Origin of the sequence: Streptomyces sp. NPDC052101 (genome assembly GCF_040680235.1) — a bacterium.
Taxonomy (GTDB): Bacteria; Actinomycetota; Actinomycetes; order Streptomycetales; family Streptomycetaceae; genus Streptomyces.
In genome coordinates this window covers 1-54231 of sequence record NZ_JBFAWH010000032.1, presented here as the reverse complement: position 1 = coordinate 54231, position 54231 = coordinate 1, and the positions used below count along the sequence as shown (strand labels likewise).

58 protein-coding genes and 1 pseudogene (1 of these 59 only partly in view) are annotated in these 54231 nt (G+C 72.2%); 32 read left to right on the top strand and 27 right to left on the bottom strand.

Going from position 1 to position 54231, the window contains the following annotated elements; genetic code table 11:
• Positions 1–26, top strand: partial view of a helix-turn-helix domain-containing protein gene (locus tag AB0L75_RS36250; RefSeq protein WP_365189973.1) — the 3' end only. Its footprint begins 1567 nt before the window's first position; only the last 26 of its 1593 coding nucleotides appear in the window; its start codon lies beyond the left edge, outside the window; the stop codon is at positions 24–26.
• A gap of 18 nt (positions 27–44) precedes the next feature.
• On the opposite strand, the gene AB0L75_RS36245 is transcribed toward AB0L75_RS36250, so the two are convergent.
• Entirely contained in the window at positions 45–440 is a 396-nt protein-coding gene (locus AB0L75_RS36245) for a helix-turn-helix transcriptional regulator (protein WP_365189971.1), read from the bottom strand.
• 126 nt (positions 441–566) lie between these two features.
• Here AB0L75_RS36245 and AB0L75_RS36240 point away from each other — a divergent pair, with 126 nt between their 5' ends.
• Entirely contained in the window at positions 567–1148 is a 582-nt protein-coding gene (locus tag AB0L75_RS36240) for a DUF1707 domain-containing protein (RefSeq protein ID WP_365189969.1), read from the top strand.
• 60 nt (positions 1149–1208) lie between these two features.
• Here AB0L75_RS36240 and AB0L75_RS36235 read toward each other — a convergent pair whose 3' ends face one another.
• The 5 genes from AB0L75_RS36235 to AB0L75_RS36215 all read right to left on the bottom strand — a co-directional run bounded on the left by AB0L75_RS36235 (position 1209) and on the right by AB0L75_RS36215 (position 6148).
• Complete coding sequence (locus tag AB0L75_RS36235; RefSeq protein ID WP_365189967.1) at positions 1209–3164, bottom strand: amino acid transporter; 1956 nt, start codon at positions 3162–3164, stop codon at positions 1209–1211.
• 269 nt (positions 3165–3433) lie between these two features.
• Entirely contained in the window at positions 3434–3991 is a 558-nt protein-coding gene (locus AB0L75_RS36230) for a hypothetical protein (protein WP_365189965.1), read from the bottom strand.
• Between the two features lie 186 nt (positions 3992–4177).
• On the bottom strand, positions 4178–4708 hold the full coding sequence (locus AB0L75_RS36225; RefSeq protein ID WP_365189963.1) for a universal stress protein: 531 nt from the start codon (positions 4706–4708) through the stop codon (positions 4178–4180).
• A 340-nt stretch (positions 4709–5048) separates the two neighbouring features.
• Positions 5049–5255 (bottom strand): DUF5999 family protein, encoded by a 207-nt coding sequence (locus AB0L75_RS36220; protein ID WP_365190021.1) that lies wholly within the window; start codon positions 5253–5255, stop codon positions 5049–5051.
• 293 nt (positions 5256–5548) lie between these two features.
• On the bottom strand, positions 5549–6148 hold the full coding sequence (locus AB0L75_RS36215; RefSeq protein ID WP_365189960.1) for a hypothetical protein: 600 nt from the start codon (positions 6146–6148) through the stop codon (positions 5549–5551).
• Between the two features lie 574 nt (positions 6149–6722).
• Here AB0L75_RS36215 and AB0L75_RS36210 point away from each other — a divergent pair.
• The gene (locus AB0L75_RS36210; RefSeq protein ID WP_365189957.1) at positions 6723–8240 is read left to right on the top strand and encodes a glutamate--cysteine ligase; all 1518 of its coding nucleotides are present in this window, start codon (positions 6723–6725) and stop codon (positions 8238–8240) included.
• Positions 8241–8426: 186 nt separating this feature from the next.
• Positions 8427–9227, top strand: a complete 801-nt coding sequence (locus AB0L75_RS36205) for a type II CAAX endopeptidase family protein (protein ID WP_365189955.1) — start codon at positions 8427–8429, stop codon at positions 9225–9227.
• Positions 9228–9246: 19 nt separating this feature from the next.
• Here AB0L75_RS36205 and AB0L75_RS36200 read toward each other — a convergent pair whose 3' ends face one another.
• Together AB0L75_RS36200 and AB0L75_RS36195 are read right to left on the bottom strand one after the other, a co-directional pair.
• Positions 9247–10059: a PhzF family phenazine biosynthesis protein gene (locus AB0L75_RS36200; protein ID WP_365189952.1), complete on the bottom strand. Its 813-nt coding sequence runs from the start codon at positions 10057–10059 to the stop codon at positions 9247–9249.
• Positions 10060–10104: 45 nt separating this feature from the next.
• Entirely contained in the window at positions 10105–10539 is a 435-nt protein-coding gene (locus tag AB0L75_RS36195; protein ID WP_365189950.1) for a hypothetical protein, read from the bottom strand.
• Between the two features lie 102 nt (positions 10540–10641).
• Here AB0L75_RS36195 and AB0L75_RS36190 point away from each other — a divergent pair, with 102 nt between their 5' ends.
• On the top strand, positions 10642–11007 hold the full coding sequence (locus AB0L75_RS36190) for a MerR family transcriptional regulator (RefSeq protein WP_365189947.1): 366 nt from the start codon (positions 10642–10644) through the stop codon (positions 11005–11007).
• 40 nt (positions 11008–11047) lie between these two features.
• Here AB0L75_RS36190 and AB0L75_RS36185 read toward each other — a convergent pair whose 3' ends face one another.
• Positions 11048–11530 (bottom strand): DUF4231 domain-containing protein, encoded by a 483-nt coding sequence (locus AB0L75_RS36185; RefSeq protein WP_365189944.1) that lies wholly within the window; start codon positions 11528–11530, stop codon positions 11048–11050.
• Positions 11531–11749: 219 nt separating this feature from the next.
• On the opposite strand from AB0L75_RS36185, the gene AB0L75_RS36180 reads away from it, so the two are divergent.
• Positions 11750–12376 carry a PadR family transcriptional regulator gene (locus AB0L75_RS36180; protein WP_365189943.1) on the top strand — a complete coding sequence of 209 codons (627 nt, stop codon included), beginning with the start codon at positions 11750–11752 and terminating at the stop codon, positions 12374–12376.
• Between the two features lie 101 nt (positions 12377–12477).
• Here AB0L75_RS36180 and AB0L75_RS36175 read toward each other — a convergent pair whose 3' ends face one another.
• On the bottom strand, positions 12478–12906 hold the full coding sequence (locus AB0L75_RS36175; RefSeq protein WP_365189940.1) for an SRPBCC family protein: 429 nt from the start codon (positions 12904–12906) through the stop codon (positions 12478–12480).
• Between the two features lie 370 nt (positions 12907–13276).
• Between AB0L75_RS36175 and AB0L75_RS36170 the strand changes: the two genes are divergently transcribed.
• The 3 genes from AB0L75_RS36170 (at position 13277) to AB0L75_RS36160 (ending at position 16018) form a co-directional block, all read left to right on the top strand.
• Entirely contained in the window at positions 13277–13804 is a 528-nt protein-coding gene (locus AB0L75_RS36170) for a Clp protease N-terminal domain-containing protein (RefSeq protein WP_365189938.1), read from the top strand.
• Positions 13805–13874: 70 nt separating this feature from the next.
• Complete coding sequence (locus AB0L75_RS36165; RefSeq protein WP_365189935.1) at positions 13875–14879, top strand: EamA family transporter; 1005 nt, start codon at positions 13875–13877, stop codon at positions 14877–14879.
• 188 nt (positions 14880–15067) lie between these two features.
• Positions 15068–16018: an EamA family transporter gene (locus AB0L75_RS36160; protein WP_365189933.1), complete on the top strand. Its 951-nt coding sequence runs from the start codon at positions 15068–15070 to the stop codon at positions 16016–16018.
• Positions 16019–16049: 31 nt separating this feature from the next.
• Here the strand turns inward: AB0L75_RS36160 and AB0L75_RS36155 are convergent, their stop codons facing one another.
• Positions 16050–16730: a pyridoxamine 5'-phosphate oxidase family protein gene (locus AB0L75_RS36155; RefSeq protein WP_365189931.1), complete on the bottom strand. Its 681-nt coding sequence runs from the start codon at positions 16728–16730 to the stop codon at positions 16050–16052.
• A 60-nt stretch (positions 16731–16790) separates the two neighbouring features.
• Here AB0L75_RS36155 and AB0L75_RS36150 point away from each other — a divergent pair, with 60 nt between their 5' ends.
• A complete protein-coding gene (locus AB0L75_RS36150; RefSeq protein WP_365189928.1) occupies positions 16791–18122 on the top strand; it encodes an aminotransferase class I/II-fold pyridoxal phosphate-dependent enzyme in 1332 nt (443 codons plus the stop codon).
• An 87-nt stretch (positions 18123–18209) separates the two neighbouring features.
• On the opposite strand, the gene AB0L75_RS36145 is transcribed toward AB0L75_RS36150, so the two are convergent.
• Complete coding sequence (locus AB0L75_RS36145; protein ID WP_365189925.1) at positions 18210–19148, bottom strand: DMT family transporter; 939 nt, start codon at positions 19146–19148, stop codon at positions 18210–18212.
• A gap of 75 nt (positions 19149–19223) precedes the next feature.
• Here AB0L75_RS36145 and AB0L75_RS36140 point away from each other — a divergent pair, with 75 nt between their 5' ends.
• Complete coding sequence (locus AB0L75_RS36140; protein WP_365189923.1) at positions 19224–20126, top strand: LysR family transcriptional regulator; 903 nt, start codon at positions 19224–19226, stop codon at positions 20124–20126.
• An 18-nt stretch (positions 20127–20144) separates the two neighbouring features.
• On the opposite strand, the gene AB0L75_RS36135 is transcribed toward AB0L75_RS36140, so the two are convergent.
• A complete protein-coding gene (locus AB0L75_RS36135; protein WP_365189920.1) occupies positions 20145–20615 on the bottom strand; it encodes a pyridoxamine 5'-phosphate oxidase family protein in 471 nt (156 codons plus the stop codon).
• Between the two features lie 104 nt (positions 20616–20719).
• On the opposite strand from AB0L75_RS36135, the gene AB0L75_RS36130 reads away from it, so the two are divergent.
• On the top strand, positions 20720–21361 hold the full coding sequence (locus tag AB0L75_RS36130) for a cysteine hydrolase (protein WP_365189917.1): 642 nt from the start codon (positions 20720–20722) through the stop codon (positions 21359–21361).
• Between the two features lie 30 nt (positions 21362–21391).
• On the opposite strand, the gene AB0L75_RS36125 is transcribed toward AB0L75_RS36130, so the two are convergent.
• Positions 21392–21916 (bottom strand): Rieske (2Fe-2S) protein, encoded by a 525-nt coding sequence (locus tag AB0L75_RS36125; protein WP_365189915.1) that lies wholly within the window; start codon positions 21914–21916, stop codon positions 21392–21394.
• Between the two features lie 182 nt (positions 21917–22098).
• Between AB0L75_RS36125 and AB0L75_RS36120 the strand changes: the two genes are divergently transcribed.
• From AB0L75_RS36120 to AB0L75_RS36090, 7 genes are all read left to right on the top strand, one after another.
• Complete coding sequence (locus AB0L75_RS36120) at positions 22099–22863, top strand: HipA family kinase (protein ID WP_365189913.1); 765 nt, start codon at positions 22099–22101, stop codon at positions 22861–22863.
• Complete coding sequence (locus tag AB0L75_RS36115) at positions 22860–23309, top strand: DUF3037 domain-containing protein (protein WP_365189910.1); 450 nt, start codon at positions 22860–22862, stop codon at positions 23307–23309. Before AB0L75_RS36120 ends, AB0L75_RS36115 begins: the two co-directional genes overlap by 4 nt.
• Positions 23310–23457: 148 nt before the next feature.
• Positions 23458–24219, top strand: a complete 762-nt coding sequence (fabG, locus tag AB0L75_RS36110) for a 3-oxoacyl-ACP reductase FabG (protein ID WP_365189907.1) — start codon at positions 23458–23460, stop codon at positions 24217–24219.
• A gap of 11 nt (positions 24220–24230) precedes the next feature.
• Positions 24231–24998 (top strand): SDR family oxidoreductase, encoded by a 768-nt coding sequence (locus AB0L75_RS36105; RefSeq protein ID WP_365189905.1) that lies wholly within the window; start codon positions 24231–24233, stop codon positions 24996–24998.
• Positions 24999–25185: 187 nt separating this feature from the next.
• Positions 25186–26763, top strand: coding sequence for an ABC transporter substrate-binding protein (locus AB0L75_RS36100; RefSeq protein ID WP_365189903.1), 1578 nt, complete (start codon positions 25186–25188; stop codon positions 26761–26763).
• Between the two features lie 98 nt (positions 26764–26861).
• Positions 26862–27545, top strand: coding sequence for a uracil-DNA glycosylase (gene ung, locus AB0L75_RS36095; RefSeq protein ID WP_365189901.1), 684 nt, complete (start codon positions 26862–26864; stop codon positions 27543–27545).
• A gap of 138 nt (positions 27546–27683) precedes the next feature.
• On the top strand, positions 27684–28154 hold the full coding sequence (locus AB0L75_RS36090) for a hypothetical protein (RefSeq protein ID WP_365189898.1): 471 nt from the start codon (positions 27684–27686) through the stop codon (positions 28152–28154).
• 94 nt (positions 28155–28248) lie between these two features.
• Here AB0L75_RS36090 and AB0L75_RS36085 read toward each other — a convergent pair whose 3' ends face one another.
• The 3 genes from AB0L75_RS36085 to AB0L75_RS36075 form a co-directional block, all read right to left on the bottom strand.
• Complete coding sequence (locus tag AB0L75_RS36085) at positions 28249–28725, bottom strand: hypothetical protein (RefSeq protein WP_365189896.1); 477 nt, start codon at positions 28723–28725, stop codon at positions 28249–28251.
• A 115-nt stretch (positions 28726–28840) separates the two neighbouring features.
• Entirely contained in the window at positions 28841–29353 is a 513-nt protein-coding gene (locus AB0L75_RS36080) for a DinB family protein (protein WP_365189894.1), read from the bottom strand.
• 43 nt (positions 29354–29396) lie between these two features.
• Positions 29397–29987: a TetR/AcrR family transcriptional regulator gene (locus AB0L75_RS36075; RefSeq protein ID WP_365189891.1), complete on the bottom strand. Its 591-nt coding sequence runs from the start codon at positions 29985–29987 to the stop codon at positions 29397–29399.
• 102 nt (positions 29988–30089) lie between these two features.
• On the opposite strand from AB0L75_RS36075, the pseudogene AB0L75_RS36070 reads away from it, so the two are divergent.
• Together AB0L75_RS36070 and AB0L75_RS36065 are read left to right on the top strand one after the other, a co-directional pair.
• Positions 30090–31300 (top strand): annotated as a pseudogene (locus tag AB0L75_RS36070) (FAD-dependent monooxygenase).
• Positions 31301–31310: 10 nt separating this feature from the next.
• Positions 31311–32222: a Gfo/Idh/MocA family oxidoreductase gene (locus AB0L75_RS36065; RefSeq protein WP_365189889.1), complete on the top strand. Its 912-nt coding sequence runs from the start codon at positions 31311–31313 to the stop codon at positions 32220–32222.
• On the opposite strand, the gene lnt is transcribed toward AB0L75_RS36065, so the two are convergent.
• Entirely contained in the window at positions 32140–33705 is a 1566-nt protein-coding gene (gene lnt, locus AB0L75_RS36060) for an apolipoprotein N-acyltransferase (RefSeq protein WP_365189888.1), read from the bottom strand. The two genes, AB0L75_RS36065 and lnt, sit on opposite strands and share 83 nt — an antisense overlap.
• A gap of 91 nt (positions 33706–33796) precedes the next feature.
• The gene (locus AB0L75_RS36055) at positions 33797–34282 is read right to left on the bottom strand and encodes a nuclear transport factor 2 family protein (protein ID WP_365189885.1); all 486 of its coding nucleotides are present in this window, start codon (positions 34280–34282) and stop codon (positions 33797–33799) included.
• A 146-nt stretch (positions 34283–34428) separates the two neighbouring features.
• On the opposite strand from AB0L75_RS36055, the gene AB0L75_RS36050 reads away from it, so the two are divergent.
• Complete coding sequence (locus tag AB0L75_RS36050; RefSeq protein WP_365189882.1) at positions 34429–35085, top strand: DUF4291 domain-containing protein; 657 nt, start codon at positions 34429–34431, stop codon at positions 35083–35085.
• A gap of 42 nt (positions 35086–35127) precedes the next feature.
• On the opposite strand, the gene AB0L75_RS36045 is transcribed toward AB0L75_RS36050, so the two are convergent.
• Together AB0L75_RS36045 and AB0L75_RS36040 are read right to left on the bottom strand one after the other, a co-directional pair.
• On the bottom strand, positions 35128–35307 hold the full coding sequence (locus tag AB0L75_RS36045) for a hypothetical protein (protein WP_365189879.1): 180 nt from the start codon (positions 35305–35307) through the stop codon (positions 35128–35130).
• Positions 35308–35699: 392 nt separating this feature from the next.
• Positions 35700–36575 (bottom strand): undecaprenyl-diphosphate phosphatase, encoded by an 876-nt coding sequence (locus tag AB0L75_RS36040; protein WP_365189877.1) that lies wholly within the window; start codon positions 36573–36575, stop codon positions 35700–35702.
• A 219-nt stretch (positions 36576–36794) separates the two neighbouring features.
• Between AB0L75_RS36040 and AB0L75_RS36035 the strand changes: the two genes are divergently transcribed.
• The 3 genes from AB0L75_RS36035 to AB0L75_RS36025 are packed head-to-tail and all read left to right on the top strand — an operon-like array spanning position 36795 to position 39639.
• Positions 36795–37976 (top strand): Gfo/Idh/MocA family oxidoreductase, encoded by a 1182-nt coding sequence (locus AB0L75_RS36035; RefSeq protein WP_365189874.1) that lies wholly within the window; start codon positions 36795–36797, stop codon positions 37974–37976.
• A complete protein-coding gene (locus AB0L75_RS36030) occupies positions 37973–38902 on the top strand; it encodes a PmoA family protein (RefSeq protein WP_365189871.1) in 930 nt (309 codons plus the stop codon). Before AB0L75_RS36035 ends, AB0L75_RS36030 begins: the two co-directional genes overlap by 4 nt.
• Positions 38896–39639: a cupin domain-containing protein gene (locus AB0L75_RS36025; protein ID WP_365189868.1), complete on the top strand. Its 744-nt coding sequence runs from the start codon at positions 38896–38898 to the stop codon at positions 39637–39639. Before AB0L75_RS36030 ends, AB0L75_RS36025 begins: the two co-directional genes overlap by 7 nt.
• Before the next feature lie 7 nt (positions 39640–39646).
• Here AB0L75_RS36025 and AB0L75_RS36020 read toward each other — a convergent pair whose 3' ends face one another.
• Positions 39647–40117, bottom strand: coding sequence for a helix-turn-helix domain-containing protein (locus tag AB0L75_RS36020; RefSeq protein WP_365189865.1), 471 nt, complete (start codon positions 40115–40117; stop codon positions 39647–39649).
• Positions 40118–40242: 125 nt separating this feature from the next.
• Between AB0L75_RS36020 and AB0L75_RS36015 the strand changes: the two genes are divergently transcribed.
• Complete coding sequence (locus AB0L75_RS36015; protein WP_365189863.1) at positions 40243–41412, top strand: thiolase family protein; 1170 nt, start codon at positions 40243–40245, stop codon at positions 41410–41412.
• 4 nt (positions 41413–41416) lie between these two features.
• Here AB0L75_RS36015 and AB0L75_RS36010 read toward each other — a convergent pair whose 3' ends face one another.
• Both AB0L75_RS36010 and AB0L75_RS36005 read right to left on the bottom strand, forming a co-directional pair.
• The gene (locus AB0L75_RS36010; protein WP_365189861.1) at positions 41417–42190 is read right to left on the bottom strand and encodes a VTT domain-containing protein; all 774 of its coding nucleotides are present in this window, start codon (positions 42188–42190) and stop codon (positions 41417–41419) included.
• Between the two features lie 50 nt (positions 42191–42240).
• On the bottom strand, positions 42241–43392 hold the full coding sequence (locus tag AB0L75_RS36005) for a glutathione-independent formaldehyde dehydrogenase (RefSeq protein ID WP_365190019.1): 1152 nt from the start codon (positions 43390–43392) through the stop codon (positions 42241–42243).
• 235 nt (positions 43393–43627) lie between these two features.
• Here AB0L75_RS36005 and AB0L75_RS36000 point away from each other — a divergent pair, with 235 nt between their 5' ends.
• The 3 genes from AB0L75_RS36000 to AB0L75_RS35990 all read left to right on the top strand — a co-directional run bounded on the left by AB0L75_RS36000 (position 43628) and on the right by AB0L75_RS35990 (position 46695).
• Entirely contained in the window at positions 43628–44350 is a 723-nt protein-coding gene (locus AB0L75_RS36000; RefSeq protein ID WP_365190016.1) for a DNA alkylation repair protein, read from the top strand.
• A gap of 271 nt (positions 44351–44621) precedes the next feature.
• Positions 44622–45794, top strand: coding sequence for an elongation factor Tu (gene tuf, locus AB0L75_RS35995; protein ID WP_365189858.1), 1173 nt, complete (start codon positions 44622–44624; stop codon positions 45792–45794).
• A gap of 55 nt (positions 45795–45849) precedes the next feature.
• Entirely contained in the window at positions 45850–46695 is an 846-nt protein-coding gene (locus tag AB0L75_RS35990) for a fused MFS/spermidine synthase (protein WP_365189855.1), read from the top strand.
• Here AB0L75_RS35990 and AB0L75_RS35985 read toward each other — a convergent pair.
• Together AB0L75_RS35985 and AB0L75_RS35980 are read right to left on the bottom strand one after the other, a co-directional pair.
• Positions 46657–47952: an MFS transporter gene (locus AB0L75_RS35985; RefSeq protein WP_365189852.1), complete on the bottom strand. Its 1296-nt coding sequence runs from the start codon at positions 47950–47952 to the stop codon at positions 46657–46659. The genes AB0L75_RS35990 and AB0L75_RS35985 overlap by 39 nt on opposite strands.
• Before the next feature lie 66 nt (positions 47953–48018).
• On the bottom strand, positions 48019–49053 hold the full coding sequence (locus tag AB0L75_RS35980) for a hypothetical protein (protein WP_365189850.1): 1035 nt from the start codon (positions 49051–49053) through the stop codon (positions 48019–48021).
• A gap of 125 nt (positions 49054–49178) precedes the next feature.
• On the opposite strand from AB0L75_RS35980, the gene AB0L75_RS35975 reads away from it, so the two are divergent.
• Entirely contained in the window at positions 49179–49631 is a 453-nt protein-coding gene (locus tag AB0L75_RS35975) for a DUF4442 domain-containing protein (RefSeq protein ID WP_365189849.1), read from the top strand.
• Between the two features lie 71 nt (positions 49632–49702).
• Here the strand turns inward: AB0L75_RS35975 and galU are convergent, their stop codons facing one another.
• Positions 49703–50659, bottom strand: a complete 957-nt coding sequence (gene galU / locus AB0L75_RS35970) for a UTP--glucose-1-phosphate uridylyltransferase GalU (protein WP_365189847.1) — start codon at positions 50657–50659, stop codon at positions 49703–49705.
• A gap of 305 nt (positions 50660–50964) precedes the next feature.
• Here galU and AB0L75_RS35965 point away from each other — a divergent pair, with 305 nt between their 5' ends.
• The gene (locus AB0L75_RS35965; RefSeq protein WP_365189844.1) at positions 50965–52896 is read left to right on the top strand and encodes an RICIN domain-containing protein; all 1932 of its coding nucleotides are present in this window, start codon (positions 50965–50967) and stop codon (positions 52894–52896) included.
• Between the two features lie 398 nt (positions 52897–53294).
• On the top strand, positions 53295–54231 hold a 937-nt coding region (locus AB0L75_RS35960), incomplete at its 3' end, for a nitronate monooxygenase (protein ID WP_365189841.1).

The window sequence follows — 54231 nt, the reverse complement described above, 5'->3', positions numbered from 1 at the left end:
TGTGGGCGGCGCTGATGTGCCGGTGAGGCCGAAGGCGTGACGGGTCAGACGCGGTCGATGTGCACGTTGGTGGACTTCACGCGCGCGGTGGCCTCCATGCCGACCTCCAGGCCCAGTTCCTCGACGGCTTCCCGGGTCAGCAGCGAGACCAGCCGGTGCGGGCCCGCCTGGATCTCCACCTGGGCGGCGACGTCACCGAGCTTGATCGCGGTGACGATGCCGGGGAACGCGTTGCGGACGGAGGTGTAGGGGGCGTCCTCCTCGCCGCTGCCCGCCTTGGCCAGTTCGACCGAGAACGCGGCGAGGTCCCGGCCGTCGATGAGCCGCCGCCCGGACTCGTCGCGATGGGTGGCCATCCGGCCCGCGTCGGCCCAGCGGCGGGCGGTGTCCGGGCTCACGCCGAGCAGCCGTGCCGCCTGGCCGATCGTGTAGGACTGCATGCCGGTCACGATAGGGCCACACGCGGGGAACCGCGGACGTGGGGTTGGCCGTTGGGTATAACGCGATATAGCGTTAGTGCGTGATCGTGGCTCCCTGCGGGGACGCGCTGGAATCGGGGTGAGGGTATGAAGGCCGAGCTGCTGCCCACGGAGACGTCGTCCGCACTGCGTGCCTCGCATGCGGACCGGGACCGGGTGGTGGACATGCTGGCGGTCGCCGCGGGAGAAGGCCGGATCACGGCCGAGGAGCTGGACGAGCGGGTGGCGGCGGCGCTGTCCGCGCGCACCCTCGGCGAGCTGGCGGCGCTCACCGCGGACCTGCCGGGGGAGGCCGGTGCGGCACCGGCCAAGGACGTCGTCCGGATCGAACAGCAGGGCGCCTCGACCCTGCGCGCGGACGACTGGGCTGTGCCGCGCCACATGGAGGTCGTCTCGGCCTGGGGGCATGTGACGCTCGACTTCTCCAGCGCGGTGATCACGCACGACACCCTCCGCATCGACCTGGACATGAGCGGCGGCACCCTGCGGCTGATCACCCGGCCCGGCGTGCTCGTGGACGCCGACTCACTGGTGATGGGCTACGGCAGGACCAAGGTGCGGCCGGCCCGCGATCCGGCGGCGCCGGTCGTGCTCCGGGTGGAGATACACGGCCGGCTCAGCATGGGGCGGCTGGAGGTGCGGCCGCCGAGGCGCTGGTTCGCCAGGTAGGCCGCGTGCCACCCGGCGCCGCCGGGCGGGCCCCTGGAGGCCCGCCCGGTCTCGGCCGTGTCAGCCGGTGTGCACCCGCGGGCGGTGTACCCGGTCCGGCTCCGCCTCGCGCAGGACCTCACGGGTGACCGGGGCGACCTCGCCCTGCCCGAAGAGGAAGAAGCGCAGGAAGTTGGCGAACGGATTGCCCTCGGTCCACTCGAAGTAGATGTGCGGGGTGCAGCCCGTCATGTCGCGGGCGTTGAGGAGGAGCGCGGCCAGGGCGTTCGGGATGGACGCGGACTCCAGGGTCAGCACCCGGTAGCGGTCATGGAGCACCTCGCCGCGCACGGTGAGGCTCGCCTCGAACTCGGACGGGTCGGTGACCGTGACCTCGACGAAGACGAAGTCCTCCTGCTCCGGCATGTCGTTGTCGGCGCGGATCTGCTCGATCTTGTCGCGGTACTCGGCCTTGTCCCGGTGGCCGGGCTCGTTGGCGATGAACCGTATCTTGCGGCTGGCCATGTCACGGATGAATCGTTCCGCCAGAGGATCGAGCGTCACGCTGGTCACGCGCAGCTCGAAGGCACGGGCCAGCCGGGACGCCAGCGAGACGAGGATGATGCCGGCGATGAAGCAGGCACCGATCTTCACACCGTCCGGGCGCTCGATGACGTTGACGACGGTCGTGTACAGGAACACCGCCGAGATCACGCCGAACCCGATGGTCCACTTGCGCTGCCCGGCCTTGTGCGCCGCGATGGTCACCGCGATCGCCGCGGAGCTGATCAGCACCAGCACACCGGTGGCGTAGGCGCCGCCCTGCGCGTCGACGTTGGCGTCGAACAGCCAGGTGACCAGGAACGCGACGAGGGTGAAGACGATGACCATCGGGCGTACTGCGCGAGCCCAGTGCGGGGCCATGCCGTAGCGCGGCAGATAGCGCGGCATCAGGTTGAGCAGGCCGGCCATGGCGGAGGCGCCGGCGAACCACAGGATGGCGATGGTCGAGACGTCGTAGACCGTGCCGAAGGCGCCACCGAGGTATTCGTGCGCGAGGTAGGCGAGCGCGCGGCCGTTGGCCGGACCGCCGGTCTTGAACGCGTTCTCCGGGATCAGCAGCGTGGTGATGAAGCTGGTGGCGATCAGGAAGACGCTCATGATGACCGCGGCGGCGGTCAGCAGCTTCTTGGTGTCCCGGATCCGGCCGGTCGGCTTCTCCTCGGTGTCCCCGGCATCGCCCTGGACATGCGGCATCACGGCGACACCGGTCTCGAAGCCGGACAGACCGAGGGCCAGCTTCGGGAACACGACCAGCGCCACGCCGATCATGACGAACACATTGCCGTGTTGCGCCGTCAGGGCGTTGCTCCAGTCGGTGACCACATGCCCGGCGGTGATGACGTGCCACAGGCCGACGATCACGACGACCACGTTGAGCGCGAGGTAGATGCCGACCAGGGCGACCGCGACACCGATCGCCTCCAGGAAGCCCTTGAGGAACACCGCGCCGAGCAGCGCCACCAGGAACAGGGTGATCACCATCTGGTGGCCGTGCAGAGTGCTGGTCAGATGCGGGTTCTCCACCAGGTGGGTGGAGGCGTCAGCGGCCGACAGCGTGATCGTGATGAGGAAGTCGGTGGCCGCGAAGCCCAGCAGGGTGAGCACGAACAGCTTGCCCTGCCAGAACGACAGCAGCCGCTCCAGCATCGCGATGGAGCCCTCGCCGTGCGGGCTCTCCTCGGCCACCCTGCGGTAGACGGGCAGGGCGCCGGCCAGGGTGACGATGACCAGCACGATGGTCGCGATCGGTGACAGCAGACCGGCCGCCAGGGCCGCGATGCCCGGCTGGTAACCGAGGGTCGAGAAGTAGTCGACACCCGTCAGGCACATCACGCGCCACCAGCGCTGGCCCTTGTGCGGGGGCTCCGGTTCGGCGTGGGGCCCGGTGTGGCCGCCGTGCTTGCCCATGTCGGACAGCCCCTCCAGCATCCAGTTGCGCAAGCGACTGGGTGGGGGGTGTTCGGTCGTGGCCATCGGCGTGCTCCTGTGTGCGGCTCAGCTCTTTCCGGCCATCACGCGGACGGCGGGCACCAGCGTAAGCAGAGAGTGACGTCTGGGCCCACGGATACGGGCTGGGCAGGCGTCAAGCTTGCGTTAAGAATGGCCCGGAAGCCGGAGAGCCGCATCAAGAAGCGGAGGCTGGAGAAGGTTCGCCGGGAGCACGGCCGTTCAGGTCAGGGTCGCACCGTCGACGCCTGGACGGCCACCGAGTGTCATGTTCTCAGAGCCTCGAACGCACCGCCTCACTCCATGCCGGAGGTCCGGAACACGCCGAGGGCCGTCTCATGGTCGAGGCGGCGGGCCAGGCGGTGCAGGGCGGTCGTGCCGCACAGCAGGGTGCCGGCCGCCTCGGAGACCCGGGCGCCCTCGTCGAGCAGGTACCACAGGTTCGGATTGCGGATCAGGACCTCGGGGTCGATCTCGACCCGGTTGCCGAGGCTGTCGCGCAGGACCAGGCGCTGGGCGACGCCGTCCAGCGGGCGCACCGCGGTCAGCCGATCGGTACGGACCCGGCGGGTGACCAGCAGCCGCCGCGCGGCGAGCCAGCCCGCACCGGCCGACACCCGCACCGGGAACAGAACGAGCAGCAACAGCAGCGCGAGGACGCCCCACAGGGCGCCGCGCCACCAGGTGAGCGTGCCGGCCGCCCAGTCGACGCACAGCAACAGCCCGAGCAGCAGACCGGCACAGCCGAGCGCCGCGCGCATGTCCGCGTTCCAGCCACGGTCGTACGCCACGCCCACGGTGCCGGCCGGGTGCGAGCCCATGGGCCGGGTGGGGGTGTCGTCGTGGCGCTTCATGGCTGAGACGTTAGACAGGCCAGGCCGGGCCGGAGCCGGGTCGAAGCGTTCCTTGACGGCGTCCTGACGGCCGGCGGGCGCTTTTTGACGGAACCCCGGCGAGCCCCGCGCGCCGCGGCTGCGCGAGGACTCCGCCGGGCACCGTCTCCAGGGGATTCTCATGGCGCTGTCACCACCCGGCGTGTCTCACAAGCCCCGGATGTCCATGCGCAGATGCCAGGTGTTGCGCCGGTGCACGGACAGCAGCTCCGACTCCAGCGGGGACGGGGGCACCGCGAGCACCGGGCACACCGCGTGGGCCAGGCAGTGCCGGGAGACCCGGCCCGAGAAGGCGCGCTGCAGACCGCGCCGGCCCGCGCCCACGACCAGGACGTCGCTCTCCCGGACCGCGGTCGCCACCAGCGCAGGTCCCGGGGCGCCGCGGACGACGGCCGGGTGCATCGGTACACCGGGGGTGTCCCCGCCGAAGGTCTCGTCGAGCACCGCGGCCAGCCGCTGTCCGGCGAGCCGCTGCCAGTCCTCGACGAGCAGGCCGGCGACGGGGGAGCGGCGCGCGGCGGGGTCACCGCCGGGCGGCTCCCAGGCCAGCACCGGCCACAGTTCGGCTCCCAGGCGCCGGGCCAGCGCGGTGGCCCGGCGCAGGGCCGTGACGCTGCCCAGGGAGCCGCTCACACCGACCACCACCCGAGCGGCCGACGAGCCGTCGTAACCGGACATCACCGTTCCATCCCACTCCCGTACCGGCGATTCGACCAGTCGGGCGGAGTGACGGTCCTCGGATGCGATAACGGCATCGAAACTTCCGAACCTGTTCCGGGTGATCAGCACACCCAGGAGACCGGTCCTTTGCGCGACATCTTGACGCCCCCACGCCCGTTTCCAGAGTCGCCGTCCGGTGGCTGGTCGGCAACAGCACGCTGATCGCGGGCGGCACGACGGTCACCGTCGTCGCGGTCTCCGCGTTCTCTTCGCTCGGTGGGGCGCCACCAAGGGCTGAGGCGCAGCCGCCTGGCGGGGCGGGAGGCGCCGCGCCGGCGGAACGCCTCCCGGGTGGTGGTCAGGCCGCCGTCATCACCTCGTCCGCACCGAGCGGGCGGTGCGGGCCGATGATCCGGCCGTCGGGCAGCAGCTCGCCGGTGTCCTCGAAGAGCAGGACGCCGTTGCACAGCAGACTCCATCCCTGCTCCGGGTGGTGCGCCACGAGACGGGCGGACTCCCGGTCGGCGGACTCGGCTGGCGGACACGGCGGCTGGTGCTGGCACATGGGTGGGATCTCTCGCTCTGTCGTGGTCATGGCCGTCCCCCGTGGTGATAAGTCGGTCGGAACCCAGTGTTGCCCTCTGGGCGTCATTCCGCAGGGATTTCGCAGCACCGCTTCTCACAGGTTCATGACGCGTCACCCGCCCGGACGGTTCAGTCCAAGTGCACTGTCCCTTTGGGTGGTTCGCAGTGGCCAAAACGGGCTAGTCCCTGCAGGCCAGACCCCTGACATGGTGATACCCCGCTTCCCTTCCGGGTAAGCGGGGTACGCGCGCGGCGGGGGACGCGCCCGGCCGGTCAGGCGGGCGAGCCCAGGACCGGCGGCCCCAGCAGCGGCACGGGGGTCGCCCGATGGGTCAGCACCGGGAGCAACTCCGTGACCGGGAACGGGCGGTGCGCCGGTATGCCCGGCGGGGCCGGCGCCAGCGGGACGAGCAGATCGCTGTCGGCCGGATGCCCCTCGGCTCCGTCGGCGGTGGTGTCGCCGTGCAGCCACAGGGTCAGCATGTACAGACCGGGCACCGACAGCAATCGAGCCTGGTACGGCTGTTGCAGCGCCTCGGCCTGATGCAGGGCGCGCTCGGTGGAGGTGACGTACGGGCCCTCGAAGAAGTGCGAGAAGGCCCAGCCGTCGGGCGTGAGCATGGTGTCGGCCGCGGCCACCGGCCGGTCGCCGCAGCGGATCAGGAAACGCCAGCCGGCCAGCCGGGTCGCGGACAGGCCCTGCGCGGTGATCGGGTCCAGCACATGCACGGGCAGCGGGAGTTCGGGTGTCGTCGGGCCCTGCGCGGCGCGCAGGGACGGGGTGCGGGCCTCACGGACCGCGGTGGGCGAGCCGAGTGCGGTGAGGACGGAGCGCAGGGCGGGCGCGGGGGCAGGGGGCACGTGGAGCGGCATGTGGGTCGCCTCTCTCGTTCGACAGGCGCGACGGCGCGAGGAGGGGTGGGGCGGACGACGCTGTCTGCTCACGCAAGGCCGGAAGGGTGGAGGCCCGGGTCGGTGAGCAGTCGGTGCGGCTCGGCCTGCCGCCCGTCACGGGGACGGCCTGAACACGGCAGGAACCGCGACCGAGGGCGTCAGCCTTCTGCCTTGTGGGCGAAGTTTATACGACGCCTGTTCGGCCGTTGTTTCGTCTATCCGATTTCCGGGGGAAGCGCAAGGCGGTAATACGTCGACGATTTGCGGGACTCCTCCCGGTTTTCGGACCGATCCTGCCTCGCTGACCTCGCCATATGCACCGGTAGCGGTCGGCCGAATGTCGTCGGCGTTTTTCACGAGTCGTCCGGGGGAACCCGAAGGTGCAGACTGTTGCATGCCCCGTGAATGTGCCGCGGGGAACATTCCGACAGCCTAGCGGGCTCCGGGCTCGCGCGGGACGTTATCGATCGCTTCCGCTGGGCATCATCCCCCCACTGACCGGGAGCCCCGGCGGCCGGAACGTCGGCCCGCCCATCCGAGGAGGGACACTTCGATGGGGGAGAAGGTCGTGGCAGGGCAGTTCGACCTGTCCGATCGCCAGCGCTACCGCGAAAAGCTCCAGAAGTGTCTGACGGGACTGGAGCGGCTGTTGCGCGAGAAGCGATTCGACCGTCCCAAGAACCTCATGGGAGTCGAGATCGAATTGAATCTCGCCGGGTCCGACGGCATGCCGAAAATGTTGAACGGACAGGTACTGGAGCGCATCGCGAGCCGTGATTTCCAAACAGAACTCGCCATGTTCAATCTGGAAGTCAACATCGCCCCACACCGATTGGGTGGCCGGGTATTCGACCGGCTCGCTGAGGAACTGCGCACCTCGCTCGCCTACGCCGACCGCAAGGCAGGCGAGGTGGACGCGGGCATCGTCATGATCGGCATCCTGCCCACGCTGGACCGCGACGACCTGGTCTCCTCCAACCTCTCCGAGGTCGACCGCTACACCCTGCTCAACGACCAGATCGTGGCCGCACGCGGCGAGGACTTCCGGCTCGACATCGAGGGCGTGGAGCACCTCGTCTGCACCTCCAAGTCGATCGTCCCGGAGGCCGCGTGCACCTCCGTGCAGTTGCACCTGCAGGTCACCCCGGCCCGGTTCGCGGACGTGTGGAACGCGGCGCAGGTGGCGACCGCCGCGCAGATCGCCGTCGGCGCCAACTCGCCGTTCCTGTTCGGCCACGAGCTGTGGCGCGAGTCCCGGCCCCCGCTGTTCCTGCAGTCCACCGACACCCGCCCGCCCGAACTCCAGGCGCAGGGCGTACGGCCGCGCACCTGGTTCGGGGAGCGGTGGATCAGCTCCGCGTACGACCTGTTCGAGGAGAACCTGCGCTTCTTCCCGGCCCTGCTGCCGATCTGCGACGACGAGGAGCCGCTGGACGTCATCGCGGCGGGCGGCACCCCCAGACTCGCCGAACTGGTGCTGCACAACGGCACGATCTACCGCTGGAACCGTCCGGTGTACGGCATCGCGGACGGCGTCCCGCACCTCAGGGTGGAGAACCGGGTGCTGCCGGCCGGGCCGACCATCACCGATGTGATCGCCAACGCGGCCTTCTACTACGGCCTGGTCCGCGCCCTCGCCGAGGAGTCCCGGCCGGTGTGGACCCGGCTGCCCTTCGCCGCGGCCGAGGCCAACTTCGACACCGCGTGCCGGTACGGCATCGACGCGCGGTTCGTGTGGCCCCGGCGCGGGCGCTACGGAGGCACCGCGGCGGTCGACGCGGTCACCCTGATCCGCGACGAACTGCTGCCGCTGGCCTCGGCCGGGCTGGACGCATGGGGCGTGGAGGCGGCCGACCGCGACCTCTACCTCGGCGTCATCGAGGAGCGCTGCCGGCGGCGGGTGAACGGGGCGTCCTGGCAGGCGGCCACGTTCCGTCGCTGTCTGGAGCAAGGCCTGTCCCGGGAGGCGGCGCTGGCGGCGACGACGCGGAGGTATGCCGAGCTGATGCATGTGGGGGAGCCGGTCCACACGTGGCCGGTGGGGTTGCCCGAGCCTGTTCCGCTGGGATGACGGTCGGGCGGTGCGCGGGCTGAGCGTCCTGCGGACCGGCGGTCCGGGCCGCGGGGGCTGAGCGCCGTTGCGGCGGCCGGCGGCCGGGCGGAGTCGCCAGGGGGCTCGGCCCGCCGCGCGGATCCTTCTGCGATCCTTGCGAGGCAGAGGTGGGCCAGGGGGCCCATGATGCGCAGGGAGGCAGGGGTGCAGGTGGAGGCTGACTCGGTGGCCGATTCCGGGGCGCGCGAGCGCGGCCCGCGGCGGATCCTGAGGGACGAGGCAGTGCTCGTCCTCGCGCTCTCGCTGGGGGCGAGCGGGGTCTCCGCGCTGATCAGCTTCATCGGCTCGGTCACCAAGCCGGGCGGCCTGAAGGACCAGGCGGCCACCCTCAACGCCTCCGCCGCGCCCGGCCGCCCCTGGCTCGACCTGGCCTGGCAGCTGTTCGGCATCGCCACCGCGCTGGTCCCCGTCGCGCTCGTCGCCCACTTTCTGCTGCGCGAGGGCGCGGGCCTGCGCACCCTCGGCTTCGACCGCACCCGGCCCTGGCCCGACCTGGCCCGGGGCGCCGGGATCGCGGCGGTGATCGGCAGCACCGGGATCGCCTTCTACCTGGCCGCCCGCGGCCTCGGCTTCAACCTCACGGTCGTACCCGAGGCACTGCCGGACGTGTGGTGGAAGTACCCGGTGCTGGTCCTGTCCGCCCTGCAGAACGCGATCCTCGAAGAGGTCATCGTCGTCGGCTATCTGCTGCGCAGGCTGGGCCAGTTGGGCTGGACCCCGGGCACCGCGCTGGTGGCCAGCGCGGTCCTGCGCGGCTCGTACCACCTCTACCAGGGCATCGGCGGCTTCCTCGGCAACATGGTCATGGGCGTGGTGTTCGTGTACCTGTACCGCCGCTGGGGACGGGTCGGTCCGCTGGTCGTCGCGCACTCCCTGCTCGACATCGGTGCGTTCGTCGGCTACGCCCTCCTCGCGGGGAAGGTGGGCTGGCTGCCGACGGCCTGAGGACCGGCGGGCGTTCCGCTCAGGCGTGCAGCTCGCCCTCGATGACCGTGACCGCGCGGCCGGTGAGCAGGGTGCGGTCGCCGCGCAGGCCGGTGCGGACCAGGCCGGTGCGCCGGGACGCCTGCAGCCCGATGAGGTCGTCGCGGCCGAGACGCGCGGACCAGTACGGGGCGAGCACGGTGTGGGCGCTGCCGGTGACCGGGTCCTCGTCGATGCCGACGTTCGGGAAGAAGCAGCGGGAGACGAAGTCGTAGCCGCGGGACGGGTCCTCGGCTCGGGCGGTGGCGATGATGCCGCGCGAGGAGTAGGCGCCGAGGGACTTGTGGTCCGGTGCGAGGCCGAGGACCGTCTTCTCGTCGGCCAGCTCCACCAGCAGGTCGCCGACGTTCGGGCCGGTGTCGAAGGCGGCGACGGGCACCGCGCCGAGGGCCTCGGCGACCCCGGCCGGGACCTCGGCCGGGGTGAGCGGGGCCGTGGGGAAGTCGAGGGTGATCGAGCCGTCCGCGGCGGGCGTGGCGATGAGCACGCCGCTGCGGGTGGTGAACCGCACCGGGCCCGGGTGGGCGCCGGTGGTGTGCAGGACGTGGGCCGTGGCGAGCGTGGCGTGCCCGCACATCGCCACCTCGGCGACGGGCGTGAACCAGCGCAGCGCCCAGTCCGCCTCGCCGCCCTCGGGCAGCCGGTGCGCGAACGCCGTCTCGGCGTGGTTGACCTCCATGGCGACATGTTGGAGCCAGTCGTCGTCCGGGAAGACGTCGTCCAGGAGCAGGACTCCGGCCGGGTTGCCGGCGAAGGGGCGGTCGGTGAAGGCGTCCACGATTCGAATGCGCATGACGCCGACGCTAGTGGCAGTGCCCGGCGCCGGCCCAAGGCCAATTCACCGGCCCTGGCTTGATTCCCGCAGGGTGGCGGCGCCCGCCCGCGCCCACGGAGCGAGCTGGGCGGCGCCGAACGAGACCTCCAGCACGAGGAACGGCCACAGCACCCCGGGTCCGCCGTGCGCCAGCGCGTACGCCTGCCACAGGGAGAACAGGGCGCGTGCGGTGCCGTCGAGCAGGCCGTGCAGAGGCAGCGGCCGTACGACGCGCAGGACGGACCAGACCACCACGACCGAGCCCATCAGGTTGGCGTACAGGGTCTGCAGGGGGCTGAGCGCGGGCATGGTGCCGAGGCCGACCGCGTCGCCCGTGGCCGACAGCAGGCGATGGACCAGCGCATACGTCCAGGGCGTCGCGAAACCGGCGGTGACGATCAGGTCGTACCAGCCGCTGGTGCGAACAAGGCGCAGATAGGCGGGGGAGGCAGGGGTCATCGGAGGCTCCTCGGGGGCTCCTGGACGGGCTCGCTCGGGCGCCGCCCACGCTAGACAGCGGAGTACGCTCCAAGGTCAAGTCGACCAAGCGGCGGGGGAGTCATGCGCATCGGGGAACTGGCCGCGCGGACGGGGCTGTCGAAGGACACCCTGCGCTTCTACGAGAAGGTCGGCCTGCTCGACGGAGACCGGCTGCCCAACGGCTACCGCGACTTCCCGCCGGAGACCGTGGTCTGGCTGCGTTACGTCCGCACCGCCCGGGCGCTCGGCTTCACCCTGGCCGAGATCGCCCGGCACGGCGAGGAACTGCGGAACGCCCCGGACAGCGCCGAGGCCCTGTCCGCCCTCTTCGAGGACAAGATCCGGGTCATCGACGAGCGCATGGCCGAACTGTCCGCACTCCGCGCGGATCTGACCTCGCGCGTAGGCACGGGCTGCCCGCTGCGCGCGGCGGACCGGGCCCTCTGAGAGAGGCCCCGGCAGGCCCGTCGGCGTACGACACGTCGAGCTATGCGCTGGTCGACGGCGTCGGTTCCCGGCGGTGCTCCAGCCATGTGCGGCTCAGGTCATCCCAAATCGTCTGGTAGCTGGCGAAGACCCCGCCAAGGTGGGCATACGTAAGATCACCGGCTGCCGTTGACGCCATCAGGTATTCGAGGTCATCGGCAAGGCGCTGGAAGCGGTACTGCGCTTCCTCCATCAGGATCCACCGGGAGCGCCAGTTGAAGAACGGCTCGACGGCCCCGAGCAGCGTCCCCAGGGCCACCAGCGCAAAGGCCAGACCGGCCCAGGTGTTGAGGTTCTGCAGGCCCAGAATGATGGTGGACGCGGCGGACAGCGCCAGCGTCAGGATCTTGATCGCCGAAGCGCTTCTGCGAAAGCTCTGCTTCTTGCCGCGGGTGTAGTCGTTGCCTTGCCGGATCTTGTCCAGCAGGAGGACCGCCGTCTCCCTCGGGCTGAGACCTGCGCCTGGTCCACCGTTCGACTGCACTCCGCCCCCAAGGATTCGTCGCCACTGTGCGGCTCGACCAGGCAGACGCCGGCCTGCACCATGCGGTTCCGCGGTGCCTTCGCCCGCCGGCCGTCCCGGCTGCCCGGCTGTGTTTCGAGGAGGGCCTTGTCATGCGATCGGTTCCGATATATCGTTGAGGCATCGCGAATGATACGCGATGTAGACGTGACAGATCAGCGATGGAATGGAGTGATCGCAATGCGTACTCACGGATTCGAGCGTGGACATCGGCACGAGGGTCCCGGTCAGCGGGGCATGGGTGGATTCGAGGGGCGACGGGCGGCCTTCGGGCCCTTCGGCCCGGGTGGTCCGGGGTTCGGCCCCGGCGGACCTGGATTCGGACCCGGCCCCTGGGGACCCAGGGGACGTGGTGGCCCGAGGGGACGGGCCCGGCGCGGTGACGTGCGGGCCTCGATCCTGGCCCTGCTCAAGGACCGCCCCATGCACGGCTACGAAATGATCCAGGAGATCGCCGAACGCAGCGGCGGCGCGTGGAAGCCCAGCCCCGGATCGGTCTACCCCACGCTCCAGCTGCTGGAGGACGAGGGCCTGATCGCCAGCGAGACCGAGGGCGGCAAGAAGCTGTTCGCCCTCACCGACGACGGGCGCAGCGCCGCCGACGCGGGCTCCGACGCGCCCTGGGAGGAGGCTTCGCGCGGGGTCGACTGGGAGGCCCTCACGGAGATCCGTCAGGCCGGCTTCGGTCTGATGGAGGCCTTCAGCCAGGTCTGGAAGACCGGCAGCAAGGAACAGCGCGAGAAGGCGCTCACCGTCATCAACGAGGCCCGCAAGAAGCTGTACCTGATCCTCGCCGACGAGCACTGAGGCTCGCAGGCGCGGCGAGGCGCCCCGCGCGGTGATCCGTGCGGGGCGCCTTCGCGTCCCCGGGGTCGCCGGGGAGTGCGCGTGCCCGGCCGGCCGGGGCGCTAGGCGACCAGTCCGGCCAGCTTGCGCAGCGACTCGTTCAGGGCGGCCGTCGCCGAGTCCTTCAGTTTGCCCGCCATCAGCGACACGGCCGCGCCGGTGAACTCGCCGTCGATGCGCACGGCCGTGGCGTCGCCGTCGGGGGTGAGGGTGTAGCGGGTGGCGACCGTCACCGCCATCGGGCCCTTGCCGCGAATGGCGAACACCCGCGCCGGCTCCAGCTCCTCGATGGTCCAGTCGACCTCGGCCGGAAAGCCCATCAGCTTCATGTTCTCCTGGAACGTCCCGCCCACGGCCAGGGCCTGCGGGCCTCCCTCGGGGAAGCTGGTGTGGGTGGCGTTCCACTCGCCGTACGACGACCAGTCGGTGAGCTGGGCCCACACCTTCTCGGCCGGTGCCTGGATGCGTGCCTCCGCGCTGACTTCGGCCATGCGACCACCCCTTCGGAATCGGGCGTAGCGGGCTACGGTGTCGCGGAACGTAGCGGGAGGGGCGCGAACATTCAATACTGATGAACCGTCAGGAATGCCGGTCGGTGGCCGCGCTCTCCATGTCGGTGGGGGACGTGCGGGGGAGCGGAGCGGTTGTGTGCAGGGCGCATGGCAAGGCGGCGCGCGCCCCTCGGGTCGGATCGGCCGAATCTCCTCCGTAAGGATGAGATTCCGGTGGTCGATGTCCACTCCGTGCGGGACGCGAAGATGGTTCCAGTCGTGGATGACTCGGCCCGCCGAGGCTGATGGGGTAGGGGATGTGCAACCCCGTACAGCCCCTTGGACCGCCCATGACGAGGCGGTTTCGCACATGGACGACGATGCCGCGCTCGGTGTGGAGCAGGCAGCGGTGGTCGCCGGTGCCCGCCGCCGGGCCGTCCGGGACGGGGACCGGCAGATCGACACCGCCCATCTGCTGCACTCCCTCCTGGAACACGACCCCGAGGTCCGCGCCGCCGTCGGCGGCCCACCGCGGCTCGCCCGGCTGCTCGGCTACCTCGTGCAGCGCAGCATCGGCTACGGACTGCGCTGGCAGGGCAGCGTGGAGGACTCCGGCGCGCTCGCCGTCCTCCCCGCCACGGCCGTACCCGGCCCACGGGACCCCAGGGACGCCGTCGGCTGGTCGCCCACCGCGGCCGCCGCCCTGGCCGACGCCCGCGAGCGGGCCCGCCGGCGCGGCGAGCCCCGCGTCACCGGCGTCGACCTCCTCGCCGCGCTCACCGCGGACCCGGCGTCCCGGGCCGTCGAGGTGCTCGAACGCGCCGGCATCCGGGACCTGGACGCGCGCATCGCGGACGGCGTCGAGGAGCGCGCGAGCGACGGCGAACCGGCCCGCTGACGGCACCGCACGTCCAGCCCCTGAGACAGGTGTCATCGGGGGTGACGCTCATGTCGCCGCCTGTCATCATGTGCCGGTGCATACGTCAGACAGCAGTCAGGGCAGCCGTGGCAAGGGCGTCGGGCTCGGTCTCGCGCTCGCCTCGGCACTCGCCTTCGGCGGGTCCGGAGTGGCCGCCAAGCCGCTGATCGAGGCGGGGCTCGACCCGCTCCACGTGGTCTGGCTGCGGGTGGCCGGCGCCGCCCTCGTCATGCTGCCGCTCGCCGTGCGGCACCGTGCGCTGCTGCGCCGGCGCCCCGCGCTGCTCGCCGGGTTCGGACTGCTCGCCGTCGCCGGGGTCCAGGCCTGCTACTTCGCCGCGCTCTCCCGGATCCCGGTGGGCGTGGCCCTGCTCATCGAGTACCTGGCCCCCGCGCTGGTGCTGGGCTGGGTGCGGTTCGTGCAGCGGCGGCCCGTGACCCGTGCCGCCGCGCTCGGCGTGGTCCTCGCGGCCGGCGGCCTCGCCTGTGTGGTGGAGGTCTGGTCGGGGCTGAGCTTCGACGCCCTCGGCCTGCTGCTCGCGCTCGGCGCCGCCTGCTGCCAGGTCGGCTACTTCGTCCTCGCCGATCACGGCGGCGACGCCGGCGACGAGGCGCCGGACCCGCTCGGCGTCATCGCCTACGGACTGCTCGTCGGCGCCCTCGTCCTGACGCTTGTCGCCCATCCCTGGACCATGCGCTGGTCGGTGCTTTCCGGCTCCGCGCACATGAACGGCACCGCCGTACCGGCCCTCGTCCTGCTGGGCTGGATCGTGCTGATCGCCACCGTCGTCGCGTACGTCACCGGAGTGCTGTCCGTGCGGCGGCTGTCCCCGCAGGTCGCGGGCGTCGTCGCCTGCCTGGAGGCGGTCATCGCGACCGTGCTGGCCTGGGTCCTGCTCGGCGAGCACCTGGCCGCGCCGCAGATCGCCGGCGGCGCCGTCGTCCTCATCGGCGCGTTCATCGCCCAGTCCTCGACCCCTGCCAAGGGTTCCGGCGAGCCGGTGGCCGCGGGCGGCGGGGAACGCGAGTTGTCCGAGCGCCGTACGTCCGCCTAAGGTGCCGGTCATGCCGTCCACGCTCGTCCTTCCGCCCCCGGCCGCCTGAGGCGGGCCTCCGGGACACCAGCCCCGCGCATGTGCGCGGGGCGGGACGGTGCTGCCCGCAGATGAAGTCCGCGCGCCCCGCTCCAGCGGGCCGCCCTCGAACTTCCGCACCGACGTGTGCGCTTCTGCGGAGAGATCCCTTGACGACGTCGAACCCTGCTTCCGGCCTGCCCGTAGGGCGTGGCCTGCTCTATCTGATCATCACCGGTGCCGCCTGGGGCACGGCCGGTGCCGCCGCCTCCCTGGTCTACCGCACCAGCGACATGGGCGCCTTCGGGCTGTCCTTCTGGCGCTGCGCGCTGGGCCTGCTCCTGCTGCTCGCCGGACGGGGCGTGCGCCCGCGCGTCCGCCCGGCCACCACCGAACCCCTGGCCCGCAGGGCCGGCCGGGTCCTCGCCACCGGCCTCGGTCTCGCGGTGTTCCAGACCGCCTACTTCGCCGCCGTGGAGTCGACCGGGCTGGCCGTGGCCACCGTCGTCACCCTCGGCGCGGGCCCCGTGCTCATCGCGCTCGGCGCCCGGCTGCTGCTCGGGGAACGGCTCGGCGCCGGCGGGGTACTTGCGGTCGCCGGGGCGCTCGCCGGGCTGGCCGTGCTGACGTTCGGCGGCTCCGCCGCGACCGTACGCCCGGCCGGTGTGCTCCTGGCGCTCGCCTCGGCCGCGGGCTACGGCGCGATGACCCTGCTGACCCGCTGGTGGGGCAGGGACGGCGGCGCCGACGCCTCCGACACCACGGTCGGGGCCTTCGCGGTGACCGGCCTGTGCCTGCTGCCGTTCGCGCTGCACGAGGGTCTGCTCCCGCACACCGCCCACCCGGCGCGGCTGCTGTGGCTCGTGCTCTACATCGCCGCCGTGCCCACGGCTCTCGCCTACGCCCTGTATTTCGCCGGGGCGGCCGTCGTACGGTCCGCCACCGTCTCCGTGATCATGCTCCTGGAGCCGGTGACCGCGGCCGTGCTCGCCGTCGTCCTGCTCGGCGAGCGGCTGACGGCGAGCACGGCGGCCGGCACGCTGCTCCTGCTCGGCGCGGTCGCGGGTCTCGCCGTGAGCGAGGCCCGCGGCACCGGCCGACGGGAGTCGGTCCCCGTGTGACGTTTCTGCGCGCCTTCGGACGGTCCCGGTCCTACGGCCGCTTCAGGTAGTCCGGCAGCTCGATGCCGGGCGCCAGGTCGGTGTTGGGGACCGGGGCGCCGTAGCCGGCCCGGACCGGGACGACGCCGGCCCAGTGCGGCAGGGTGACGTCCTCCGGCTCGTCGGTCGCGCCGCCGGTGCGGAGCTTGGCCGAGACCTCGTCCAGGTCCAGGCGGATCACCGCGGTGGCGGCCAGCTCCTTCTTGTTCGCGGGCCGGGAGTCGGCGGCGCGGCCCGGCACGATGTGGTCCACCAGCGCGTCCAGCGCCGCCCGCTTCTCCTCCGGGTCGGTGACCTGGCGGGCGATGCCGTGCATCACCACGGAGCGGTAGTTGAGGGAGTGGTGGAAGGCGGAACGCGCCAGCACCAGCCCGTCCACGTGGGTGACCGTCAGGCACACCGGCAGGCCCGGGTCGGACTCGCCGGCCGCGCGCAGCGGACGGGAACCGGTGGAACCGTGCAGATAGAGCCGCTCGCCGACCCGGCCGTACAGCGTCGGCAGCACCACGGGGGCTCCATCGCGGACGAAGCCGAGGTGGCAGACGTACCCCTCGTCGAGTATCGCGTGCACCAGCTCCTTGTCGTACGACGCCCGGTCCGCGGAGCGTGTGGGCACGGTGCGGTCGGTCGGGGTGTAGGCGGCGGCCTGGGTTTCCTCGGTCGTCCCCTGCATGGCGGTCCCTCCGTGGCGAACGATTGGCGATCGGTATTGCACTAGTGCATAATGCTCTTTGTGCTAGGAGAGTATCCCATTGCAGGGCGTGGCGCAGCAGAGATCGCGGCCAGCGTCGAGCGCGCGGTCGGCGCCGGCGAGCTGGTGCCGGGCCAACCGCTCCCTCCCATGCGGGAGTTGGCTACCCGGCTGGGCGTGAATCCCAACACCGTCGCGGCCGCGTACCGCACCCTGCGCGAGCGCGGAGTGATCGAGACCGCCGGCCGCCGGGGCAGCCGTGTCCGGTCCAAGCCGGCCACCACCGGACGCGAGGAACTGCGCGTGGAGGTCCCGGCCGGCGGCCGAGACCTGGCCGCCGGCAACCCGGACCCGGCCCTGCTGCCCCGACTCGCCCCCGCTCTCGCCGCGGCGGCGAAGGAGGGCGACCGGCGACCCGTCCGCTACGGCGACGACCCCGTCGATGAGGACCTCGCCCGCCTCGCCCGCGCCGAACTCGACGCCGACGGCGTCCCCGAGGGCCCGCTCACCGTGACCTCCGGCTCCCTCGACGCCATCGAGCGCGTCCTGACCGCCCACCTCAGACCGGGCGACGCGGTCGCCGTCGAGGACCCCGGCTGGGGCAGCGTCCTCGACCTGGTCCCCGCGCTGGGGCTGCGCACCCTCCCGGTGGGCCTGGACGACGACGGCCCGCGCCCCGACGACCTGCGCCGCGCCCTGGAGTCCGGGGCCCGCGCGCTGATCGTCACCGACCGCGCGCAGAACCCGACCGGCGCCTGTGTGACCGCCACGCGCGCGCGTGCCCTGCGCGCGGTCCTGCGCGACCATCCGCGGACCCTGCTGATCGAGGACGACCACGGCCACGGCATCGTCGACCTCCCGCTGCACCCCCTCGCGGGCGGCACCCACCACTGGGCCGTCATCCGCTCCGCCTCCAAGGCCTACGGCCCCGACCTGCGCGTCGCCGTCCTCACCGGCGACCCGGTCACCGTGGACCGGGTACGGGGCCGCCAGCGCCTGGGCCCCGGATGGGTGAGCCTCCTGCTGCAGCGGGCCGTGGTCCGGCTGTGGACCCAGGGCGCGGTGGACCGGGTGGCGGTGGCACGGGCCTATGGCGCGCGCAGGGACGCGCTGGTCGACGCCCTGGCGGACCGGGGAGTCGCCGCCCACGGCCGCAGCGGCATGAACGTATGGGTGCCGGTCCCCGACGAGACCGGTGCCGTGGCCCGCCTCCTGCAGGCGGGCTGGGCGGTCGCCCCGGGCGCCCGCTACCGCCTGAACAGCCCGCAGGCGATCCGCATCACGGTCTCGACGCTCACAGAGGGGGACATCACCTCTCTGGCAGATGTGGTGGCAGCGGCGGTACGCCCCTCTCCGGCGCGCGTTTATGGCTAGGGGAAGCGAAGCAGGGGCGCGGGGAACTGCGCGAGTACCGGCCACGCATGGCCGGTACTCGCGCACGACTCCTCACGCCCCTCCCCATTAGGCGCCCTTCCGCCCCCGAACCTGCGTAAGCGCGGCCCCCGCGAGAACGATCACGGCCCCCACCGGTGTGGTCCATCGCAACGATTCCCCAAGAATCGCAACACCCGCAGCCGTGGCGATGACCGGAATGAAGTACGTGACCATCTGAGCGGTAGTGGGCCCGACTTCAGCAACCAACCCGTACTGAATCAGCACCGCCAGCCCCGTACCCAGCACCCCCAGCGCGGCGATCGCCAGCAGCGGCACCAGATCGACATGCGTGGGGAACCCGGCGAACAACGGCGTCACAACCGCCAGTTGAAGCGCTGCAAGCATCAGCTGCGCCCCCGTCATCGACAGATGGGAGTTGCCCGTGCCCGCGAGCGTCCGGCGGACGTAGATCCAGCCCACCGGATAGCTCAGCGACGCCAGCAGGGCCATCGCCGTACCCGTGGCGTCCAGCCCGTGGAAGCCCTGCCAGGCCCCCAGCACGGTCAGCACCCCGAGGAAGCCGAGACCGAGCCCGGCCACGCGGACCCGGGTCGGCCGGTCCTCGGACAGGGCGACCAGCGACAGGGCCATGCCCCACAGCGGGGACGTCGCGTTGCAGATGCCCGCCAGCGTGGACGGGATCGTCAGCTCGGAGTAGGCGAAGAGGGAGAAGGGAAGGGCGTTCAGGAAGAACGCGGCGACCGCCATGTGGCCCCACAGCCGCGCACCGCGCGGCGGCTTCTCCCGTTTGACCGCCATCGCCGCGGCCAGCACCGCCGTACCGAACACGAGCCGCCCGAGGGTGACCTGGAAGGGTGCATAGCCTTCGGTCCCCACCTTGATCAGCAGGAAGCTGAAGCCCCAGATCAGGGACAGGGCGCAGAAGCGGAGCCGCCAGTCGAGACGGGGGCGGGGACGGGCGGGTGCGGGGGACAGGGTGCTGCGGGATGAGGTGACCGTGCTCATGGGCTCCACGATGCTGGAGGGCAACCTCGTAGCACAATTGAGATTTGGCAACGGGTATCTCTTAGAATCACTTACATGTTGAACCTGGAGCGCCTGCGCACCCTGGACGCCCTCGCCCGGCACGGCTCGGTCAGCGCGGCCGCGGACGCGCTGCACGTCACCACGTCCGCCGTCTCCCAGCAGCTGGGCAAGCTGGAGCGTGAGATCGGCCAGCAGCTGCTGGCCAGGAACGGCCGCGGAGTGCGGCTCACGGACGCCGGGCGCCTGCTCTCGGAGCACGCGGCACGCATCCTGTCGCTGGTCGAACTCGCCGAGTCCGACCTGGAGGCGCACCGCGGTCAGGTCGTCGGCGAACTCAGGCTCTCGGCGTTCCCGACGGCCGCCCGCGGACTCTTCCCGGCCGCGCTCGGCGCGCTCCGGGCCGAGCATCCCGGGCTGCGCGTACGCTCCAGCGAGCTGGAGCCGGAGCAGGGCATCGCCGGTGTCGTCCGCGGCGACCTGGATCTCGCTGTGGTGCTGGACTGGTACAACAAGCCGATGCCCGTGCCCGACGGCCTGGTCAAGGCGCCCCTGCTGGACGACCCGGCAGAGGTCGCCATGCCGGTCGGGCACCGGCTCGCCGGCCGGGAGGAGGTCGACCTCACCGAGTTCGCCGAGGACGAGTGGATCACCTGGGGCGAGGGCGAGTTCTGCCACGAGTGGCTGATGTTCACGCTGCGCTCCAAGGGCGTCGAGCCGATCGTCGGCCACCGCGCGGGCGAGACCCACACCCAACTCGGCCTGGTCGCCTCCGGGTTGGGCGTGTGCATCGCACCGCTGCTGGGCCGGCACCCGGTCCCGGCCGGCGTGGTCCTCGTGCCGCTCAGGCAGCGGGTGCGCCGGCATGTGTACGTGGTCTGGCGGGCGGACGCCGACCGCCGCCCCTCGATCCGCGCGGCGGTGGACGCCCTGCGCTCGGCCGCCCGGCAGTTCGGCTGAGCCCGGCCCGGCCGGTTCCTACGCCCCGCCCAGTTTCCGGAAGTCCCAGGAGACGATCTTCTCCGGGGTCAGCCGGGTCCAGGCGTGCCGGCCGTCGTGCGGCATCTCGTCCAGGCCGAAGTTCTTCCGCGCGAACAGCGTCTCGGCCGTGTCGAGTTCGGCGCACAGCTCCCCGGTACGCGGCGCCTCGCCCACGAACTCCACCCGGCCGGACAGCTCGACCCCGCGCAACTGGTCGTACTCCTCGCCGGAGTCGACCATCACGGCCACCCGCGGATCGCGTCGCAGCTGCGCCCAACGCCTGCTACGCACCACCGAGTACAGCCACAGCGAGGTGCCGTCCCAGGCGAACCACAGCGCGCTGACATGCGGAGCGCCGTCCGCCGAGACGGTCGCGACCCGGCAGGTGCGCTGACCGGTGAGGAACTCGTCCAGCTCACCGGGCGTCATCATGATCTTTCGGCCCCGGCGCTGCTGCGTGACGGTCATGCGGCCCCCTCTTCTCTCACATCGTGCCGGCGAACTATCTTGTCCTCGCGATCCTCTGACATCACGTCAGAAAAGAGAACGGGTCGTCTTCAAGGGGGCGTGCCATGCCGTCGTACGAACAGCTCAGCGAACTCCTCGACCCCGTGAGCACCGTCCTGCTCACCGTGGAGTGCCAGCAGGGGGTCGTCGGCCCGGACAGCGCCCTGCCCGAACTGGCCCGCGAGGCCCGCTCCTCCGGTGCGCTGCGCAATGTGGCCCGGCTGGTCGCAGCCGCCCACGACAGTGGCGTGCAGGTCGTCCACGCGATCGCCGAGCGCCGCCCGGACGGCCGCGGCGCGAGCCGCAACGCCCGGCTGTTCCGGGCCGCGGAACGGCTGCCGGTGCAGCAGCTGTCCGGCACCACGGCGGTCCGTGTCGCACCCCCGATCGAGGTCGCCGAGGAGGATTTCGTCGTACGCCGGATGCACGGCCTGTCCCCGATCCACGGCACCGATGTCGACGCCCTGCTGCGCAACCTCGGCTGCCGCACGCTCATCGTCACCGGTGTCTCCGCCAACGTGGCGATACCCAACGCGGTGTTCGACGCGGTCAACCTCGGCTATACGGCCGTCGTCCCGGCCGACGCCGTCGCGGGGGTGCCCGCCGACTACACCCCCGCGATGATCAGGCACACCCTCGCGCTGGTCGCCACGGTCGCGACCACCGACGAGGTGCTCGGCTGCCTCAAACGGCCGCGCAGGGCCTGAGTCCGGGCCCTGAGACCAGGCTGAGGCGGCTCAGGCCAGCTTGATGTCCTCGCCGGAGACCGTGATCTTCTCGGCGGCCAGCGGCTGGGTCGCCGGACCCTGTTTGACACTGCCGTCCGCGACGGAGAAGTGGCTGTTGTGACACGGGCAGACGATCACACCGCCCGCCACGCTGCCCACCGCGCACCCCTGGTGGGTGCACTTGGCGGAGAACGCCTTGAACGTGCCGGCCGCCGGCTGGGTGACCACCACACCGTGGTCCTTGAAGATCTTGCCGCCTCCCTCGGGGATGTCGGAGGTCTTGGCGAGGGCGGTGCCGCCGGCGGAGCCGCCGCCGTTCTGCGACGCGCCCGAGGAGCCGGTGCTCCCGGAGGAGCCGGCCGTACCGCCCGTGCCTGTCGCGCCTGTCGTGCCGGAGGAACCGGATCCGGTGTCGGAGGAGTTGTCGCCCGAGCCGCAGGCGGTCAGCGCGGCGGCGAGCCCCGCCGCTCCCGCCGCCGCCACGACCGCACGGCGGGCGGGTCCGGTTACCGGCTGGGGCGATGCGCTGGTCATGTGGGTTCCCTTCCGCGGAGCTTCTCGTGATCCGTCCAGGGGTACGGCGCCCGGGCGCCACCCGTTCAGACGGGCACCCAGATCCTTGCGGTCGCGGCATGAGACGGCCGTAAGCCACAGCTGTCGGTCCGCTGTCGGCCCGGCCCGTCGGGCCGCCGGCCCTACCCCAGTAACCTGGGGCGATGCTCAAGGAAGTCACCGCGACCCGCTACATCACGCCGCTGCGTGAGGGCGGCTCGCTGCCGGGGCTCGTCGAGGCCGACGACTTCGGGACCTACGTCATGAAGTTCACCGGTGCCGGACAGGGCCGCAAGACCCTGGTCGCCGAGGTGGTGTGCGGCGAACTCGCCCGCCGCCTCGGATTCCGGATGCCCCGGCTGGTGACCGTCCAGCTGGATCCGGTCCTCGGACTCGGCGAGCCGGAGCAGCAGGTGCAGGAGCTGCTGCGGTCCAGCGGCGGCACCAACCTCGGTATGGACTTCCTCTCCGGCGCCCTCGGCTACGACCCGCTCGCCTTCCCGGTGGAGCCCGAGGAGGCCGGTCGGATCGTCTGGTTCGACGCGCTGATCAACAACGTGGACCGGTCCTGGCGCAATCCCAACCTGCTCGTGCACCGCGACGGGCTGTGGCTCATCGACCACGGCGCCACGATGATCTGGCATCACAACTGGCCCTCCGCCGAGGCCTCCGCCGCCCGCCCCTATGACGCGGGCGACCACGCCCTCGCCCGCTTCGCCCCGGACGTCACCGCCGCCGCGGCCGAGCTGGCACCCCGCGTCACCGAGGACCTGCTCGCCGAGGTCACCGCCGAGATCCCGGACGCCTGGCTCGCCGGCGAGCCGGGCTTCGACAGCCCGGACGACCTGCGCCGGGCCTACGCACGTCCGCTGCTCGCCCGGGCGGCCGTCGTCCACGAGCGCATCACCGGCATCGAGGGGACCAAGTGAGCGAGACCCACATCCACATGGCCGGCCATGTCACCGAGCGGCACATCACCCGGGCGGGCCAGGGCGGCGACCGGGACGTGTTCGAGTACGCGCTGCTGCGGGTCGTACCGCGCGTGGAGCGCGGTGAGTGCGTCAACGCGGGCGTGCTCGTCTACAGCCGGGCCAAGGCCTACGTCGGCGCCCGTACCCACCTGGACGAGGCCCGGCTGCTGGCCCTGGACCCGGCGGCGGACGTGGCCGGGATCCGGGCCGCGCTCGACGCGATCGAGCGGCACTGCGCGGGTGGCGAGGAGGCGGGGCAGGCGGCCCGGGACGACGCCGGGCGCCGCTTCCGCTGGCTGATCGCGCCCCGCTCCACCGTCGTCCAGCCCGGTCCCGTGCACACCGGACTGACCGCCGACCCGGCGGCCGAGACGGAGCGCTTGCTGGACCTCCTGGTGAGGTAATGGATCACACGCACCCGGTGTGCCGTTGACACCGGGTGCCAGGGCTTCTAGCGTCACCTGTGCTGAAGGTACTAAGCGGTCGCTCACCGCATCAGACAGGCTCTCTCAGGAGCCAGACAGGTTCTCTCAAGGGCGAGGAGAAGCAGCAATGTCCACCACTGAACAGCGGGTCGCGATCGTCACCGGCGCGGCGCGCGGCATCGGCGCCGCCACCGCCGTACGACTGGCCGCCGAGGGTCGCGCGGTCGCCGTGATCGACCTGGACGAGGCCGCCTGCAAGGACACCGTCGAGAAGATCACCGCGGTCGGCGGCAAGGCGATCGCGGTCGGCGCCGACGTCTCCGACGAAGCGCAGGTCGAGGCGGCGATCGCCCGGATCGTCGAGGAGCTGGGCGCCCCGACGATCCTGGTCAACAACGCGGGTGTGCTGCGCGACAATCTGCTGTTCAAGATGAGCGTGTCCGACTGGGACACCGTCATGAACGTCCATCTGCGCGGCTCGTTCCTGATGACCAAGGCCGTCCAGAAGCACATGGTCGACGCGGGCTTCGGCCGGATCGTCAACCTGTCCTCCTCCTCGGCGCTCGGCAACCGCGGCCAGGTCAACTACTCCGCCGCCAAGGCCGGCCTGCAGGGCTTCACCAAGACCCTCGCCATCGAGCTGGGCAAGTTCGGCATCACCGCCAACGCCGTCGCCCCCGGCTTCATCGCCACCGAGATGACCAAGGCCACGGCCGACCGCGTCAAGATGGACTTCGAGGACTTCAAGAAGGTCGCCGCCACGCAGATCCCGGTGCAGCGCGTCGGCGAGCCCGAGGACATCGCCAACGCCATCGCCTTCTTCACCGGCGAGGCGGCCGGCTTCGTCTCCGGCCAGGTGCTGTACGTCGCCGGCGGACCGCTCAACTGAGGAACAGGTACATGACTTCCGCTGAACTCCCCGAGCTTTCGGGCAAGGTCGCCCTCGTCACGGGCGCCAGCCGCGGCATCGGCTACGGCGTCGCCGAGGCGCTCGTCGCCCGTGGCGACCGCGTGTGCATCACCGGCCGGGGCGAGGACGCCCTGAAGGAGGCCGTCGACAAGCTCGGCTCGGACCGGGTCATCGCCGTCGCCGGCAAGGCGCACGACCTCGCCCACCAGGCCGAGGCCGTCGAGCGCACCATGGAGGCCTTCGGCCGCGTCGACTTCCTGGTCAACAACGCGGGCACCAACCCGGTCTTCGGTCCGATCGCGGACCTCGACCTGAACGTCGCCCGCAAGGTCTTCGAGACCAATGTGATCTCCGCGCTCGGCTTCGCCCAGAAGACCTGGCACGCCTGGCAGAAGGACAACGGCGGCGCGATCGTCAACATCGCCTCGATCGCGGGCCTCGCGCCCTCGCCGTTCATCGGTGCCTACGGCGTCAGCAAGGCGGCGATGATCAACCTGACCCAGCAGCTGGCGCACGAGTTCGCGCCGAAGGTGCGGGTCAACGCGATCGCTCCGGCCGTCGTCAAGACCAAGTTCGCGCAGTCCCTGTACGAGAACCGTGAGGAGGAGGCGGCCGCCGCCTACCCGCTGGCCCGGCTCGGCGTTCCCTCCGACATCGGCGGGGCCGCCGCGTTCCTCACCTCGGTGCAGTCCGACTGGATCACCGGTCAGACGCTCGTCGTGGACGGCGGCATCTTCCTGAACGCCGGCGTGGGCTGAGCCACCTTCCGGGCGTCGATTTTCGGACAGATCGGCGCCCGGAACGCCCTAGGGAGTCCGCACAGCGGACTGACAACGTCGTCATCGCGCAAACGATCAAGAAGCCCTGTTTCAGGGGCGGTTCAGGGGGCCGAACGCTGCGGTATGGTCTGCCGACCCTTGGTATGGCAGATCGAGGAGCGTGCGCGTGTTCAACCGGAACCGATTCCTGCGGAGAGTCGCGGCGATCGCGTCCATGTCCGTGGTAGCCGGCTGCGGCCTGCTGTCCAGCGGTGACGGCGGCAGCAAGGGGCCGATCGTCGTGGGCACCACCAGCGCCCCCAGTACGCTGGACCCCGCCGGTGCCTATGACGGCTCCTGGGAGCTGTACCGCAACATCTTCCAGACGCTGCTCGCCTACCCCAACGGCGCCACCACCCCCCAGCCCGACGCCGCCAAGAGCTGCTCCTTCACCGACTCCTCGAGCCGGACCTACCGCTGCACGCTGCGCCCGGACCTGAAGTTCGCCGACGGCGCCCCGTTGAACGCCCAGGCCGTCAAGCACTCCATCGACCGCATCCGCACCATCAACGCCCCCGGCGGACCCGCCCCTCTGCTCGGCAGCCTGGACCGGGTGCAGGCGCTCGGCGACCGCGAGATCGTCTTCCACCTCAACCAGTCCGACGCCACCTTCCCGTTCGTGCTGGCCACCCCCGCCATGTCGATCGTCGACCCCGACGACTACCCGGCGAACGCCCTGCGCAAGGACGACAAGGTCTACGGCTCCGGACCGTACGTGCTGAAGTCCTACGAGGAGGACAAGGAGGCCGTCCTCGCCTCCAACGGCAACTACCAGGGCTTCGCCCAGCGGCAGAACGACGCGGTGACCATCCGCTACTTCCAGGACTCCGCCGGGATGGTCAAGGCACTGCGCGACAAGCAGATCGACGTCACCTACCGCGGCCTCGCCGCCGACGACATCGTCGCCCTCCAGCAGCGCGGCAACAGCAACCTCCAGCTGGTCGACGGCACCGGCACCGACATCAGCTACCTGGTGTTCAACCCCAAGGACCCGTGGGCCAAGCAACCCGCCGTACGCAAGGCCGTCGCCCAGATCGTCGACCGGGGCGCCATCGCGCACAAGGTCTACAAGGACACCGTCGACCCGCTGTACTCGATGGTCCCCAAGGGCCTGACCGGACACACCACCGGCTTCTTCGACGACTACGGCGACCCGAGCGTGCCCAAGGCCCGCAAGATCCTCTCCGACGCGGGCATCCACCAGCGCGTCCCGCTCACCCTCTGGTACACCACCGACCGCTACGGCTCCGAGACGGCGCTGATGTTCCAGGAGCTGAAGCGGCAGCTGGAGGCCTCCGGACTGTTCACGATCACGCTCGAGAGCCGCCCCTGGAAGACCTATGTGGTCGGCTACCAGAAGGGTGAGTACCCGGTCTTCGGCCGCGGCTGGTTCCCGGACTTCCCCGACGCGGACAACTTCATCGCCCCGTTCGTCGGCGAGCGCAACGCGCTCGGCACGCCCTACGCGTCCAAGGAGATCACCGGCACGCTGCTGCCCCACTCGCGCGCGGAGAGCGACCGCGCCCAGACGGTCAAGGACATGGAACAGGCCCAGCAGATCATCGTGGACGACGCCCGGCTGATCCCGCTGTGGCAGGGCCGCCAGTTCATCGCCGCCAGCGAGGACATCTCCGGCGGTGAGCAGGCCCTCGACCCGTCGACGATCATGATGATGTGGACACTGCACCGCAAGACCAGCTGGTGAATCACCCTTGCGGCACCGGTTGTCAGTGGTCGCCTGTAGGTTCTGAAACCTGTAAGTGACCACACGCCGTAGTTGATCCACACCGTGAGGACGTTGACGTGACCGACATCTCCATGCTGCCCGAGTCCTGGCGCGGGGTTCTGGGCGACGAGCTGCAGCAGCCCTACTTCAAGGAGCTGACCGAGTTCGTCGAGGAGGAGCGGGCGAACGGTCCCGTGTACCCGCCGCGCGAGGAGGTCTTCGCCGCGCTGGCGGCCACGCCGTACGACGAGGTCAAGGTCCTGGTCCTCGGCCAGGACCCGTACCACGGCGAGGGTCAGGGCCACGGCCTGTGCTTCTCGGTCCGCCCGGGTGTGAAGACCCCGCCCTCGCTGCGGAACATCTACAAGGAGATGCAGGCGGAGCTGGACCTGCCCGTCCCGGACAACGGCTATCTGATGCCGTGGGCCGAGCAGGGCGTCCTGTTGCTCAACGCGGTCCTCACCGTGCGGGCCGGCGAGGCCAACTCGCACAAGGGCAAGGGCTGGGAGAAGTTCACCGACGCCGTGATCCGCGCGGTGGCCTCGCGGCCCGACCCGGCGGTCTTCGTCCTGTGGGGCAACTACGCGCAGAAGAAGCTGCCGCTCATCGACGAGACCCGGCACGTGGTGGTCAAGGGCGCGCACCCCTCCCCGCTGTCCGCGAAGAAGTTCTTCGGCTCCCACCCGTTCACCCAGATCAACGAGGCGATCGCCCAGCAGGGCCACACCGCGATCGACTGGCGGATCCCGAATCTGGGCTGAGGCCCCTGGGCGCGAGCAGCCCACCACGGCCCGCGGCCGACCACCGCCCCACAACGCAACGGCGCCGCCTGACCAGGAATCCCGGCGGCGCCGGTTAGCGTCGGGAGCGGACAACCCGGCAATGACCCGGAGGGCACCGTGGCGGAGCAACAGGAGCAGACGGCACCCGACGCCGTGCTGACGCGGATCGGGCAGGTCGTGATGCTGCACCACGGCGGCGACCGCGAGGAGGCCCGCTGCCGCTTCCTCGACCTGTGGGCGGAGATCGGCGAGGCCGGCGCCCCGCTGCACCGCTGCACCCTGGCCCATTACCTGGCGGACACCCAGGACGACCCGGAGGACGAACTCGCCTGGGACCTGAGGGCGTTGTCGGCGGCGGAAGAGCTGCGCGAGGGCTCCGGCAGCGACCCGTCGAGCGTCCGGGGCTTCCTCCCCTCCCTGCATCTCAATCTCGCCGCCGACTACGTGAAGCTGGGCCGTGATGACGCCGCCCGCAGTCACCTGCGCCGGGCGCGCGACGCCGCCGGCGCTCTGGGCGAGGACGGATACGGCGACGGGGTGCGGGCGGCCATCGGACGCCTGGGGCTGCGGCTGGGCGAGGGCGGCTAGTGCCCCGGCAGGCAACGTCCGCGACGGGGCGAACGTTGCCTGCCGGGGCACTGGATACAGCGCTGTGCTCCTGGGGCTGTCGTGCCGGCGCTCATCAGTGGCCGTACGTCTGGTCGCAGATCCGGGACTCGGGGCTGCCCGCGCGCCAGCCGCCGTACTGCCTGCCGAGGGCGCATACGCCCGGGGCCTCGGGGGCCGCCGGGTTCGGCAGGGGCGGGGGGTCGGTGTGTGGCCTCCGGGGGCGCTCACGCGGGCGCGGGGGAGCGGGCAGGGCGGCCGGGGCGGCCGGGGGTCGGTGGGGGACCGGGGGCGCCTCGGTCGGGTGCTGCGGGGCGGCCGGTGCCGGGTGCGTCGGCTGCCGGGACGGGCCGGTCATCTCCAGCGCCTCCCGGGCCGGTGCCTGGACCACCCGGGGCTCGGCGCTGCCGTCCGGCCGGGGCACCGTCGGCAGCGAGGGTGCCGTGTCCCGGGGCGGCGCGGGTGCCGCCGGGTGCTGCACCGTCACACACCCGGCGAGGACCGAGACGGCCACGGTGGCCAGGAGCGCTGCGGTGGTCGTCGTTCGATGCACCCGCGCAACTCTGCTGGGTCGGCGCCCGGCCCCGCAGCAGGGAGCCGAGGGTGCCGCCCCCGCACGGGTGATCTCGTGCCCCGTACGGGTGATTTCGGGATGCCGAGGGTGACGTTCAGTCGCCGGTGGTGCCGTCGAGCCGCTCGCGTATCAGGTCGGCGTGGCCGTTGTGCCGGGCGTACTCCTCGATCATGTGCGTGTAGATCCAGCGCAGGTTGAACGGCGTTCCCCGGAACCTGCTCTTCCCCCGGGACAGATCGTCGAGCCCGAAGCCGGCCGCGTTGCGCCGGGCGATCTCGATCTCCGCCTGCCAGGTCGTGTACGCCTCTTGCCAGGTGTCGGCCTCGGTGACATGGAAGTCGCCGTCGCGGTCCTCGTCGGTGTAGTAGATCGGCCCGGGATCGTCGCCCACCAGCACCTTGCGGAACCAGCCGCGCTCGCATTCGGCCAGGTGCCGGACCAGCCCCATGAGGGACAGCTCGGAGGGTGGTACGGACGCGGTGCGCAGCTGTGCCTCGGTCAGCCCTTCGCACTTCTCGGCCAGTGTCTGGCGGTGGTAGTCCAGCCAGCCTTCCAGCATGGCGCGTTCACCGGCGGTCTGGTCGGGCTCTCGGCGTTCCGTGGTCATGCCCGTATCCTCACCGACCCCCACACGTACCATCAGGTGTTTTTCAGCGGCCCAGCATTCCGGCCAGCAACTCCCGCAGGCCTGCCCGCACTTCCACGAGGCCCGGCACCTCGGCGCTGAACGAGCCCGCCGCGCACGAGAACATCAGCCCGTCCGCCCAGGCGATCAGGGACAGCACATGCCGGGCCGGGTCGGGCGAGCCCACGGCGGTGAGCAGGGCGGCCAGCTGTTCCTTGAAGACGGCGCCCGTCCGGTCGTAGAAGGCCCGAAGCTCGGGGCGGCGGGTGGCCTCCAGGGCGAGTTCGTAGCGGGCGATCAGCAGCTCGCGGTTCTGGGTCAGGGAGCGGTGCACGGCGAGGGCCAGCCCGTCGGTCAGCGCGTCGAGTCCACCGCTCGGATCCGGCAGCTCCGCCAGCTCCAGCACCCGCGCCTCGCGCTCGGCGTGCCGCCGCACAGCGAGTTCCAGCAGTGCCTGCCGGGTGCGGGCCACGTTCGAGGTCGAGCCGGGCGGCAGCCCGGCCGCCTCGTCCACGGCGCGATGCGTCAGCCCGCGCATCCCGCGCTCGGCGAGCAGGGCGAGGGCGGCGTCGGCGACGAGGTCGGCGCGGGACGCGCTGGGCGTGCGTACGGACATGAGGTGACCTTACCTGCGCCACTGCGACTGTAGTGCGCGCACTACGGCTGTAGTAGAGTCGTGCGTACTACAGATGTAGTCCCAGGGGATCCCGGAGGAGCCATGGCACAGTCGGCGCGCGCGATCGTCATCGGCGGCGGAATCGGAGGCCTGACCGCGGCGGCGGCCTTGCACCGGCGGGGCTGGGAGGTGACCGTGCTGGAGCGGGCCCGCTCCCTGGAACCGGTCGGCGCGGCCATCTCCCTCGCCCCGAACGCTCTGCGCGCCCTGGACGTGCTCGGTGTGGGCGACGAGATCCGCGCTCTCGCCGCCTGGCAGGGGGACGGCGGGCTGCGCACTCCGGGCGGGCGCTGGCTGTCCCGCTTCAGCGCGGAGGCGGCCGCCGCCCGCTTCGGCGACCTGCTGGTCCTGCTGCCCCGCGCCACCCTGGTCGACCGCCTCGCGGCCCTGCTTCCGCCCGGCGCCGTCCGCACCGGGGCCGCCGCGACCCTCGCCGACCCCGGTGACAGCCGACGGCCCGCCCGGGTGGGCGTCGGCACGCAGGAGCTGGAGGCCGAGCTGGTGGTCGGCGCGGACGGCATCAACTCCCGTGTCCGCGGGGCCCTGTTCCCGCTCCACCCCGGCCCGGTGTATGCGGGGTTCACCACCTGGCGGGTGCTGATCCCGGTGCCCGGCGCGGAGTTCGCATCGCACGAGACCTGGGGCCGGGGCAGCCTCTGGGGCACGCACCCGCTCAAGGACGGCCGCGTCTACGCGTACGCGGCCGCCATGGTCCCGGCGGGCGAGCGGGCGCCGGACGACGAGAAGGCCGAACTCCTGCGCCGGTTCGGCGACTGGCACGACCCGATCCCCGCCGTCCTCGCCGCCCTCCGCCCCGATGACGTGCTCCGGCACGACGTCCACCACATCGCCACGCCCCTGCCCTCCCCCACTCTCGGCTTCGCTCGAGCGGGGGGACCCCCATCCACTCGGGCCGCGTCGCCCTGCTCGGCGATGCCGCCCACGCCATGCCGCCGACCCTCGGCCAGGGCGGCAACCAGGCCGTCGAGGACGCCATCGTGCTCGCGCACCACTGCCACGACCTGGCCGCCTACACCGCCGCCCGCCTCCCGCGCACCACCGCGATCGCCCGCCGGGCCGTCAAGGCCGCCCGCCTGAACATGACCGCCAACCCCGCCGCCGTCGCCGTACGCAACACAGCGATCGCGGCCCTGTCGAAGGCCGGACCCGCGCTCTTCCTGCGCGGCTTCGACGGCATCGCCGACTGGCGGCCCCCGTATGCTGCCGAGGAGGCACACGCAGGCAACGGGTAGGGGAGCGCACGTGAAGGTCGGCTGCATCGGACTCGGGGACATCGCGCTGAAGGCGTATCTGCCGGTGCTGGCGACGCAGCCCGGGGTCGACCTCCACCTGCAGACCCGGACGCCCGCCACCCTGGAGCGGGTCGCGGACACCCTGCACCTGCCGGCCGGGCGGCGGCACAGCACGCTCGACTCCCTGCTAGCCGAGGGCCTCGACGCGGCCTTCGTGCACGCGCCGACCGCCGTCCACCCCGAGATCGTCACCCGGCTGCTGCAGGCGGGCGTGCCGACGTACGTGGACAAGCCGCTCGCCCGCGAACTCGCCGACTCCGAACGGCTCGTGGCCCTCGCCGAGGAGCGCGGGGTCTCCCTCTTCGTCGGCTTCAACCGCCGCTACGCCCCCGGGTACGTCCTGTGCCTGGACCATCCGCGCGAGCTGATCCTCATGCAGAAGAACCGCGTCGGACTGCCCGAGGAACCCCGCTCGATGATCCTGGACGACTTCATCCACGTCGTCGACACCCTGCGGTTCCTCGTCCCCGGCCCGGTCGACGACGTCACTGTGCGCGCCCGCGTCGAGAACGGGCTGCTGCACCACGTGGTGCTCCAGCTCGGCGGCGACGGCTTCACCGCGCTCGGTGTGATGAACCGGCTCAGCGGCTCCACGGAGGAGATCCTGGAGGTCTCCGGGCAGGACACCAAGCGCCAGGTGCTCAATCTCGCCGAGGTGATCGACCACAAGGGCCAGCCGACCGTGCGCCGGCGCGGCGACTGGGTGCCGGTGGCCCGCCAGCGCGGCATCGAGCAGGCGGTCCTCGCCTTCCTCGACGCCGTACGCGCCGGCAAGGTGCTCAGCGCCCGGGACGCGCTGGCGACCCATGAACTGTGCGAGCGGGTGGTGCGAGCGGTGCGGGACCGCCACGGCGCGGCCTGAGCGCCCGCACTCCCTCCGTCGCGCACAGCGCGGCCAGCACCAGCAGCGCGCCGTGCACCGGCCAGTCGCCGTAGCGGACGTACGGTGTGATGCCGTGCGCGAGCGGTACGTCGTACACGCGGGCGGTGCTCGCGCCGGTGCCGAGCCACGGTCCGAGCCGCTGCCCGCCCGGCCCGTACACGGCCGAGACGCCGGTCAGGGTCGCGTGCACCATCGGGCGGCCGGTCTCGGCGGCCCGCAGCGCGGCCAGCGAGGCATGCTGCTCCGGCGCCCAGCTCCCCTGGAAGGTGGAGGTGGCGGACTGGCCGAGCAGGACGTCGGCGCCGTCCTGCGCCAGATGGCGGCTCATGTCCGGGAACGCGGTCTCGAAGCAGATCAGGGGGCCGATCCGCAGCCCGTGCCCGACGTTCATCACGACCTGCCCGCTGCCGCGCCTGCGGTCCTCGCCCGCGGCCTTGCCGACCGAGGTGGCCCAGCCGAGCAGCGAGCGGGCGGGCACGTACTCGCCGAACGGCACGAGCCGCATCTTGTCGTACCGCTCGCCCGTCGGGCCGTTCGGACCCATCAGCACCGAGCTTTTGTAGATGCCGGGCCGGTCGGAGCGGCGGGCGTCCACGTTCACCAGCACATCGGCGCCGGTCGTGCGGGACAGCGCCGCGATCCGCCGGGCCAGGTCGGGCCGGTCGCCCAGATCGAAGCCGACGCTGGACTCGCCCCACACGACCAGGTCGACATGGCGCCCGGCCAGCTGCCGGGTCAGCTGTTCCTCGCGGTCGAACCGCTTGTCGCCGCCGTCCATGATCCCCGGCTGCACGACGGCGATCCGCACCTGCCCGTCGACCTGCGGGCGCGGCGCCCACGCCCACGCGGCCGAGGTCGCCGCGGCCGTCGCGACCAGCGAGGCCACGGCCGGCACGCGTGACTCGCGCACGGATATCAGCACGGTCACCGCCACGTTGACGGCCACCACCAGAAAGCTGAGCAGCCACACTCCGCCGACCGAGGCCAGCCGCAGCGCCGGCGTCACCTGCCACTGGCTGGCGCCCAGCATGCCCCACGGCCCGCCGAGCCCCTGCCAGGACCGCAGCAGCTCCACCAGCAGCCAGGCGGACGGCAGCACCAGCAGCGCGGCGGCGCCCCGGCCCGGCGACGGCCGCTCGCCCAGGAACCGGCGCACCAGCCAGCCCCAGGGCGCCCAGAGCGCGCCCAGCAGGGCGGCGATCAGGAAGATGAACACATGCAGGCTCGGCAGCAGCCAGTGGTGCACGGCCAGCAGGAAGCCGAAACCGCCGCACCAGCCGTCGTACGCCGCGCGACGCCCGCTCGGGGCCGAGCGGGCCAGCAGGATCCAGGGGACGAGGCCGACGTAGGCGAACCACCACAGGGAGGGGGCGGGGAAGGCGAGCACGGGCAGGGCACCGGCGAGGGCGGCGACGCCGGAGCGCCGCCAGGGGGAGGTGAGCCAGTGGTCGATCGTCCTCATGCGGACCCTCCCTGTCCAGCGCTGATTCCAGTGTGCGCGTCGGGAGCGATCTATGACAGGGGGCCGCCTGTGCGCCCTGGGGCCGGGTGGGTCAGGGAGTCCGTGCGGCCTTGGCCGTCAGTTGGCGCCATTTCTCCTGTACGACCACCTCGCGCAGGCGCCAGCCGTCCGGCGTCCTCAGCAGCGCGAAGTCATAGCGGCCGCCGCACACCAGGTCCGGGGCCGGTGGGGCCGGTGGGCCGTCGGTGTCGGCGAAACGCATGGGGTTGAGGTAGTCGGCCCGTACCGCGGCGGTGTCGCCGGTGTCATGGTCCAGGGTGCCGAAGTGCACCCGGCGGTTGACGATCAGGTGCTGGCGCATGGCGAACAGCGCCAGGCTCTCGGCGAGCCATACCGCGACCTGCCCCGCGTCGCCCTCGATACCGCCGGCCGAACGGTAGTCGGCCCGTCCGTCCGTTGTGTACAGCCTCTGGTACGCCGTCCAGTCGCCGTCGTCCACCGCCACCGCGTACGCGGTGATCAGCTCGTCCACGGCCAGCCGGTCCAGCACGGTCGCAAGCTCCGCACGCTGCGTCATCGGCACAGTGTTGGGCATGGCGGGCGCGGAGCCAAGAGGCGCGCCGGGATATTCGGGTGCGTCGGGATGTTCCGGTGCGCCGGGATGTCCGGGCGCGCCGGAATATTCGATGGTGCGGGACACGGCCGGCATCCGACGCTGTCCCCATGAACGATCATTTCCACGAGCCCCGACCCGCCGAGCCTCGACCTGCCGAGCCCCGACCCGCCGAGCCCGAACCGAAGTTCCGCATCCGGGCGCGGTACACGGACTCCACGATCACCGTCTACCAGGCCTACCGTCCCGGGATAGGCCGCCCGGCGGCCCGCGCCGGACGCTTTCCGGCCGCCTGGAAGCGGGACCGGATGACCTGGATCAAGCCGTCCTTCCTGTGGATGATGTACCGCTGCGGCTGGGGTACCAAGGAGGGTCAGGAGACCGTCCTCGCCGTCGAGATCGACCGCGCCGGTTTCGAGTGGGCCCTCGGCCACGCCTGCCTGTCGCACTACGTCCCGGACCTGCACGAGGACCAGGCTTCCTGGAAGCGGCAGTTGAGGGAGTCACCGGCCCGCGTCCAGTGGGACCCCGAGCGCGATCTGCACCATCAGCCGCTGCCCCACCGGTCGTTGCAGCTCGGCCTCGCCGGGGAGGCGGCGGCCCGCTATGCCGATGACTGGATCGTGGGCATCGAGGACGTGACCCCGCTGGCCGCCGAGGTCCATGCGCTGGTGCGGGCCGGTGAACTGGAGCGGGCGACCGGGCTGTTGCCCGCGGAGCGGCCCTATCCGCTCGCGGACGGGGCGCTCGCGCATCTGCGGGCGTAGCCCCAGAACCGGCCCTTCGGTCACCGCGTGGCGCGGACCGTGTCAGGCCGCCTCGATCACCTCGCCGCGGATCGCCGCGGCCCATTCGACCACCAACAGCTCGTACTCCTCGCGCTCTTGGGCCGACAGGGTGCCGCCCGCACGCAGCCACAGCGCCCGGATCTGCTCGTTCACCTCGGCAGCAGACCGCACGGAACCAGGGGGCAGGGAATCGGGGGACATGCGGACAGCCTAGGGGCAAGCACTGACACTGCGCTACCGCGCGGCTACGCGGAAGGTATGGGGTTGGTCACCGTCATCGGCGGCCGCGTCCCCAGTCGATCCAGACCACCCTGCACACGCCGTGTCGGGCGCCCCGCGGAAGACGGCGCGCGCGGCGGTGAAGTGCCCGGCCGGGCAGGCCCGTTCGGCGCTGCCGAAGCCGGGGAATCCGCAGGCCGCACGGCTGCCGTCGGGGCCGTGGGGAGCGGAGCGAGGGCGGCGCCCGCGTCGGGTCCGTCCAGGGCGCGGGAGATGTCCGAAACAGCGGCGGCGGCATCGGCATCCGCGCCGCGGCAAGCGTGCTGTCGGCCGGCCTTGCCGCGCCGGCGTGCTGCAGGCCGGCCGTGCCGCGCTCAGCCCGCCGATTCCGCCGCGTGCGGGCTCAGGACGCCCGCCGTCACCAGGGCGATGATGACGATGCCGAGGGCCACGCGGTACCAGACGAACGGCATGAAGCTCTTGTGGGAGATCCACTTCATGAACCACGCGATGACCGCGTATCCCGACGCGAACGCGATCACCGTCGCGAACAGGGTCGGGCCCCAGGCCACATGGCCCTCGCTCACCGAGTCCTTCACCTCGAACGCGCCCGAGGCGAGCACCGCAGGGATGGCGAGCAGGAAGGAGTAGCGGGCCGCGGCCTCCCGCTTGTAGCCCATGAACAGGCCGCCGCTGATCGTTGCACCGGAGCGGGAGACGCCGGGGACGAGCGCGCAGGCCTGGCACAGGCCGTAGACGAGGCCGTCCCGGATGCCCAGACTCGCCAGCGTCTTGCGCTGCTTGGGCGCGCGGTGCCGGCCGCCGGTCTCGTCGCGGGCCGTCAGGCGGTCGGCGATGCCGATGACCAGGCCGACGACGACCAGCATGGTGGCGGTGACGCGCAGATCGCGGAACGGCCCCTCGATCTGGTCCTTCAGCGTCAGGCCCAGCACCCCGATCGGGATCGAGCCGACGATCACCAGCCAGCCGGTCCGGGCGTCGTGGTCCTGCCGCATCGCCTTGTCGTGGAGCGACCGGAACCAGGCCGAGAGGATCCGGCCGATGTCCCGGCGGAAGTAGATCAGCACCGCGGTCTCCGTGCCGATCTGGGTGATCGCCGTGAAGGCCGCTCCGGGGTCCTTCCAGCCCGAGAACGCCGCGGTCAGCCGCAGATGCGCACTGGAGGAGACGGGCAGGAACTCGGTCAGTCCCTGGACGAGTCCGAGGACGAGGGATTCGAACCAAGACATGGAGGCAGGACACGTCCAGTTGTCGGGTAAAGAGATGACCAAATGACGAGGGCAGCGTAGCGGGCGAGGGCGGCGGCGGGAAAACGGAGCTTGATCGGCCGGGGCGGTCGGCGGTGTTGACGGTCCGGTCGCCCCCGCTTACGTTGCAGCACAGGAGAAAGCGCTTGCTGAGCTGTCGGCCCGCGCGCCCGCCGTCCCGGAGGAGTGCTGAACCCGCCCATGCCGCCCTCTCCCCTCCCGCCCGAGCCCGGCTCGCCTCCCGCGACGACTCCGCTCACCGGCCGGCGCATCAGGGCCGCCGTCGTCGGCACCGGCGCCATCGGGCGCGGCTCCCATCTGCCCGCACTGGCCCGGCTGGCACGCGAGGGTGAGACGGAGGTCGTCGCCGCCGTCGACATCGACAAGGACGCCGTGGAAGCGTTCTGCGCCGACAGCGGCATCCCGCACGGCTACACCGACCTCGACCGCATGCTGGCCGAGCAGCGGCCCGATCTCGTCAGCATCTGCACCCCGCCGACCCTGCACCGGGCGCAGACGGTGGCCGCGCTGCGCGCCGGCGCCTGGGTGTGGTGCGAGAAGCCGCCGGTGCCCTCGCTCGCCGACTTCGACGCCATCGAGGCCGAGGAGGGCGACGGGGGTGGGCCCTACGCGGCCATCGTCTTCCAGCACCGGTTCGGCTCCGGCTCCCGCCAGGTGCGCCGACTGCTCGCCGCACAGGCCCTCGGACGGCCGCTGGTGGCGCACTGCCAGACCACCTGGTACCGGGACACCGCCTACTACGCCGTGCCCTGGCGCGGCCGCTGGCACACCGAGGGCGGCGGCCCCGCCATGGGCCACGGCATCCACCAGATGGATCTGCTGCTCGATCTGCTCGGGCCGTGGAGCGAGGTACGGGCGATGGCCGGGCGGCTGGTGCACGACGTCGAGACCGAGGACGTCTCCACCGCCCTCGTCCGCTTCGCGAACGGCGCCCTCGCGACCGTCGTCAACAGCGTGCTGAGCCCCGACGAGGTCAGCCGCATCCGCATCGACTGCGAGCGCGCCACCGTCGAGCTGACCCACCTCTACGGGCACGCCAACGCCGACTGGCGCATCACCCCGGCTCCGGGCGTGCCCGCCGAACAGGCCGCGCGATGGCGGGACTTCGGTCCGGACGTGCCCAGCTCGCACCTGGCCCAGCTGCGCGAGCTGGTCGCGAGCATGCGGGCGGGGCGGCGGCCGCGCGGCAGCGGCGCGGACGGGCGGACGAGCCTGGAGCTGATCACCGCGCTGTACAAGTCGGCCTTCACGGACACGACCGTCCGGGCCGGCGAGATCGGCCCCGGCGACCCCTACTACACCGCCCTGCACGGCGGCGCCCCCGGCTGGGCACCCGCGACCGCCGAGGAGGTCCCGGCATGACCGGCGCCCTGCGGCTGGTCCACGCCCACGGCGACCGGATCACCGTCCGCGCACCGGCCGCCGGGGTCGAGCTGCTCGCCTACGTCTACCGCCGTGAAGCCGCCTGGGAGGCGCCCCGGCCCTACCTCCACCCCATCCGCACCCTCTCCGGTGCCGTCGTCACCGACTACCGCCCCCACGACCACCGCTGGCACAAGGGCCTGTCCCTGACCGCCTCCCACCTGTCCGGAGCGAACCTGTGGGGCGGCAACACCTATGTGCACGGGCAGGGGTATCTCGCACTGCCCGAGCGGGTCGGCTCGATGCGGCACACCGGCTTCGACGAGGTCACGGCGGCCGGGGACCGGGTGGTGATCGCCGAGCGGCTGACCTGGCATCCGTACGACGGTGAGCTGTGGGCCGAGGAGGAGCGGCGGATCGAGGTCCATGACGTCGCCCCGGACTCCGGCTCCTGGGCGCTGACCTGGACCAGTGCCGTCACCAACCGGCGTGCCGAGCCGCTCCGGTTCGGCAGCCCGACCACCGCCGGGCGTGAACTGGCGGGCTACACCGGCCTGTTCTGGCGCGGCCCGCGGGCCTTCCGGGCGGGGCGGATCCTCGGGCCGCAGGGGGAGGGGCCGGAGCTGATGGGCACCCGGGCGCCCTGGCTCGCGTACTCCGGCGAGCACGACGGCGTCGACGGCCACGCCACCCTCGTCTTCGCACACGCCCCGGAGAACGACCACTCCGGCGCGGGCGGCACCCACCCCGCCCACTGGTTCGTCCGCGACGAGCCCTTCGCCGCCGTCGCCCCCTCCTGGTCCTTCTTCGAGGAGCTGGAACTCGCCCCCGGCGCCACGCTCCGCCGCCGCTACCGGGTCGTCGTGGCAGATGGTGCCTGGCGGCGCGGGGACGTGGTGAAGTACCTGGAGGTCCATCCGTGGTGAGCGCGGGGGAGTTCACCGGGCTGCCGGGCGGGGTCGCCGTGTCGCGGCTGTGCGTGTACGACTGGCCCGCCGCCGACGGGGTCCGCGGTGGCACTCCCCATGTGCATCTGGCCTGCTCGGAGGCGTACGTGGTCACCGGCGGCCGGGGTGCGGTGCAGACGCTGACCGGGTCCGGCCATCGGGTCACCCCGCTCGCGCCCGGCACGGTCGCCTGGTTCACGCCGGGCACGATCCACCGGCTGGTCAACGAGGACGATCTGCGTATCACCGTCCTCATGCAGAACAGCGGGCTGCCGGAGGCCGGGGACGCGGTGCTCACGCTCCCGCCGCGGTACCTGGCCGACCCCGAGGTGTACGCCGGCGCGACCACCGTCCCGGCCGACGCCCCGGAGGCCGAGCGGGAGCGGATCGCCCGCGCCCGCCGTGACCTGGCCCTGGAGGGCTACCGGTCGCTGCGCGAGGCCTCCGGGCCAAAGGCGCTGGCCGCCTTCCACCGGGCCGCCGCGGCGCTGGTACGGCCCCGGATCGCCGAGTGGCGCGAGCGCTGGACGCGCGGCGCGCTGGCGGCGGCCGAGACCACGGGCCGCCGCCTCGACCGGCTGGCGGCGGGAGACGCGAGCGACCTCGCCGAGGCCGTGGTGCGGGCGGAGCAGCCCGTCGAGCGGGGGCGGTTCGGGATGTGCGGGCGGCTCGACGTGTATGACGTGTATGACGTGTATGGGGAACCGGGGCGGTAGGGGCGCGTCACACCGCCGCCGGGCCCCTGAGTGTCCAGCCCGGGGCCTGCGGATGGGCCGTGAGGTCCTCGTGGCGCACCTCGTCGCCGCAGGCCCGGCAGGTGACGACCGGGACGAGTTCGTGGCCGCAGCTGTGCTCGACGGCCATGGGCAGGCCGGCGCCCTTGCGGATATGCCGGTCGCCCCACTCCTTGAGCGTCATCAGCACCGGCTCCAGCTCCAGGCCCGCCTGTGTGGCCCGGTACTCGAAGCGCTGCGGGCGCTCGCTGTAGACGCGCTTGGTCAGGATTCCGGCGTCCACGAGGCGGCGCAGCCGGGCGGCCAGGATGTCGCGCGGGGCGCCGATGTTGCGTACGAGCTGGTCGAAGCGGCCGTTGCCCAGGCACACCTCGCGCAGGACGAGCAGCGAGTACTTCTCGCCGACCAGCGCGAGGGCGTCGGCGATCGAGCAGGGGCGCGGGTCTTTCGTGGCGGCCATGGAAGCCAGTCTAGAGGAGGGTTTGATTTTCCAACTCGCCGAGTTATGGTGAGTTCGGATTTCCTACTCACTGGTAGCTGCCGTAGCCCGCTGCGGACAGCCAGGCGGCCAAGGAGGCCCGCGCCATGCGCGACGCAGTGATCGTCGAAGCCGTACGCACCCCCATCGGCAAGGGCAAGCCGAACGGCTCCCTCGCCCACGTCCACCCCGTGCAGCTGCTCGCCCACACCCTGCGCACCCTGGTCGAACGCTCCGGCGTCGACCCCGCGCTGATCGACGACGTCATCGGCGGCACCGTCGACCAGGTCGGCGAGCAGGCCATGAACACCACCCGGTACGCCGTCCTCGCGGCAGGCCTGCCCGAGACGGTCCCGGCGACCACCGTGGACCGCCAGTGCGGCTCCTCCCAGCAGGCCGTGCACTTCGCCGCGCAGGGCGTCATCGCCGGCGCCTACGACCTCGTGGTCGCCTGCGGCGTGGAGTCGATGAGCCGCGTGCCGATGTGGTCCAACGTGCCCGCCGGCCAGGACCCCTTCGGCCCCGGGGTCGCCGAGCGCTACCCCGAGGGTCTGCTCCCGCAGGGCATCAGCGCCGAGCTGATCGCCGCGAAGTGGTCCCTCACCCGCGCCCGGATGGACGAGTTCGCCGTCTCCTCGCACCACAAGGCCGCCGCGGCCTGGAGCGCCGGACTCTTCGACGCCGAGGTGGCGCCGCTCGATGGTGTCGCCCGCGACGAGAGCGTCCGCCCCGGCAGCACCCCCGAGATCCTCGCCGGCCTCAAGCCCGCCTACCACGACCCCGGCTTCGCCGAGCGCTTCCCGCAGATCGAGTGGAACGTCACCGCGGGCAACGCGAGCCCGGTCAACGACGGCGCCTCCGCCGTGCTGATCACCTCCAGCGAGACCGCGGCCCGGCTCGGCCTGCGCCCGCTCGCCCGGCTGCACAGCTTCGCCGTCACCGGCTCCGACCCGCTGCTGATGCTCACCGGGGTCGTCCCGGCGACCGAGAAGGTGCTGCGCAGGGCGGGGCTGTCGGTGGCCGACATCGACCTCTTCGAGGTCAACGAGGCCTTCGCCAGCGTGGTCCTCGCCTGGCAGCAGGAGACCGGCGCCGACCTCGGCAAGGTCAATGTGCACGGCGGCGCCATCGCCCTCGGCCACCCGCTCGGCGCCAGCGGCACCCGGCTGACCACCACCCTGGTCCACGCGATGCGGAGTCGCGGCGCTCGCTTCGGCCTGCAGACCATGTGCGAGGCGGGTGGGCTGGCGAACGCGATGATCCTGGAGGGCGTCTGACCGGTCACCGGCCGCGCAGATGGTGGCGCCCCCGCCAAGCCACAACCGAGCCCAGCAGCGCCGGTACGGCGATGGAGGCCATCGCGATCAGGAAGGCGGGCGACGTCGGCGCGGAGGCACGGGCGCCGGCGACCGCGTAGGCGGCGGTGTTCGGGACCGACCCGACCGCCGTGGCCAGCAGAAACGGCCACCAGCGCATACGGGAGACGGCCGCGCAGTAGTTCGCCGCCCAGAACGGCACGCCCGGGAAGAGCCGGGCGGCCAGCATGGACCGGAAGCCGTGCCGGCTCAGCTGCCCGTCGGCCGCCTTCAGCCAGCGGCCCCGCAGCAGTGGACGCAGCGCGGCCTGCCCGAGCACCCGGCCGAGCCCGAACGCCACACCCGCCCCGAGCACCGTGCCCGCCAGGGCGGTCGCGAGCCCCAGCTGCGAGCCGAACAGCGCGCCCGCGGCCAGGTTGAGCAGGGGCCGCGGCACGAACGCCACCGTGCACAGGCCGTACGCCACCGCGAACACCACGGCCGCCGCGGCCCCGCCCAGCTGCGGCGGCCAGCCGTGGGCCAGCAGCCGCTGCGGCTCGAAGGCCAGCACGCACGCCGCGCCACCGGCGAGCAGAGCGAGCAGCGCGGAGAGCCTGGCGTAGGGGGACAGCAACGCGCGCGTGCACCGGGCGGCGACCCCCGTGCCGGGCAGGGGGGACGCGGGTACGGCGAACTCCCTGGCGGCGACCGGGGGAGCGGTCGTGGCGGTGCCCCCAGAGCGGTTGGTGGCATCGAGCATCCGGTGACACTAACCGACGCACGCGTGTGATCGCCGTCAAGGGTGTTCCGTCACGCCGCGAGAGCGTGCCCGGGGTGCAGGACGACCTTGGTGTAGCCCTCGATCCGCTTGTCGAACTTCTCGTACGCCAGTGGCGCCTGGTCCAGCGGCAGCTCGTGGGAGACCACGAAGCCGGGCTTGGCCCGCCCGGCGATGATCAGGTCGCGCAGCTGGCGGTTGTACCGCTTGACGTTGCACTGACCGGTGCCCATCTGCTGGCCCTTCTCGAACATCCTGCCGATGGAGAGCAGCAGTTGGCCGTGCTTGGCGTGCTCGTCGGGGCCGCCCGGGTCCGAGGGCACGTACAGACCCGGTATGCCGAGCATGCCCGTCGGCCGTACCGTCTCGACCAGCTCGTTGAGGACGATGGCGGGTTCCTCGTGGCTGGCGTCGTGCGCCTGGGCCTGGTAGCCGACGGCGTCGACACCCTTGTCGGTGCCCTCACCCGCGGTCTGTTCCTTGATCTGTTCGGCCGGATCGCCCTTGGTGAAGTCGATGGGGATGGCACCGATCTCCTTCGCCTTGGCGAGCCGCTCGGGCACCCGGTCGACGGAGAAGACCTTCGCCGCACCGCGCAGCAGCGCGGAGTAGGCGGCCATCAGCCCCACCGGTCCGGCGCCGAAGACGGCCACGCTCTCGCCGGGGGACACCTGGGCGAGTTCGCAACCGTGGTAGCCGGTCGGGAAGATATCGGCGAGGAGCACGAAATCGGTCTCGAACTCTTCGCCCGGGGGCAGCTTCAAGCAGTTGAAGTCCGCGTACGGCACCCGCAGCAACTCGGCCTGGCCGCCCTTGTACGGGCCCATCGCCACATAGCCGTAGGCCCCGCCGGCGAATCCGGGATTGACCGTCAGGCAGAAGCCGGTCTTTCCGGCGAGACAGTTCTTGCAGAACCCGCAGGCGACGTTGAAGGGCATCACGACACGGTCGCCCTTGGCCAGCGACGTCACGCCGCTGCCGACCTCCTCGACGATGCCGAGGTTCTCGTGCCCGAAGACGATGCCCGACTCGGCCGCTGTGCGGCCCTCGTACATGTGCAGGTCCGAGCCGCATATCGCGGTCGACGTGACGCGTACGAGCACATCGTTGGGGTGCTGGATCCGGGGATCCTGGACGTCCTTCACGGCCACGCTGAAGGGCGATTCGTAGACGACGGCTTTCACCTCTGTCACCTCCGCGTCGAGCGTCGGACGACGGCGGCACGGAGGGGCCGCTGCGGAGGGGACGCACACGTGAGGCGCGGGCCCTCGGACTGTGCCGTGGCCCCGTGCGCCCGCATCACCGCCGGTACTTCCAGGGAACGCCGGTACGGAAAGGCTCGCAAGCCCCCTCGGCGGGGCGCCGAGCCGTGGCGGGCACTTCGTGTGCGAACGTATATTCGACCCTATGGCTCGTGTCATGACCGCCACCGGTGCGACCCCGCCGGGCGTGCCGCGCAGCGCGCTCGCCGACACCGTGCTGGCACGGGTGACGGACGTGTTCCCGCCCGCCGCCGACCCCGAGCGGGCCGGCGTGATGCGGGCCTACATGAAGGACGTGGCGCCCTTCCTCGGGATCCCCACCCCGGCCCGCCGCGCCCTGGCCCGCACCGCCCTCGCGGGCACGTCCCGCCCCGACGAGGCCGACTGCACCGCGATCGCGCTGCGCTGCTGGGCGCTCCCCGAGCGCGAGTACCACTACTTCGCGGTGGACTATCTGCGCCGGCACGCGGGCCGTCTCTCCTCCGGCTTCCTGCCGGTGGCCCGGCACCTGGTCACGGCCGTCCCCTGGTGGGACACCGTCGATCTGCTCGCCGCGCACGTGGTCGGAGGCCTGGTCGCCGCGGACCGCGCGCTCACCGCGGACATGGACGCCTGGATCACCGACGGCGACCTGTGGGTGGCCCGCACGGCCCTGCTCCACCAGCTGCCCCGCAAGGAACGCACCGACCCCGACCGACTGTTCGCCTACTGCCTGCTCCAGTCCGGACATCCCGACTTCTTCATCCGCAAGGCGATCGGCTGGGCCCTGCGCGAGTACGCCAAGACCGATCCCGAGGCCGTACGGGCCTTCCTGGCGCGGGAGCGCGGGCGGTTCGCCCCGCTGACCGTGCGGGAGGCGCTGAAGAACATCGGTGCCTGAACCCGTCCCAACCCCCTTACGGGGAAAAATCATTCGACACCGGACACCTGCTCGGCAATGATCGACGCCATGTTCCGGTACGCCTTCCTCCTCGCAGCATCCGCCGTCGCGGATGCGCCGAAGGCTGCCGTCCCGCACCTCCTGGCCGCCGTCGACGGCGCCCGAAGCTGACCCTCCCCGGAACGACCGGCGGACCCCGCAGGGGGAGGGTCGGCCAGTCCTCGGGGTCCCGCATCTTCTTCTCACGGCTGAGAGGCTTCGAGGTACAGCCATGTCCAAAACGGCCTACGTGCGCACCAAGCCGCACCTGAACATCGGCACCATGGGTCATGTCGACCACGGCAAGACCACCCTGACCGCCGCCATCACCAAGGTCCTCGCCGAGCGCGGCACCGGCACCTTCGTGCCGTTCGACCGCATCGACCGGGCCCCGGAGGAGGCTGCCCGCGGCATCACCATCAACATCGCGCACGTCGAGTACGAGACCGACACCCGGCACTACGCCCACGTGGACATGCCGGGCCACGCCGACTACGTCAAGAACATGGTCACCGGCGCCGCCCAGCTCGACGGGGCGATCCTCGTCGTCTCCGCGCTCGACGGGATCATGCCGCAGACCGCCGAACACGTCCTGCTCGCCCGGCAGGTGGGCGTCGACCACATCGTCGTCGCGCTCAACAAGGCCGACGGCACGGACGACGAGGAGCTGATCGACCTCGTCGAGCTGGAGGTCCGCGACCTGCTCACCGCCCAGGGCTACCCGGGCGACTCCGTACCGGTCGTACGGGTCTCCGGCCTCCGGGCGCTGGCGGGCGACCCGCGCTGGACGGCGTCCGTCGAGGCGCTGCTCGACGCGGTGGACACCTACGTGCCGATGCCGGAGCGGTACCTGGACGCGCCGTTCCTGCTGCCGGTGGAGAACGTGCTCACCATCACCGGGCGCGGCACGGTCGTGACCGGTGCGGTGGAGCGGGGGACGCTCCGCCTGGGGGACCGGGTGGCCGTGCTGGGCGCCGGCCTGGAGTCCGTGGTCACCGGGCTGGAGACCTTCGGCAAGCCGATGGAGGAAGCGCAGGCCGGGGACAACGTGGCGGTGCTGCTGCGCGGTGTGCCACGCGACGCGGTGCGGCGCGGGCATGTCGTGGCGGCGCCGGGCAGCGTGGTGCCCGCGCGGCGGTTCTCGGCGCGGGTGTATCTGCTGTCGGGGCGCGAGGGCGGTCGTACGACGCCGGTCGTGACCGGGTACCGGCCGCAGTTCTACATCCGTACCGCGGATGTGGTGGGGGTCGTGGACCTGGGAGAGGCGGGTGCCGCGCGCCCGGGTGAGACGGTGGTGATGACCGTCGAGCTGGGGCGTGAGGTTCCGCTGGAGCCGGGGCTCGGGTTTGCCATCCGTGAGGGCGGGCGGACCGTCGGGGCCGGGACCGTGACCACGGTGGAATGAGGCATACCGACACAGCCCCGCGCCCTGGGAGGCCGTGGTCACCCACAATGGACGGGTGAACGAACCGATACCCGTCAGCCGTACCACCGACCACGGCACCGCCAAGCTCATGCCCGACGTCGACCGGGCGCGGGCCTGGCTGCTCACCGTCGACGGGGCCCCGCAGTCGTACGTCGATCTCGATGCGCCCGAGCATCTCGAGTTCGAGTACGCGCGGCGGCTCGGGTATGTGCTGGACGGCGTGGCCGAGGCCGGGCAGGCGCTCGATGTGGTGCATCTCGGGGGAGGGGCGCTGACGCTGCCGCGCTATGTGGCGGCCACCCGGCCCGGCTCGCGGCAGGACGTCGTCGAGGCCGACGCCGGACTGCTGGAGCTGGTCGTCGAGCATCTGCCGCTGCCGGCGGGCTCGGGTGTCGCGCTGCACGCGGCCGATGCCCGGGCCTGGCTGGAGGCGGCTCCGGACGATCACGCCGATGTGCTGATCGCCGATGTGTTCGGCGGGTCCCGGGTGCCGGCGCACCTGACCACGCTCGCCTACGCCCGCGAGGCCGAGCGGGTGCTGCGGCCCGGCGGGGTCTATCTGGCCAACCTCGCCGACGCGGCGCCGTTCGGCTTCCTGCGCTCCCAACTGGCCACGTTCGCCGAGTACTTCGCCGAGCTGGTGCTGATCGCCGAGCCGGGGGTGCTGCGCGGCCGCAGGTTCGGGAACGCGGTGCTCGTCGCCTCGCACCGGCCTGTCGACACCGCCGCCCTGGCCCGTCGTGCCGCGTCGGACGCGTTTCCGGCGCGGGTCGAACACGGCGCGGCGGTACGGGAGTTCATCGGTTCGGCGCGACCGGTCGAGGACGCCGAGGCCGTACCGTCACCCGAGCCCCCCGACGGGGCGTTCGGCATCGGCTGACGCGGCCGGGGAGGCGGCGACCGGCTGGGTGCGGCGGGTCAGGGTGCGCACGTCCGGCACCAGCAGGACCAGCGCGGTGACCAGGACGACCAGTCCGGCGCAGCCCCACAGGGCGGCCGCACGCCCGAAGGCGCTCTCGGCGGGGCCGGCCAGCGCCGTCGCGAGCGGCATCAGGGAGACCGAGCCGAACCAGTCGTACGCCGAGACCCGGGAGAGCTTCTCCTCGGGGATCTCCTGGTGCAGCATGGTCATCCAGGAGACACCGAACACCTCCACGGTCGTACCGGCGATGAACATGACCGCGTACAGCACGGCCGTCGGCACCGGTACGGCCAGGGCGGCGGAGGGCAGGGCCAGCGGGAAGACGCAGAGGGTGCCGGCGAGCAGCGGGCGGCGGGGTTTCCAGCGGGTCATCAGCAGGGCGCCGACCACCGTGCCCGCGCCGAATGCCGCGAGCGCGAGGCCCCAGGGTCCCGCGCCGCCCAGGCTGTCGCGGGCGACGAGCGGGCCGTAGACCGCGTCGGCCGCGCCGACCACCGCGTTGGCGATCGAGAACTGTACGACGATGCCCCACAGCCAGGGCCGGCCGATGAACTCGCGCCAGCCCTCGCGGAGATCGGCCAGCATGCCCTCGCCCGGCGCGCGTGGCGGGATGTGGCCGACGTCGAGGAAGGAGCGCAGGGCGCCGGCGAGGGCGAAGGCGGCCGCGTCGATGGAGAGGACCCAGCCCGGGCCGACGGCCGCGACCAGGGCGCCGCCGAGCGCCGCGCCGCCGAGGGCCGCTCCCTGCACGGCCATACGGAAGACGGCGAACGCCCGGCCCGCCTGATCGCCCTCCACGGAGGACATCAGCATGCCCTCGGCCGCCGGGCCGAAGAACGCCTGCCCGGTGCCGCCGAGCGCGGTGAGCAGCATCATCTGCCACAGCCGGGGTTCACCGGCCAGCACGAGAGCGGCGAAGGCGCCCTGGGAGAGGCAGTTGAGGGCGTTGGCGGCGACCATCACCCGGTGCCGGGGCAGCCGGTCCGCGAGCGCGCCGCCGATGAGCAGGAACACCACCAGCGGCAGCGTGCGCGCGGCGGCCACGAGTCCCACGTCGCCGCCGTCGCCGCCCGCGTCCAGCACCGCGAACGCGGCGGCGATGAGCGAGCCGTTGGCGCCGAGCCCGGTCACCACAGCCGCGGCGGTCAGCAGGGAGTAGTTGCGGCCCGCCCAGGAGGGTCTGCGCGGGCCGTGCGGGACGTACGCCGGGTTCACCGGGCGACTATCGCTCGCGCGCGCCGCACAGGCAATCGGTTTTCCCCGGCCCAAACACCCTTGGGCTCACTGATTCTGGGGGTCTCCGTGCAGGCGGACCGTGCTGAGGACCTTCAGGACGGTCTCCTTGGGCACCTCGCCCTTGACGCCCTTGGCCCCGTAGAAGTCGAACGACACATAGTCGTGGGCCGAGTTCTGGAAGCCGAAGGTGAGCGCCTTGCCGTCGGTGACGCACTTGCCCTTCCTGGGCGTGTTGGTCGACTGGGCCCACGCGTAGCTGCCCTTGATGCCCGAGGCGGTCGTGAAGGAGGTGGCTTTCTTGTCCCAGGAGATGCTCTTCTTGTCCGGCATGGTGTAGCCGCCGTAGACCCACCAGGCGGGCGTGTTGATCGCGATCTGGTCCGTGTTCTTGGCGCCGCTCGCGCCCTTGGCGCCCACGACGCCCAGCGGAGTGTCCTCGCTCCGGCCGTCCTTGTCGTCGTCCGACGTGCACCACGAGGGCTTGTTCTCGGCAAGGCCCGACATCGTGATGCCCGTGTCCTTGTCGCTCTTCTGGAACGTGAAACCGACCGCGAGGCCGGGAGTCTCGACCTCCCAGTCCGCGGGCACGTCGTAGGCGACGCCCCACTTGGTGTTCACGACGACCTTCCAGCCGGGGATGGTCGGCTTGTCCGTCGCGGTGCCGCGCGGGTCGTCGGTCACCGACGGGGATGCCGTGGGCTGGGAGGTGGGCGACTGGCTCACCTTCTGCCCGCCCTTGCCGCTGTCGGCCTTGTCGTCCTTGCCGCCCTTCCCGCCGATCACGAGATAGCCGGTCACGCCGGCGGCGACCACCACCGCGGCGGCCGCGACGATCGCGATCACCTTCGTGCGGCCTCCGCCGCCCTGCGGGTGCTGCGGGACGGGCACCGTGGGGGGCTGCTGCTGCCCCCACGGCTGCTGCTGACCGTACTGACCGGCCTGCCCGCCTTGCGGGTACTGCTGGTACCCGGGCTGCTGGTACGGGTTCGGCTGTTGGTAACCCGGCTGCTGATACGGATTGTGCTGCGAGTTGCCCTGCGGGTTTTGCGCGCCCCCTGGCGGCTGCTGATCTGGCCACATGGCCAGTAACCCTAGTGCTGTCAGGGACACGATTCGGTCACCGGCCCTCGTCAGGGTGGTAGCGAAGCGGAACGAGTGGCGTCCGGTGCTGGCCAGTTTCAGCTACTCGTGAGTAACATGCCGCCATGAGCGCAGACCAGATGTCGATCGGCGAGATGCTCGCCGCCACCGTGCCCATGGCCCGGACGCTGAACCTGGAGTTCCAGGAGACCACCCCGGAGCAGGCCGTGGTGTCCCTGCCGGACCAGGGCGCGTACCACAACCATGTGGGCGGGCCGCACGCCGGTGCGATGTTCACGCTCGGGGAGTCGGCCAGCGGGGCCATCGTGCTGGCCGCCTTCGGGGACCAGCTCTCGCGCGCGGTGCCGCTCGCCGTCCGCGCCGAGATCGCCTACAAGAAGCTGGCGATGGGCGCCGTCACCGCGACCGCCACGCTGGGCCGGCCGGCCGCCGAGGTCGTCGCCGAACTGGACGCCGGCCAGCGCCCCGAGTTCCCCGTGGCGATCGAGATCCGCCGCGCGGACGGCGCCGTGACCAGCGAGATGACCGTCGTCTGGACGCTGCGACCCAACGGCTAGGAACGGCTAGGACCGGCAAGGGGTGAGGGAGAGGGGCCCGGTCGAGGGCCCCTCTTCTCGTACGGGTCGGTTCACGCGGCCCGGCGCCCGTCCCGGCTGCCGGTGGTGCCACCGTCCTCCAGGCCCGCCACGAACTCCTTGAGCCAGCCGGTGAATTCGGGCCCGAGGTCCGGGCGTGCGCAGGCCAGGCGCACCACCGTGCGCAGATAGTCGGCCTTGTCCCCGGTGTCGTAGCGCAGACCGTCGAAGACGACTCCGTGCACGGTGCCGGCCGCCGCGAGGTCCTGGAGGGCGTCGGTCAGCTGGATCTCGCCGCCGCGGCCCGGCGGGGTGCGCTCCAGCACGTCGAACACGGCCGGGTCGAGGACATAGCGGCCGATGACCGCGTACCGGCTCGGCGCGGTCCCGGGCGCCGGCTTCTCCACCAGTCCGGTCACCCGTACGACATCCTTCTCGTCCGTCGGCTCCACCGCCGCGCAGCCGTAGAGGTGGATCTGCTCCGGGTCGACCTCCATCAGCGCCACCACGCTGCCCGCGCAGGCCTCGCGGACCTCCAGCATGCGGCTCAGCAAGGTCTCGCGCGCGTCGATGAGATCGTCCCCGAGGAGTACCGCGAACGGCTGGTTCCCGACGTGGCGGCGGGCGCACAGCACGGCGTGGCCGAGGCCGAGCGGGTCGCCCTGGCGGATGTGGTGGATGTCGGCGAGCCGCGCCGGATCGCGCACCGCGTCCAGGCGCACGGTGTCGCCCTTGGCGGCCAACGCCTGCTCCAGCTCGAAGGCGTTGTCGAAGTGGTCCTCGATGGCGCGCTTGTGCCGGCCGGTGACCATCAGGATGTCGTCGAGACCGGCCGCGGCCGCCTCCTCGACCACGTACTGGATGGCCGGCTTGTCGACGACCGGCAGCATCTCCTTCGGGGTGGCCTTGGTCGCGGGCAGGAACCGGGTGCCGAGTCCCGCGGCGGGTACGACCGCCTTGCGGACCGTGCGGCGGACGGCGGGGGTCGCTGTGGAGTGGGGGGCGATCATGCGGCCCATGCTGCGGGACGCGGATGAGAGCATGCCCGGAGAAACATGGGAACCGGCTGTGAAGCGATACCGGTGGTAACTGCCAGGTAATTCGCCGACTCTGAAGTCGAGTCAATCGAACTTCTTGTTTCCTGTGAGTCGCATGTGCGAAGGTGAGCCTCCCCGCAGGAGGGCAAAGGCAGGCGTCGCGCGCCAGGGCCGGCCCTTTAGGTATGCACCACCTCTAGGTATGCACCAATTCGGCACTGCCTTCCCACAGGACGGCATTTCATGTGCGGTCCTGCGGCTGGAAAGGAAACGGTTCCGTGCAGTCCCCATACCCCCCACGCCCGCCGTACCCGCCGCTGCCCGGTTCGCCCGGGGAGTCCGACCGTGACCTCGTCGCCGGACTCGGCGGCCCGCACCACGTCCGCCATCACGCCGTCGCCCTGCTGCTGGCCCGCCACTGGCGGGCCGCCCGCGACCATGCCGTCGTCTGCCTGGCCTCCGCCGGCCCCACCGCCCACCTCGTGGCCACCGCCGCCTTCCACGACGTCCTCGGCCGCATGGCCGACGGAGCGATCGGCGGCGCCCTGCGCCCACGCCTGCTGGTCGCCGTCCGCGACACCGTCCGGGCCTGGGCGGCGGACGATGCCGCCTGTGCGGCTCTGCCGGAATTGCGCAGGCCCGCCGGTGGTCGCGGACTGCGCGCGACGAAGCCCGGAACGCCGGAAAGGCGACAACTCGCCGAACGCGCATTCCAGGTCCTTCCCGGCGCCTCGCAATGCCTTCTGTGGCACACCGAGGCCGAAGCCGAACCCATAAACATACCCGCCGGTCTGCTGGGCATCGATCCAGCCACCGCGACGGCCGCCCTGGACCAGGCGCGAGAGCAATTCCGGGCGGGTTGCGTACGCGCCCACCGGGAACTCGCGCCCTCCAGGGAATGCCGCTTCTACAATCGCCTCCTCGACGTCCCCCTGCGCCGCGGCGGCGCCCTGCTGCCGGATGTGCGGCAGCATCTGACGGTCTGTGCGTACTGCCGGCACGCCGCCGAGACCTTCGGGCTGTTCGACGACAGCCTGGGCCTCCTGCTCGCCGAGACCGTGCTCGGCTGGGGAGCCCGCCGCTATCTCGACTCGCGTCCCGGGCGCGGGGCCGCCCAACAGGTGCCGCCCGCGCCGGCCCCCGACCCGGCGGCAGCGCCGCCCGGCGGCCGGCACCGCACCACGTCCGCCGACGGCCGCCACCGTACGGCCGTGGCCGTCGGCGTCGGACTCACCGCGCTCGCGCTCCTCGCCACGGTCCTCGTGGCCAGAAGCTGGTCCGATGACAACGGTGTCCCCGCGCCCGGCGCGACCTGGGGCGCCCCCGCGGGGCGCACCACCCGGCCGGGCGGCACCGACGGCCGATCCGCAGTCTCCCCCTCCGCCGCCTCGGTCGGCGACCCCGTCGAGGTCGCCCACGGCAGCCTGCGCGGACTCGGCTCCGGCCGCTGCCTGGACGTGCGCGGCGACACCGCCGAGGCGGGCACGGGCGTCGTGCTCGCGCCGTGCTCGTCCGCCGCCACGCAGCAGTGGTCGTACCGCGACGGACTGCTGCGCAGCGCCGCCGACCCGTCCCTGTGCCTGGCCGCCGACCCCGGCGCGAAGACCGTCGTGCTGGCCGGGTGCGTCGTCCACGCGGGCGAGGTGACGTACGACATCACCGTGCGCGGCGAGATCCTGCTCCGTGGGCAGAAGGCCCTCGCGCTCGCTCCCGCCGCCGACGGCTCGTCCTCAGGGATCGCGCTGGCACCGCGCGACGGTTCGCCGGAACAGCGCTGGGCGCTGGAGCCGGGCGCGGATGGGCTCCGGCGGCCCGGCGTGACACAGGGTGAGCCGCGTGGGCCGGGCGCTGACGGTGCTCGGGGTGCGCGGGGCGACGACGCCGGGGTGCCTGGCGGGCCGGGTGGGCTGGACGGGCCAGGTGGGCTGGACGGGCCGGGGAACCCGAAGGCAGAGGGCGACGGCGGCGCGCCGTACGGCGGCACCGCGCCCGGGGAGCCGGATGTCGAGGGCGGCGGACCGGACCGTACCGGCGGCGCCGCGGGCGGGGTGAACGAGACCCGGATCGCCCAGGTCCGTGCCGAACACCACCGGCGGCGCACCGGTTCCGTGCCGACCGGCGCGGCGGTGCGCGCGGCGCACAGGATGCTGTCGCCCCTCGCCGACAGGGTCGCCGCCGTGCCGGCGGCCGTGGGGAGGTCTCTGGGCTGACGCCGCTGGGCCGACGCGCCGGGAGCCGGCTCGGGCACGCCTGAACCGCGTTCGAGCCACCACCTCGAAGTCATGGGGAATTTACAGACTTCGAGAGAATGTCCCGTGGTGTTGCGGCCGGGTGAGTGCACGGTGAAGCAGGTGGCCGGTTTGACGGGCTTGTGGTGGTGTGGCGCGTGGACCCGCGGGGTCCCGCGCCCGCGCCGGTGAGGGAAATGACATCGTTTTCCGGTTCTTACGGTAATTCGACCCAGTGGCCGAATCGCTGTCACCAGCCGTGAAATGGGCGCGACGTTATTGACCCGTGAGTAGGTCACGGATAGGTTCCGGTGCCCTCGCACCAGAGCGCTCGCCGCACACCCCCCACCGTGCTGTCTCGCCGATCGTGCCGGAGCATCATGACCTCGCCTGTGCGCGCCCATGACCTCGTCCTGTGCCTCACCCCCTGCGGAGAACCCGACGCCGGTCTCACCGCCGCCGCCTGTGCCGCCGGCGCGCTCGGCATCCTCGACCTCGGTACCGGTGACCGGAGATCGCGAGAGGAGCTGTCGCGGCTGAGACGGGCCGCGCCGGGCCCCTTCGGGGTACGGGTGACCGGGCGCTGCGCGCTCACCCCGGCCGATGTCGGCGACGCTCCCGACACCGTGGTCCACACCCCGGACGCGACCTGGAACCCGGCCGAACTCCCCTCGGCATGCCGGGTGCTGGCGGAGGTCACGGACATCGGGCAGGCCCGTGCGGCTGTCCGCGCCGGTGCCCATGGGCTGATCGCCCGCGGCGCCGAGAGCGGCGGCGGGGTCGGCGAGCTGAGCACCTTCGTCCTGCTCCAACAGCTGCTGTCCGACGAGGAGTCGGGCTCGATCCCGGTCTGGGCGTGCGGTGGCATCGGGCCGCGTACGGCGGCGGCCGCCGTGGCGGGCGGTGCCACCGGCGTCGTCCTCGACAGCCAGCTCGCGCTGCTCGCCGAATCGGGGCTGCCGGAGACGGTCCGGTCGCTGCTGCGGCCCCTGGACGGCTCGGAGACCGTGGTGCTGGGCGGCCACCGGGTGCTGCGCCGCCGGGGCCCCGACACCCCGCAACCACCCGCCGACGACCCCGAGGCGGTCGCGTCCCTGCTCGGCGCCCGCGATCCCCGCCGACAACTGCTCCCGGTGGGCCAGGACGCCTACCTCGCCACCCGGTTCGCCGCACGGTACGGGGACGTACGGGGGGCGGTACGGGAGGTGTCGGCGGCGATCCGCGGGGTGGCCGGTGCCGGACCGGCATCGGCGACGCCGCCCGGCGCTTCCGGCGTCGGCCCGGCTCCCGCAGGGAGATTCCAGCGTTCGCGGCGGC

Bases quoted from the DNA above. Each gene is read 5' to 3' on its own strand.
- AB0L75_RS36245 (WP_365189971.1), bottom strand. From the start codon at position 440: ATGCAGTCCTACACGATCGGCCAGGCGGCACGGCTGCTCGGCGTGAGC.
- AB0L75_RS36240 (WP_365189969.1), top strand. From the start codon at position 567: ATGAAGGCCGAGCTGCTGCCCACGGAGACGTCGTCCGCACTGCGTGCC.
- AB0L75_RS36235 (WP_365189967.1), bottom strand. From the start codon at position 3,164: ATGGCCACGACCGAACACCCCCCACCCAGTCGCTTGCGCAACTGGATG.
- AB0L75_RS36230 (WP_365189965.1), bottom strand. From the start codon at position 3,991: ATGAAGCGCCACGACGACACCCCCACCCGGCCCATGGGCTCGCACCCG.
- AB0L75_RS36225 (WP_365189963.1), bottom strand. From the start codon at position 4,708: ATGTCCGGTTACGACGGCTCGTCGGCCGCTCGGGTGGTGGTCGGTGTG.
- AB0L75_RS36220 (WP_365190021.1), bottom strand. From the start codon at position 5,255: ATGTGCCAGCACCAGCCGCCGTGTCCGCCAGCCGAGTCCGCCGACCGG.
- AB0L75_RS36215 (WP_365189960.1), bottom strand. From the start codon at position 6,148: ATGCCGCTCCACGTGCCCCCTGCCCCCGCGCCCGCCCTGCGCTCCGTC.
- AB0L75_RS36210 (WP_365189957.1), top strand. From the start codon at position 6,723: ATGGGGGAGAAGGTCGTGGCAGGGCAGTTCGACCTGTCCGATCGCCAG.
- AB0L75_RS36200 (WP_365189952.1), bottom strand. From the start codon at position 10,059: ATGCGCATTCGAATCGTGGACGCCTTCACCGACCGCCCCTTCGCCGGC.
- AB0L75_RS36195 (WP_365189950.1), bottom strand. From the start codon at position 10,539: ATGACCCCTGCCTCCCCCGCCTATCTGCGCCTTGTTCGCACCAGCGGC.
- AB0L75_RS36190 (WP_365189947.1), top strand. From the start codon at position 10,642: ATGCGCATCGGGGAACTGGCCGCGCGGACGGGGCTGTCGAAGGACACC.
- AB0L75_RS36180 (WP_365189943.1), top strand. From the start codon at position 11,750: ATGCGTACTCACGGATTCGAGCGTGGACATCGGCACGAGGGTCCCGGT.
- AB0L75_RS36175 (WP_365189940.1), bottom strand. From the start codon at position 12,906: ATGGCCGAAGTCAGCGCGGAGGCACGCATCCAGGCACCGGCCGAGAAG.
- AB0L75_RS36170 (WP_365189938.1), top strand. From the start codon at position 13,277: ATGGACGACGATGCCGCGCTCGGTGTGGAGCAGGCAGCGGTGGTCGCC.
- AB0L75_RS36155 (WP_365189931.1), bottom strand. From the start codon at position 16,730: ATGCAGGGGACGACCGAGGAAACCCAGGCCGCCGCCTACACCCCGACC.
- AB0L75_RS36145 (WP_365189925.1), bottom strand. From the start codon at position 19,148: ATGAGCACGGTCACCTCATCCCGCAGCACCCTGTCCCCCGCACCCGCC.
- AB0L75_RS36140 (WP_365189923.1), top strand. From the start codon at position 19,224: ATGTTGAACCTGGAGCGCCTGCGCACCCTGGACGCCCTCGCCCGGCAC.
- AB0L75_RS36135 (WP_365189920.1), bottom strand. From the start codon at position 20,615: ATGACCGTCACGCAGCAGCGCCGGGGCCGAAAGATCATGATGACGCCC.
- AB0L75_RS36130 (WP_365189917.1), top strand. From the start codon at position 20,720: ATGCCGTCGTACGAACAGCTCAGCGAACTCCTCGACCCCGTGAGCACC.
- AB0L75_RS36125 (WP_365189915.1), bottom strand. From the start codon at position 21,916: ATGACCAGCGCATCGCCCCAGCCGGTAACCGGACCCGCCCGCCGTGCG.
- AB0L75_RS36120 (WP_365189913.1), top strand. From the start codon at position 22,099: ATGCTCAAGGAAGTCACCGCGACCCGCTACATCACGCCGCTGCGTGAG.
- fabG (WP_365189907.1), top strand. From the start codon at position 23,458: ATGTCCACCACTGAACAGCGGGTCGCGATCGTCACCGGCGCGGCGCGC.
- AB0L75_RS36105 (WP_365189905.1), top strand. From the start codon at position 24,231: ATGACTTCCGCTGAACTCCCCGAGCTTTCGGGCAAGGTCGCCCTCGTC.
- AB0L75_RS36080 (WP_365189894.1), bottom strand. From the start codon at position 29,353: ATGACCACGGAACGCCGAGAGCCCGACCAGACCGCCGGTGAACGCGCC.
- AB0L75_RS36075 (WP_365189891.1), bottom strand. From the start codon at position 29,987: ATGTCCGTACGCACGCCCAGCGCGTCCCGCGCCGACCTCGTCGCCGAC.
- lnt (WP_365189888.1), bottom strand. From the start codon at position 33,705: ATGAGGACGATCGACCACTGGCTCACCTCCCCCTGGCGGCGCTCCGGC.
- AB0L75_RS36055 (WP_365189885.1), bottom strand. From the start codon at position 34,282: ATGACGCAGCGTGCGGAGCTTGCGACCGTGCTGGACCGGCTGGCCGTG.
- AB0L75_RS36050 (WP_365189882.1), top strand. From the start codon at position 34,429: ATGAACGATCATTTCCACGAGCCCCGACCCGCCGAGCCTCGACCTGCC.
- AB0L75_RS36045 (WP_365189879.1), bottom strand. From the start codon at position 35,307: ATGTCCCCCGATTCCCTGCCCCCTGGTTCCGTGCGGTCTGCTGCCGAG.
- AB0L75_RS36040 (WP_365189877.1), bottom strand. From the start codon at position 36,575: ATGTCTTGGTTCGAATCCCTCGTCCTCGGACTCGTCCAGGGACTGACC.
- AB0L75_RS36035 (WP_365189874.1), top strand. From the start codon at position 36,795: ATGCCGCCCTCTCCCCTCCCGCCCGAGCCCGGCTCGCCTCCCGCGACG.
- AB0L75_RS36030 (WP_365189871.1), top strand. From the start codon at position 37,973: ATGACCGGCGCCCTGCGGCTGGTCCACGCCCACGGCGACCGGATCACC.
- AB0L75_RS36020 (WP_365189865.1), bottom strand. From the start codon at position 40,117: ATGGCCGCCACGAAAGACCCGCGCCCCTGCTCGATCGCCGACGCCCTC.
- AB0L75_RS36015 (WP_365189863.1), top strand. From the start codon at position 40,243: ATGCGCGACGCAGTGATCGTCGAAGCCGTACGCACCCCCATCGGCAAG.
- AB0L75_RS36010 (WP_365189861.1), bottom strand. From the start codon at position 42,190: ATGCTCGATGCCACCAACCGCTCTGGGGGCACCGCCACGACCGCTCCC.
- AB0L75_RS36000 (WP_365190016.1), top strand. From the start codon at position 43,628: ATGACCGCCACCGGTGCGACCCCGCCGGGCGTGCCGCGCAGCGCGCTC.
- tuf (WP_365189858.1), top strand. From the start codon at position 44,622: ATGTCCAAAACGGCCTACGTGCGCACCAAGCCGCACCTGAACATCGGC.
- AB0L75_RS35980 (WP_365189850.1), bottom strand. From the start codon at position 49,053: ATGTGGCCAGATCAGCAGCCGCCAGGGGGCGCGCAAAACCCGCAGGGC.
- AB0L75_RS35975 (WP_365189849.1), top strand. From the start codon at position 49,179: ATGAGCGCAGACCAGATGTCGATCGGCGAGATGCTCGCCGCCACCGTG.
- galU (WP_365189847.1), bottom strand. From the start codon at position 50,659: ATGATCGCCCCCCACTCCACAGCGACCCCCGCCGTCCGCCGCACGGTC.